The 57,671-nt window shown below is 69.7% G+C and carries 51 protein-coding genes and 1 other RNA gene (2 of these 52 cut by a window edge); 22 read left to right on the forward strand and 30 right to left on the reverse strand.

Annotation, left to right across the window (positions count from 1 at the left end):
• From ctaE to QU602_RS10060, 5 genes are all read left to right on the forward strand, one after another.
• Window positions 1-45: the 3' portion of an aa3-type cytochrome oxidase subunit III gene (gene ctaE / locus QU602_RS10040; RefSeq protein ID WP_308796303.1), read on the forward strand. It extends 597 nt beyond the left edge of the window; only the last 45 of its 642 coding nucleotides appear in the window; its start codon lies off the left edge, out of view; its stop codon occupies window positions 43-45.
• A 48-nt stretch (window positions 46-93) separates the two neighbouring features.
• Window positions 94-885: a cytochrome bc1 complex diheme cytochrome c subunit gene (gene qcrC, locus QU602_RS10045; protein WP_308796304.1), complete on the forward strand. Its 792-nt coding sequence runs from the start codon at window positions 94-96 to the stop codon at window positions 883-885.
• A 37-nt stretch (window positions 886-922) separates the two neighbouring features.
• Entirely contained in the window at window positions 923-1,996 is a 1,074-nt protein-coding gene (gene qcrA / locus QU602_RS10050; RefSeq protein ID WP_308796305.1) for a cytochrome bc1 complex Rieske iron-sulfur subunit, read from the forward strand.
• Entirely contained in the window at window positions 1,993-3,624 is a 1,632-nt protein-coding gene (gene qcrB, locus QU602_RS10055; protein ID WP_308796307.1) for a cytochrome bc1 complex cytochrome b subunit, read from the forward strand. The genes qcrA and qcrB overlap by 4 nt, the downstream gene beginning before the upstream one ends.
• Window positions 3,625-3,713: 89 nt before the next feature.
• Window positions 3,714-4,733, forward strand: coding sequence for a methyltransferase domain-containing protein (locus QU602_RS10060; protein WP_308796308.1), 1,020 nt, complete (start codon window positions 3,714-3,716; stop codon window positions 4,731-4,733).
• A 152-nt stretch (window positions 4,734-4,885) separates the two neighbouring features.
• Here the strand turns inward: QU602_RS10060 and QU602_RS10065 are convergent, their stop codons facing one another.
• The 5 genes from QU602_RS10065 to QU602_RS10085 all read right to left on the reverse strand — a co-directional run bounded on the left by QU602_RS10065 (window position 4,886) and on the right by QU602_RS10085 (window position 10,051).
• On the reverse strand, window positions 4,886-5,314 hold the full coding sequence (locus QU602_RS10065; RefSeq protein WP_308796309.1) for a cytochrome c oxidase subunit 4: 429 nt from the start codon (window positions 5,312-5,314) through the stop codon (window positions 4,886-4,888).
• Complete coding sequence (gene ctaD / locus QU602_RS10070) at window positions 5,315-7,051, reverse strand: aa3-type cytochrome oxidase subunit I (protein ID WP_308796310.1); 1,737 nt, start codon at window positions 7,049-7,051, stop codon at window positions 5,315-5,317. It abuts the gene before it with no gap.
• On the reverse strand, window positions 7,048-7,950 hold the full coding sequence (ctaC, locus tag QU602_RS10075) for an aa3-type cytochrome oxidase subunit II (protein WP_308796311.1): 903 nt from the start codon (window positions 7,948-7,950) through the stop codon (window positions 7,048-7,050). Before ctaC ends, ctaD begins: the two co-directional genes overlap by 4 nt.
• A 219-nt stretch (window positions 7,951-8,169) precedes the next feature.
• Window positions 8,170-8,520 (reverse strand): HesB/IscA family protein, encoded by a 351-nt coding sequence (locus QU602_RS10080; protein WP_308796312.1) that lies wholly within the window; start codon window positions 8,518-8,520, stop codon window positions 8,170-8,172.
• Window positions 8,521-8,626: 106 nt separating this feature from the next.
• Window positions 8,627-10,051, reverse strand: coding sequence for a dipeptidase (locus tag QU602_RS10085; RefSeq protein WP_308796313.1), 1,425 nt, complete (start codon window positions 10,049-10,051; stop codon window positions 8,627-8,629).
• Between the two features lie 37 nt (window positions 10,052-10,088).
• On the opposite strand from QU602_RS10085, the gene QU602_RS10090 reads away from it, so the two are divergent.
• A complete protein-coding gene (locus tag QU602_RS10090; protein WP_308796314.1) occupies window positions 10,089-10,688 on the forward strand; it encodes a DUF3043 domain-containing protein in 600 nt (199 codons plus the stop codon).
• A gap of 18 nt (window positions 10,689-10,706) precedes the next feature.
• Here QU602_RS10090 and QU602_RS10095 read toward each other — a convergent pair whose 3' ends face one another.
• Window positions 10,707-11,861: an alkaline phosphatase family protein gene (locus QU602_RS10095; protein WP_308796315.1), complete on the reverse strand. Its 1,155-nt coding sequence runs from the start codon at window positions 11,859-11,861 to the stop codon at window positions 10,707-10,709.
• An 84-nt stretch (window positions 11,862-11,945) separates the two neighbouring features.
• Here QU602_RS10095 and QU602_RS10100 point away from each other — a divergent pair, with 84 nt between their 5' ends.
• Window positions 11,946-14,420, forward strand: coding sequence for a DNA gyrase/topoisomerase IV subunit A (locus QU602_RS10100; protein WP_308796316.1), 2,475 nt, complete (start codon window positions 11,946-11,948; stop codon window positions 14,418-14,420).
• Window positions 14,421-14,837: 417 nt separating this feature from the next.
• On the forward strand, window positions 14,838-16,172 hold the full coding sequence (locus QU602_RS10105; RefSeq protein WP_308796317.1) for an FAD-binding oxidoreductase: 1,335 nt from the start codon (window positions 14,838-14,840) through the stop codon (window positions 16,170-16,172).
• A 58-nt stretch (window positions 16,173-16,230) separates the two neighbouring features.
• On the opposite strand, the gene QU602_RS10110 is transcribed toward QU602_RS10105, so the two are convergent.
• Window positions 16,231-18,309 carry a DNA gyrase/topoisomerase IV subunit B gene (locus QU602_RS10110; protein ID WP_308796318.1) on the reverse strand — a complete coding sequence of 693 codons (2,079 nt, stop codon included), beginning with the start codon at window positions 18,307-18,309 and terminating at the stop codon, window positions 16,231-16,233.
• 146 nt (window positions 18,310-18,455) lie between these two features.
• Here QU602_RS10110 and QU602_RS10115 point away from each other — a divergent pair, with 146 nt between their 5' ends.
• On the forward strand, window positions 18,456-18,689 hold the full coding sequence (locus tag QU602_RS10115; protein ID WP_308796319.1) for a DUF7455 domain-containing protein: 234 nt from the start codon (window positions 18,456-18,458) through the stop codon (window positions 18,687-18,689).
• 207 nt (window positions 18,690-18,896) lie between these two features.
• On the opposite strand, the gene QU602_RS10120 is transcribed toward QU602_RS10115, so the two are convergent.
• The 4 genes from QU602_RS10120 to QU602_RS10135 all read right to left on the reverse strand — a co-directional run bounded on the left by QU602_RS10120 (window position 18,897) and on the right by QU602_RS10135 (window position 23,438).
• Window positions 18,897-19,649, reverse strand: coding sequence for a type 1 glutamine amidotransferase (locus tag QU602_RS10120; RefSeq protein ID WP_308796320.1), 753 nt, complete (start codon window positions 19,647-19,649; stop codon window positions 18,897-18,899).
• On the reverse strand, window positions 19,646-20,905 hold the full coding sequence (locus QU602_RS10125) for a Mur ligase family protein (protein WP_308796321.1): 1,260 nt from the start codon (window positions 20,903-20,905) through the stop codon (window positions 19,646-19,648). Before QU602_RS10125 ends, QU602_RS10120 begins: the two co-directional genes overlap by 4 nt.
• 7 nt (window positions 20,906-20,912) lie before the next feature.
• Window positions 20,913-22,241: an RNA polymerase sigma factor gene (locus tag QU602_RS10130; protein WP_373692798.1), complete on the reverse strand. Its 1,329-nt coding sequence runs from the start codon at window positions 22,239-22,241 to the stop codon at window positions 20,913-20,915.
• Window positions 22,242-22,511: 270 nt separating this feature from the next.
• Window positions 22,512-23,438 (reverse strand): proteasome assembly chaperone family protein, encoded by a 927-nt coding sequence (locus QU602_RS10135; RefSeq protein ID WP_308796324.1) that lies wholly within the window; start codon window positions 23,436-23,438, stop codon window positions 22,512-22,514.
• Window positions 23,439-23,525: 87 nt separating this feature from the next.
• Between QU602_RS10135 and QU602_RS10140 the strand changes: the two genes are divergently transcribed.
• The 3 genes from QU602_RS10140 to sucB all read left to right on the forward strand — a co-directional run bounded on the left by QU602_RS10140 (window position 23,526) and on the right by sucB (window position 28,052).
• Window positions 23,526-25,013, forward strand: a complete 1,488-nt coding sequence (locus tag QU602_RS10140; protein ID WP_308796325.1) for a leucyl aminopeptidase — start codon at window positions 23,526-23,528, stop codon at window positions 25,011-25,013.
• Window positions 25,014-25,111: 98 nt separating this feature from the next.
• A complete protein-coding gene (gene lpdA, locus QU602_RS10145; RefSeq protein ID WP_308796326.1) occupies window positions 25,112-26,485 on the forward strand; it encodes a dihydrolipoyl dehydrogenase in 1,374 nt (457 codons plus the stop codon).
• Window positions 26,486-26,543: 58 nt separating this feature from the next.
• Complete coding sequence (gene sucB, locus QU602_RS10150) at window positions 26,544-28,052, forward strand: 2-oxoglutarate dehydrogenase, E2 component, dihydrolipoamide succinyltransferase (protein WP_308796327.1); 1,509 nt, start codon at window positions 26,544-26,546, stop codon at window positions 28,050-28,052.
• On the opposite strand, the gene QU602_RS10155 is transcribed toward sucB, so the two are convergent.
• Complete coding sequence (locus tag QU602_RS10155; RefSeq protein ID WP_308796328.1) at window positions 28,049-29,737, reverse strand: serine/threonine-protein kinase; 1,689 nt, start codon at window positions 29,735-29,737, stop codon at window positions 28,049-28,051. The genes sucB and QU602_RS10155 overlap by 4 nt on opposite strands.
• A gap of 125 nt (window positions 29,738-29,862) precedes the next feature.
• Here QU602_RS10155 and lipB point away from each other — a divergent pair, with 125 nt between their 5' ends.
• The 3 genes from lipB (at window position 29,863) to QU602_RS10170 (ending at window position 32,294) form a co-directional block, all read left to right on the forward strand.
• Window positions 29,863-30,498: a lipoyl(octanoyl) transferase LipB gene (lipB, locus tag QU602_RS10160; RefSeq protein ID WP_308796329.1), complete on the forward strand. Its 636-nt coding sequence runs from the start codon at window positions 29,863-29,865 to the stop codon at window positions 30,496-30,498.
• Window positions 30,495-31,484 (forward strand): lipoyl synthase, encoded by a 990-nt coding sequence (gene lipA, locus QU602_RS10165; protein ID WP_308796330.1) that lies wholly within the window; start codon window positions 30,495-30,497, stop codon window positions 31,482-31,484. Before lipB ends, lipA begins: the two co-directional genes overlap by 4 nt.
• Before the next feature lie 96 nt (window positions 31,485-31,580).
• On the forward strand, window positions 31,581-32,294 hold the full coding sequence (locus tag QU602_RS10170; protein ID WP_308796331.1) for a DUF4191 domain-containing protein: 714 nt from the start codon (window positions 31,581-31,583) through the stop codon (window positions 32,292-32,294).
• Between the two features lie 77 nt (window positions 32,295-32,371).
• On the opposite strand, the gene QU602_RS10175 is transcribed toward QU602_RS10170, so the two are convergent.
• Window positions 32,372-32,824, reverse strand: a complete 453-nt coding sequence (locus QU602_RS10175; RefSeq protein WP_308796332.1) for an RDD family protein — start codon at window positions 32,822-32,824, stop codon at window positions 32,372-32,374.
• A gap of 137 nt (window positions 32,825-32,961) precedes the next feature.
• Between QU602_RS10175 and glnA the strand changes: the two genes are divergently transcribed.
• From glnA to QU602_RS10200, 5 genes are all read left to right on the forward strand, one after another.
• Window positions 32,962-34,386 carry a type I glutamate--ammonia ligase gene (gene glnA / locus QU602_RS10180; RefSeq protein ID WP_308796333.1) on the forward strand — a complete coding sequence of 475 codons (1,425 nt, stop codon included), beginning with the start codon at window positions 32,962-32,964 and terminating at the stop codon, window positions 34,384-34,386.
• A gap of 283 nt (window positions 34,387-34,669) precedes the next feature.
• Window positions 34,670-34,873 (forward strand): hypothetical protein, encoded by a 204-nt coding sequence (locus tag QU602_RS10185; RefSeq protein WP_308796334.1) that lies wholly within the window; start codon window positions 34,670-34,672, stop codon window positions 34,871-34,873.
• A 51-nt stretch (window positions 34,874-34,924) separates the two neighbouring features.
• Complete coding sequence (locus QU602_RS10190; protein WP_308796335.1) at window positions 34,925-35,227, forward strand: hypothetical protein; 303 nt, start codon at window positions 34,925-34,927, stop codon at window positions 35,225-35,227.
• Between the two features lie 647 nt (window positions 35,228-35,874).
• Window positions 35,875-37,377: a carboxylesterase/lipase family protein gene (locus QU602_RS10195; protein ID WP_308796336.1), complete on the forward strand. Its 1,503-nt coding sequence runs from the start codon at window positions 35,875-35,877 to the stop codon at window positions 37,375-37,377.
• An 82-nt stretch (window positions 37,378-37,459) separates the two neighbouring features.
• Window positions 37,460-38,101 (forward strand): TetR/AcrR family transcriptional regulator, encoded by a 642-nt coding sequence (locus tag QU602_RS10200; protein WP_308796337.1) that lies wholly within the window; start codon window positions 37,460-37,462, stop codon window positions 38,099-38,101.
• Window positions 38,102-38,141: 40 nt separating this feature from the next.
• Here the strand turns inward: QU602_RS10200 and QU602_RS10205 are convergent, their stop codons facing one another.
• From QU602_RS10205 to QU602_RS10245, 9 genes are all read right to left on the reverse strand, one after another.
• The gene (locus QU602_RS10205) at window positions 38,142-38,984 is read right to left on the reverse strand and encodes a helix-turn-helix domain-containing protein (RefSeq protein ID WP_308796338.1); all 843 of its coding nucleotides are present in this window, start codon (window positions 38,982-38,984) and stop codon (window positions 38,142-38,144) included.
• Window positions 38,985-39,049: 65 nt separating this feature from the next.
• The gene (locus tag QU602_RS10210; protein ID WP_308796339.1) at window positions 39,050-39,868 is read right to left on the reverse strand and encodes an Atu4866 domain-containing protein; all 819 of its coding nucleotides are present in this window, start codon (window positions 39,866-39,868) and stop codon (window positions 39,050-39,052) included.
• A 20-nt stretch (window positions 39,869-39,888) separates the two neighbouring features.
• Window positions 39,889-41,319 (reverse strand): amidohydrolase family protein, encoded by a 1,431-nt coding sequence (locus tag QU602_RS10215; protein ID WP_308796340.1) that lies wholly within the window; start codon window positions 41,317-41,319, stop codon window positions 39,889-39,891.
• A gap of 71 nt (window positions 41,320-41,390) precedes the next feature.
• Window positions 41,391-42,191 carry an ATP-binding cassette domain-containing protein gene (locus QU602_RS10220; RefSeq protein WP_308796341.1) on the reverse strand — a complete coding sequence of 267 codons (801 nt, stop codon included), beginning with the start codon at window positions 42,189-42,191 and terminating at the stop codon, window positions 41,391-41,393.
• A gap of 134 nt (window positions 42,192-42,325) precedes the next feature.
• Window positions 42,326-42,559, reverse strand: a complete 234-nt coding sequence (locus QU602_RS10225; RefSeq protein ID WP_308796342.1) for a hypothetical protein — start codon at window positions 42,557-42,559, stop codon at window positions 42,326-42,328.
• Window positions 42,560-43,206: 647 nt separating this feature from the next.
• Complete coding sequence (locus QU602_RS10230) at window positions 43,207-43,407, reverse strand: hypothetical protein (protein ID WP_308796343.1); 201 nt, start codon at window positions 43,405-43,407, stop codon at window positions 43,207-43,209.
• A gap of 161 nt (window positions 43,408-43,568) precedes the next feature.
• A complete protein-coding gene (locus QU602_RS10235; RefSeq protein ID WP_308796344.1) occupies window positions 43,569-44,783 on the reverse strand; it encodes an MFS transporter in 1,215 nt (404 codons plus the stop codon).
• A gap of 82 nt (window positions 44,784-44,865) precedes the next feature.
• Window positions 44,866-47,892, reverse strand: a complete 3,027-nt coding sequence (locus QU602_RS10240; protein ID WP_308796345.1) for a bifunctional [glutamine synthetase] adenylyltransferase/[glutamine synthetase]-adenylyl-L-tyrosine phosphorylase — start codon at window positions 47,890-47,892, stop codon at window positions 44,866-44,868.
• 12 nt (window positions 47,893-47,904) lie between these two features.
• Entirely contained in the window at window positions 47,905-49,242 is a 1,338-nt protein-coding gene (locus QU602_RS10245; RefSeq protein ID WP_308796346.1) for a glutamine synthetase family protein, read from the reverse strand.
• A gap of 146 nt (window positions 49,243-49,388) precedes the next feature.
• Between QU602_RS10245 and panB the strand changes: the two genes are divergently transcribed.
• Window positions 49,389-50,282, forward strand: coding sequence for a 3-methyl-2-oxobutanoate hydroxymethyltransferase (gene panB / locus QU602_RS10250; protein WP_308796347.1), 894 nt, complete (start codon window positions 49,389-49,391; stop codon window positions 50,280-50,282).
• A gap of 16 nt (window positions 50,283-50,298) precedes the next feature.
• Here panB and QU602_RS10255 read toward each other — a convergent pair whose 3' ends face one another.
• Entirely contained in the window at window positions 50,299-50,484 is a 186-nt protein-coding gene (locus QU602_RS10255; protein WP_308796348.1) for an SPOR domain-containing protein, read from the reverse strand.
• A gap of 71 nt (window positions 50,485-50,555) precedes the next feature.
• On the opposite strand from QU602_RS10255, the gene ppgK reads away from it, so the two are divergent.
• Window positions 50,556-51,308 carry a polyphosphate--glucose phosphotransferase gene (gene ppgK / locus QU602_RS10260; protein WP_308796349.1) on the forward strand — a complete coding sequence of 251 codons (753 nt, stop codon included), beginning with the start codon at window positions 50,556-50,558 and terminating at the stop codon, window positions 51,306-51,308.
• Window positions 51,309-51,608: 300 nt separating this feature from the next.
• Here the strand turns inward: ppgK and rnpB are convergent.
• The 7 genes from rnpB to QU602_RS10295 form a co-directional block, all read right to left on the reverse strand.
• An RNA gene (gene rnpB / locus QU602_RS10265) (RNase P RNA component class A) lies at window positions 51,609-51,984 on the reverse strand.
• A gap of 125 nt (window positions 51,985-52,109) precedes the next feature.
• Window positions 52,110-52,847, reverse strand: a complete 738-nt coding sequence (locus tag QU602_RS10270) for a zinc ribbon domain-containing protein (protein WP_308796350.1) — start codon at window positions 52,845-52,847, stop codon at window positions 52,110-52,112.
• A 37-nt stretch (window positions 52,848-52,884) separates the two neighbouring features.
• Window positions 52,885-53,703 carry a Nif3-like dinuclear metal center hexameric protein gene (locus QU602_RS10275; protein WP_308796351.1) on the reverse strand — a complete coding sequence of 273 codons (819 nt, stop codon included), beginning with the start codon at window positions 53,701-53,703 and terminating at the stop codon, window positions 52,885-52,887.
• 9 nt (window positions 53,704-53,712) lie between these two features.
• Window positions 53,713-54,333 (reverse strand): copper resistance CopC family protein, encoded by a 621-nt coding sequence (locus QU602_RS10280; RefSeq protein ID WP_308796352.1) that lies wholly within the window; start codon window positions 54,331-54,333, stop codon window positions 53,713-53,715.
• Window positions 54,330-55,187, reverse strand: coding sequence for a phosphotransferase family protein (locus QU602_RS10285; protein WP_308796354.1), 858 nt, complete (start codon window positions 55,185-55,187; stop codon window positions 54,330-54,332). The genes QU602_RS10280 and QU602_RS10285 overlap by 4 nt, the downstream gene beginning before the upstream one ends.
• Window positions 55,188-55,189: 2 nt before the next feature.
• Window positions 55,190-56,581, reverse strand: a complete 1,392-nt coding sequence (locus tag QU602_RS10290; protein WP_308796355.1) for a Dyp-type peroxidase — start codon at window positions 56,579-56,581, stop codon at window positions 55,190-55,192.
• Window positions 56,578-57,671: the 3' portion of a multicopper oxidase family protein gene (locus QU602_RS10295; protein WP_308796356.1), read on the reverse strand. It continues 508 nt past the right edge of the window; 1,094 of the gene's 1,602 nt are visible here — the last part of the coding sequence; the start codon falls outside the window, past its right edge — the gene reads right to left on this strand; the stop codon is at window positions 56,578-56,580. Before QU602_RS10295 ends, QU602_RS10290 begins: the two co-directional genes overlap by 4 nt.

Genomic DNA, 57,671 nt, shown 5'->3' on the forward strand with positions numbered 1-57,671 from the left:
GTCGTCTGGATCGGCCTCTTCCTCGTCATCTACGTCCTCAGATAGTCGCGTCAGGAGCTTTCCCCCAGCATGCCCGTGAACAGGAAGAGACCCATGAACCGCCAGAAGCGCACCGGACGCCGGCATCCGCTCGCCACCGTCGCCCTGCTCGCGCTCGGACTCGTCTTCACCGGCGGTGCCTACGCGGCGCTCAGCTCGGGCACCGTCGCGCAGGCCGAAGCCGATCCGACGTCCCAGCAGACGATCGAAGAAGGCAAGAAGCTCTTCCAGGCGAACTGCGCCACCTGCCACGGTCTCGACGCCGAAGGCACGGCCACCGGACCAAGCCTCATCGGCGTCGGCGCCGCGGCGGTCGACTTCCAGGTCGGCACGGGTCGCATGCCCATGCAGATGCAGGGCCCGCAGGCACTCCAGAAGCCGGTGCAGTTCACCGACACGCAGGTCAAGCAGCTCGCGTACTACGTCGCGTCGCTCGGCCCCGGCCCCGACATCCCCGCCGACCACCTCGTCAACGGCGGCGGCGACGCCGCGAACGGCGCGGAGCTGTTCCGCATCAACTGCGCGATGTGCCACAACGTGGCCGGTGCGGGTGGTGCGCTCACCGAGGGCAAGTTCGCTCCTGGACTTTCGGATGTCTCGGGCGTCCACATCTACGAGGCCATGGTCACGGGCCCGCAGAACATGCCGGTGTTCAACGATCTGAACATCTCCCCTGAGGACAAGCGCGACGTCATCACGTACCTCAAGTATGTGCAAGACAACCGTTCGCCCGGCGGCTTCGAGCTCGGCTCGCTCGGCCCCGTCGCGGAGGGCCTCTTCATCTGGATCTTCGGCCTCGGCGCGATCGTGGCCATCACCGTGTGGATCACGGCGAAGTCCAACTAGCGCACCCGGCATCGAAGTAGTTTCACGAAGGAGAACCATGGCCCACGACGACACCAGCGGCACGGACCTCGTCGCCGCGGACTCGTCACACGCGGCACACCCCACCGCGTCGCCGGGTACCGCTGTCATCGCCACGGATGCGTTCGAGAACCCCGGGTTCCCGCCGCACCGCCCGCGCGTCACCGACGAGGACCCGAAGCGTGAGAAGCGCGCCCAGCGCACGGTCTACACGCTCTTCTACCTGTCGATCCTCGGCAGCGTCTGGGCCATCGCCGCGTACATGCTCTTCCCCATGGAGTCCAACGACGTCGGCGCGGTCCGCCTGAACAACATGTTCTTCGGCCTCGGCGCGACACTCGCGCTGCTCGGCATCGGCTTCGGAGTGGTGCACTGGGGCAAGGCGGTCATGACCGACGTCGAGCTCGTCGACGAACGGCACCCGATCGGCGGCTCGGCCGAGACCCAGGCCGCGGCGGTCAAGGTGTTCCAGGACGCCGACCGCGAGTCCGGGTTCTCCCGCCGCGCCGTCATCCGCAACAGCCTCATCGGCGCGCTCATCGCGTTCCCGCTGCCCGCGGTCGTGCTCTTCCGCGGCTTCGCACCACAAGACGAGCTCCCCGTCGAGCTGCTCAGCCACACCATGTGGCAGAAGGGCACGCGTCTCGCGCTCGATCCGTCGGGCGCGCCCATCAAGGCGTCCGACGTCACGATCGGCAGCGCGTTCCACGTGATCCCCGAGGGTCTCCAGGACATGGGTCACGGCCGGCTCGAAGAGAAGGCCAAGGCGGCCGTGCTGCTCATGCGCCTCAACCCGGCCGAGCTCAACGAGCTGCCCGAACGCGCCGACTGGTCGTACGACGGCATCGTCGCGTACTCGAAGATCTGCACCCACGTCGGCTGCCCCGTGGCGCTGTACGAGCAGCACACGCACCACCTGCTCTGCCCGTGCCACCAGTCGCAGTTCGACGTGGCGAACCACTGCGAGGTCATCTTCGGCCCGGCTGCGCGGCCGCTTCCGCAGCTGCCGATCGCCGTCGACGACGAGGGCTACCTCGTCGCGCAGAGCGACTTCACCGAACCCGTCGGCCCGAGCTTCTGGGAGCGCAGTTGAGCACCGCAACCACCAACACGCCGCAGAAGCGGTCGTTCACGGCGTCAGCATCCGTCTACGTCAATGAACGCACCAGCATCGCGGGCTTCGTCAAGGAGCTCGGCCGCAAGGCCTTCCCCGACCACTGGTCGTTCCTGCTCGGCGAGGTCGCCCTCTTCAGCTTCATCGTCATCCTCATCTCGGGCACGTTCCTGACGTTCTTCTTCCAGGCGTCCATGGCCGAGGTGCACTACGAGGGCTCCTACGTGCCGCTGAAGGGCGTGGCGATGTCGGTCGCCATGTCCTCGACGCTCGACATCTCGTTCGACATCCGCGGCGGGCTCTTCGTCCGCCAGATGCACCACTGGGCGGCGCTGCTGTTCGTGGCCGCCATCGGCCTGCACATGCTCCGCATCTTCTTCACCGGTGCGTTCCGCAAGCCGCGCGAGCTCAACTGGGTGATCGGCTTCGTGCTCTTCATCCTCGCGATGGCCGAGGGCTTCACGGGGTACTCGCTCCCCGACGACCTGCTCTCGGGCAACGGCCTCCGCATCATCGACGGCATGATCAAGGGCATCCCGTTGATCGGCACCTGGACGTCGTTCCTGCTCTTCGGCGACGAGTTCCCGGGCACCGCGATCGTCGGCCGCTTGTACACGCTGCATATCCTGTTGCTGCCACTGATCATCCTGGCGCTGATCGCACTGCATCTGGTGTTCGTCGTCGTGCACAAGCACACGCAGTACGCGGGCCCCGGCAAGTCGGCGCAGAACGCGGTCGGCCCGCCCATCCTCCCGGTGTACGCGGCCAAGGCCGGTGGCTTCTTCTTCATCATCTTCGGGGTGATCGCGCTCATCTCGTCGCTGTTCACGATCAACCCGATCTGGAACTACGGCCCGTACGATCCATCCCCCGTGTCCGCCGGCACCCAGCCCGACTGGTACATCGGCTTCGCCGACGGTGCGCTGCGTCTCGTCCCGCCGCACTGGGAGTTCGTCTGGCTCGACCGCACCTGGTCGTTCAACATCATCGTGCCGCTCGTCGTGCTCGGCGGGTTCATCGTCACGGTGCTGATCTACCCGTTCATCGAGGCGTGGATCACGGGCGACAAGCGCGAGCACCACATCGCCGACCGTCCCCGCAACGCCCCGACGCGGACCGCGATCGGCGCGGCCGGCGTCACGTTCTACGCCGTGCTCTGGGCGGCCGCGAGCTCGGACCTCATCGCGACACACTTCATGTTGACGATGGAGGGCGTGATCCATGCCCTGCAAGCCGCGCTCATCCTCGGGCCGTTCATCGCCTACTTCATCACCAAGCGCGTCTGCATCGCGCTGCAGAAGAAGGACCGCGAGATCGTGCTGCACGGCTACGAGTCCGGCCGCATCGTGAAACTGCCGGGCGGCGAGTTCATCGAGGTGCACCAGCCGCTCGACGAGTACGATCGCTGGCGACTCGTGAGCTACGAGAGCTACGCGCCGCTCATGATCCGCCCGAACGCACGCGGCAAGATCACGCCCGGCCAGCACGTGCGCGCGGCGATCTCGCGCTGGTTCTTCGAGGACCGCATCGCGCCCGTCTCGCGTGGCGAGCTCGAGGCGTCGCACCACGACAGCCACCACGGCGAGGTCGAGGGCACGAAGCACTGACCGGACCAACCGCAGCTCGGGCACCGCGAGCCTCGTCGATCGACTCGACCTGGCTGCGGTGCCCGAACTGCGTTCGCGACCTCGAGCCGGTGGCCGAGCGAACCTTCGGCTGCGCATCGGGACACCGTTTCGATCAGGCCAAGCACGGCTACCTCACGCTGCTCGATCCGCGCGCCCCGAAGACCATCGGCGACGATCGGTCGATGCTCGACGCGCGCGAACGGCTGCTCGCGAGCGGCGTCTACGCGCCCATCGCGCACGCCGTGGCCGACGTCGCGGAGCGCGCGATCGACGAGCCGCGTGCATCCGCTGCCGACGTCGCCAAGCCGACCGGCCCTGGGCCTGGGCCTGGTTCAAGCTCGCCGGCGGCCGACGAGCGCGCCTCCGCAGGGGTGAGCCCTCTCGGCCTCTCCGTGGCCGACCTCGGCTGCGGGACCGGCTACTACGCCGCGAGCGTCCTCGATCGCGTGCTCGTCGCGCGTCTCCTCGCGGCCGACCGCTCGCCCGACGCGGTGCGTGCGACCCTCCGTGCCCTGAGCGACCGGGTGCCGACGACCGGCGTCGTCCTCGACCTCTGGCGCCCGCTCCCCCTCCGCGACGCATCGGCCGACGTACTGCTCGACGTCTTCGCGCCACGCAATCCACGCGAGTATGCTCGCGTCCTCGCACCGGGCGGCACGCTGATCGTCGTCGTGCCGACCGCCGCGCACCTCTCTGGACTCCGCGAGACCGCCGGCATGCTCGACATCCCGGGCGGCAAGGCCACGCTCGTCGCCGAACAGTTCGCCGCCGCCGGACTGCGGTGCGCGGCATCGACCCGCATCGAGTATGTCGTCGAAGCGGATGCCGCCACGCGTGCGCTCATCGTCGGCATGGGACCCTCGGCGCACCACCGCGATGCCCACGCGCCGGCGGCTCGCGCTGGGGCATCCACACCCGACCCGGCATCCGCCCCCGACCCGGCATCCGCCCCCGATGAGCGATCTGCTTCGATCGAGGCATCCGCTTCGATCGAGGCATCCCATCATGACGAGACATCCGCCGGCGCCGAAGCCGACCCGCGCGAAGTGACCGTCTCCGTCGACGTGCTCACGCTACGTGCGCACTGACGCCAGCGCCCGTCACCTCCTGCGCTCCGCGCCACTCCGCGTCCCCACGCGCCAGCTGAAGTGGCGCGGAGCGCCCGGAAGTGGCGCAGCGCCGCACGCGGCAGACACGCGACGGGGCCCGGCGCAGTGCGCCGGGCCCCGTCTGAACCCGCTCAGCGGGCGAAGTTGCCGCGGTAGTACTCGTAGACCCAGCCGACGAGGCTGATGAGCGCGATCGGCACCGCGATGTAGGCGATCCAGAAGCCGACCGCGAGACCGAGGAAGGCGAGCGCCGCACCCGCCGCGAGACAGATGGGCCACCAGCTCCACGGGCTGAAGAAGCCGAGCTCGGGGTCGCCGTCATCGATGTTCGCGTCGAGCCGGTCCTCGGGCAGCTGGCCGCCCTGTGCCTTGTGCACGCGTCCGAGATAGAACGCGATGAAGGCGGAGAGCACTGCACTCAGCGTGATCGCGACGGTGCCGACCCACTCGATGCCGGTGACCGGCTCCATGCCGGAAACCCAGCTCCAGAAGGTGTAGATGCCTGCCGCGATCAGGAAGAAGACGGCGAGCAGCCAGAACAGGACGACATTGGCGCGCATCTACTTGACTTCCTTCGTTGCAGCGTCATAGGTGGGTGCGTCGGGCGCGTCCTTGGCCGGGCCGATGCCCACCGGTATGCCGGCCTCGGGGTGGTTGAGGTCGAACGCCGGGGACTCCGAGCGGATGCGCGGGATCGACGTGAAGTTGTGCCGAGGCGGCGGGCAGCTCGTCGCCCACTCGAGCGAGCGACCGTAGCCCCACGGGTCGTTCACGGTCACCTTCGGCGCGCGCCGGGCCGTGAGGTAGACGTTGAGGAAGAACGGGATCATCGATGCGGCCAGGATCATGGCACCGATGGTCGAGACCTGGTTCATCCACGTGATGTTGTCTTCCGGCAGGTACGAGTAGTACCGGCGGGGCATGGCCACGACACCCAGCCAGTGCTGGATCAGGAACGTCATGTGGAAGCCGATGAAGAGGATCCAGAAGTGCCACTTGCCGAGCGTCTCGTTCAGCATCTTGCCGGTCCACTTCGGCCACCAGAAGTAGAAGCCGGCGAACATGGCGAACACGACCGTGCCGAAGACGACGTAGTGGAAGTGCGCCACGACGAAGTAGGTGTCCGAGACGTGGAAGTCCAGCGGGGGCGACGCGAGGATGACGCCCGTGAGGCCGCCGAACACGAACGTGATCAGGAACCCGATCGACCACAGCAGCGGCGTCTCGAACGTGATCGAGCCCCGCCACATGGTGCCGATCCAGTTGAAGATCTTCACGCCCGTTGGAACCGCGATGAGCATCGTCATCAGCGCGAAGAACGGCAGCAACACCGATCCGGTGACGTACATGTGGTGCGCCCACACCGTGACCGAGAGCGCGGCGATGGCGATGGTCGCGTAGATCAGTGTCTTGTATCCGAAGATCGGTTTCCGGCTGAAGACCGGGAAGATCTCGGAGACGATGCCGAAGAACGGCAGCGCGATGATGTAGACCTCTGGATGGCCGAAGAACCAGAACAGGTGCTGCCACAGGATGACGCCGCCGTTGGCTGGATCGTAGACGTGCGCCCCGAAGATGCGGTCGGCACCCGCGGCGAGGATCGCGGCGGCGAGCACCGGGAAGGCCATCAGCACGAGGATCGACGTCACGAGCGTGTTCCACGTGAAGATCGGCATGCGGAACATGGTCATGCCGGGCGCACGCATCGTGATGATCGTGGTGATGAAGTTCACGGCACCGAGGATCGTGCCGAAGCCCGAGAGCCCCAGGCCGAGCATCCAGAGGTTTCCACCTATGCCTGGAGAGAACGTCGTCGACGCCAGTGGTTGATAGGCGAACCAACCGAACGACGCGGCACCCTGCGGCGTCAGGAAGCCCGCGACCGCCATCAGCGAGCCGAAGTTGAACATCCAGTAGGCCAGCGCGTTCAGGCGCGGGAAGGCGACGTCGGGCGCACCGATCTGCAGCGGCATGAGCACGTTGGCGAAGCCCGCAAAGAGCGGCGTCGCGAACATGAGCAGCATGATCGTGCCGTGCATCGTGAACAGCTGGTTGTACTGCTCACGCGTCTGCACGATCTCGAGGCCGGGCTCGAACAGCTGAGCACGGATGATCAGCGCCATCACGCCGGCGATGCAGAAGTAGATGAACGACGTGATCAGGTACATGTACCCGATGACCTTGTGGTCGGTCGAGGTCACCCACCTGACGAGGATGTTGCCCTTGCGCTCGACCTTGGAACCGCCGAGGGGCGGCGGTGCGGCCTGGGGACGAGCCGGTGCGGTCGTGGTGCTCATTCGCCTTCGTGCTCCTCTTTCAGCTCGGGCGCGCCCGTGCCGGGCAGGTTCTGGTTGCGGTCGTACTCGCTGGACAGCTGGCCCTCGTTGCCCGCGTCTCGGAGCGAGTCGATGTACGCGTCGTACTCGGACTGGGAGACGACCTCGACGTTGAAGAGCATGAGCGAGTGGTACTCACCGCAGAGCTCGGCGCACTTGCCGGCGTAGGTGCCCTCGCGCTCGGTCGCCAGGGACATGTAGTTCGTCTTGCCGGGGAACATGTCCTTCTTGTAGAGGAAGTCCACGACCCAGAACGAGTGGATCACGTCACGCGACTCGAGCGCGATCTCGATGTTCGCGTTCACCGGCAGGTAGAGCGTCGGCAGCTCCGACTGGACGAGCGAGCCCTTCGGGCCTTCCTCGTCGAGCTGGCCCTGGATGCCCGCGGAGTAGACGTCTTCGTTGACGTAGTTGAAGTCCCAGGCCCACTGCTTGGCGATGACCTCGACCTTGACGTCGATGTCCTCCTCGGCGAAGCGCTCCTCGATCGCGGCCTGGTCACGCGCGGTGAACGCGAAGAAACCGAGCACGAGGATGAGCGGCACGATCGTGTAGAAGACCTCGATCGGCATGTTGTACCGCAGCTGCACCGGCAGGCCCGTCTGACCGCGGCGGCGGCGGTAGGCGATGACCGCCCAGATGGTGAGGCCCCACGTGATGACGCCGACGACGAGCAGCACGATCCACGACGTGACCCACAGGCCGGAGATGCGCTCGGTGTGGTTCGTGACCGGCGGCTGGCCTTCCTCGAATCCCGGCAGGAACCCGTTCAGCTGGGCCTGCGTGCAGCCCGCGAGAACGAGGCTGAGTGTCGCTGCGATCGGGACAGCAGCCCATCGGAGACGGCGATTGTGGCGCACCGGTGACCTTTCGGGAGACTCGAAGGCGCTTCACAGTGAAGCGCGGTGATCGCTGTCTAGCCTACTCCGACTCCGAACCCCGGGTGTGCACGATGCGGCGGTGTGGCCGGCATTTCGGCACCGATTTCGCCGCGATCTGGGGAAACTCCGCGTCCTTCGTGCATGCAGAACGGGGAGGTCGCGTCAGCGACCTCCCCGTTCTGGAGAATACGATGCGGCTCAGTGGAACGAGTCACCGCACGCGCAGCTGCCCTGCGCGTTGGGGTTGTCGATGGTGAAGCCCTGCTTCTGGATCGTGTCCTCGAAGTCGATCGACGACCCGTCGAGGTAGGGCACGCTCATCTTGTCGACGACCACCTCGACGCCGTCGAAGTCGACGACGGCGTCGCCGTCGAGCAGGCGCTCGTCGAAGTACAGCTGGTAGATGAGGCCCGAGCAGCCGCCGGGCTGCACGGCCACGCGCAGACGCAGGTCGTCGCGACCCTCTTGCGACAGCAGGCTGCGCACCTTCTCGGCGGCGGGCTCGGAGAGCAGGACGCCGTGGGCGGTCTCGGTGATGGTCTGGCTCATCTCACTCCTCGGAATTGCACGGGCCCTGACGGTGGTCGGCTTTCATCATACGCGCGCGGCGCCGTGAGCCGGCTGAATGGGCCGGCGGATGCCCCGGACGGCACCCTCACGGACGCCCGCGCCCGTTCAGCCGGGCGAGGAAGATCGCCTCGGCGAGCAGCGCACGCCGGAAGACGCCGAGGTGCAGGGACTCGTTCGGGCTGTGTGCGCGCGAGTCGGGGTCTTCGACCCCGGTCACGAGGATCTGCGCGCCCGGGAAGTCGCGGACCAGCTCGGCGATGAACGGGATCGAGCCGCCGACCCCGATCTCGACGGGCGGCACGCCCCAGGCCGCCTCCATCGCCGCGCGAGTCTCGGCCACGGCCCAACCGCTGGTGTCCACGAGGAAGGGCTGGCCGGCGTCGACGTCGTCGAACTCGAGCCTGGCGCCGAACGGCGCGTTCGCCTCGAGGTGCGTCTTGATGGCCTCGTACGCCTCGGCGGCGTCCTGCCCAGGTGCGATCCGCGCACTCACGCGGACCCTGACCGACGGCACCAGGGTGTTCGACGCGTTCGCCACGTCGGGCGCATCGATGCCCGTGATCGTGATCGACGGTTCCGACCAGATCCGGGACAGGATCGCCCCGCGACCGATCGGCTCGACGCCGTCGAGGAGGCCGGTCTCGTCGCGGAGCTGCGTCTCGTCGTAGTCGGGCACCTCGAGCCCGGCCCCGCGCAGGCCCTCGACCGCGACCGCACCATCGGCCGCCCAGCACGTGTCGAGGAGACGCACGGTCGCCATCATGGCGTCGGGCACCGCTCCCCCGAACATGCCCGAGTGGGAGGCGTGATCGAGCGTCGAGACCCGCAGGTTGAACGCGACCGCACCACGGAGGGCGACGGTGAGCGCCGGCGTCGTGACATCCCAGTTGGTGGAGTCGGCGACGATGATCGCGTCGGCCTCGAGGACGTCGCGATGTTCGCGGAGGAAGGTCGCGAAGGACCGCGACAGGTACTCCTCCTCCCCCTCGATGAAGACGGACAGGCCGAGGTCGAGGTCGCCCACGACGGCGGAGAGCGCGCGGATGGCTCCCACGTGCGCCATGACACCGGCCTTGTCGTCGGCCGCGCCGCGCCCGTACAGGCGGTCGCCGCGCTGGGTCGGCTCGAACGGCGGCGTGTCCCAGTCGTCGTCCTTGCCGGCCGGCTGCACATCGTGATGCGCGTAGAGCAGCACGGTCGGACGACCGGCCCGTGGCGCGCGGTGCGCGATCACGGCCGGCTGCCCGAGCTCGTCCTCGCCCTCGATGGCGGCGCGTGCGACCTCGACCGTGTCGAAGACGCCCGTGCCGCGCAACAGCTCGGCGACGGCCTCGGCGCTCTCGGCGACGTGCGCCGGGTCGAACGCGGGCCACGACACCGAAGGGATCCGCACGAGACGCGCGAGGTCCGCGACCGTCGATGGGAAGCCCGCTTCGACGGCGGCGCGCAGCGCCGAGGTCGGATCGTCGGTGGGCGACGCGTCCTGCGGGGCAGAGGGGTGCTCGGTCATGCCGGTAATCTTAAGGTCTACCGATTCGAGGAATCCCGTGGCCAAGCACCCTGAGAACCAGACCCAGTCCCCCGCGCCCGACGAGCCCGAGACGCTCGAGGCGACCCAGGCCCGGCTCAAGCAGGCCGGCAAGGGCGTCCCCACGCCCACACGCGCCGAACGCGAGGCGGCGAACAAGCGCCCGCTCGTCCCGAACGACCGCAGGGAAGCGGCCAGGCAGGCGAAGGCGAAGCAGGCCGAGCACCGCGAGAAGGTGCGCATCGGCATGGCGATGGGCGACGACAAGTACCTGCCCGCGCGCGACCGCGGTCCGCAGAAGCGCTTCGTGCGCGACTACGTCGACGCGCGCTTCAGCATCGGCGAGGTGCTCATCCCGGTCATGTTCCTCGTCATCGTGCTCACGCTCGTGCCGAGCTATGAGGTGCAGTCGATCGGCATCCTGGCGTTGTGGGCGTTCTTCCTCATCGCGGTGATCGACGTGATCATCCTCGGCGCATTGGTCACCCGCAAGGTGCGCGCGAAGTTCGGCGCCGACCGCGCCGAGAAGGTGCGCTGGTACTCGGCCATGCGCGCGCTCCAGCTGCGCCCGCTGCGTCTGCCCAAGCCGCAGGTCAAGTACGGCCAGTGGCCGTCCTGATCCGCGATACAGAAGCCGTCAGCGCGCGTAGGCGCCGAACCTGAGCAGCGGCACGCGCGACTCCTCGTCGGTCAGCGACCCGTGCTGGCCGATCATGCGCTCGGCTCTACGGTCGGGCTCGCGCGTGTCGTAGTAGGCGATGCTCGAGCGGGCCGCCACGAGCAGGTCCGCGATCCGCGGTCGCACAGCGTCATCGACCTGACCGAACAGACCGGCGTCGATGGCCTCGTCGCGGGTGAGCACCCAGGCCCGGGATCCTTCCGACTCGCGCCAGCGCGCGACGATCGCGGCGCGCTCACCGCTCGACGCGTCCGGTTCGAAGAAGAGCCCGAGGCAGCGCGGCTCGCCCGCCACATGGCGGATGCCGTCGACGAGGCCGGGATGCGCGTCGATGTGCACGTGGCGGTGCTCCGGCACGTCGAGCACGCCGTGATCGGCGGTGACGAGCAGGCCTGCGCCCCGAGGCATCCGCTTCGTGAACGCCGCGACCGCGGCGTCGACCTGCTCGAGCGCGGCGGTCCAGCGATCGGATTCCCAGCCGTGCGCGTGCGAGATCTGGTCGAGCTCGGGGATGTAGAGATAGACGAGTGCGCGGTCGACGTCGGTCACCAGGTCGAGCGCGGTCTCGAAGCGCGCCTCGATCGTGGCCTCAGGCCGATACTCCGCGCCGCGCAGCACGGCCCGCGTGAAGCCCGAGTCGGCGTATCGCGGCGCGCCCACCGCGAACGGCTGCAGCCCCGCGTCGCGCGCGGACTCGAAGAGCGGCCGCCGCCGTTGCCAGCCGTCGGGCAGGCCGCCGTGGTCCCAGGCGTTGAGCTGGTTCTCCAGGCGGTCGGTGCCGGGGACGAGCGTGCGGTACGCGACGAGCCCGTGCTCGCCCGGCGCCGCGCCGGTCGCGAACGTGGCGATCGCCGCGGCCGTGGTCGACGGGAACACCGTGCGGATGACGTCGCGCTTGCCGTAGGCGCCGGCCAGCACCCTGGCGTGACCGCGCCGTGCGGCGAGGTTGGCGGCGCCGAGTCCGTCCACGAGCACGACCACCGCGGACCTCGCGGCACCGAGTGCCAGCGGCCCGGACGCGCCGGATGCTCCGGTCACGCTCGCCACCGCGCTCGGCAACACCTCGGCAAGCCGCCGGGCGGAGTCGGCGGGCGCCGGTAGCATTGCTGGCATCGCGCCAGTCTCGCACAGGCGCCGAGCCCCACCGCCCCGCGCGCCGCGCGACGACTTCGAACCGCAACGACCCTGAGAAGACGGATGACCCCACCGAGCCCTGAGCCCACCCCGCCTGCGATCGCGGAACGCATCGAAGACGTCGACGTCTCGGCAGAGATGCAGGGCTCCTTCCTCGAGTACGCCTACTCGGTCATCTACTCGCGAGCGCTCCCCGACGCCCGCGACGGCTTGAAGCCCGTGCAACGACGCATCCTCTACGGCATGACCGAGATGGGCCTGCGCCCCGACCGCGGCCATGTCAAGTCGTCGCGGGTCGTCGGCGAGGTCATGGGCAAGTACCACCCGCACGGCGACTCCGCGATCTACGACGCCCTCGTACGGCTCGCCCAGCCGTTCACCCTGCGCGTGCCCCTGGTCGACGGCCACGGCAACTTCGGGTCCCTCGACGACGGGCCGGCGGCGTCGCGCTACACCGAGGCGCGCCTCGCCGCATCCGCCATCGCGATGGCCGACGGGCTCGACGAGGACGTCGTCGACTTCGTGCCCAACTACGACAACGCGTTCATGCAGCCGTCGGTCATGCCGTCCGCGTTCCCGAACCTGCTGGTGAACGGCGCGAGCGGCATCGCCGTGGGCATGGCGACGAACATGGCGCCGCACAACCTGCTCGAGGTCTCGCACGCGGCACGACACCTCATCCAGAACCCCGAGGCGACGCTCGACGAGCTCATGGAGTTCGTGCCCGGCCCCGACTTCCCGTCCGGCGGCACCATCGTCGGCCTCGACGGCGTGCGTGACGCGTACGCGACCGGTCGCGGGTCGTTCAAGACGCGTGCGAAGGTCTCGGTCGAGCAGCTCACCGCCCGCAAGAGCGGGCTCGTCGTCACCGAGCTGCCCTACCTCGTCGGCCCCGAGAAGGTCATCGAGAAGATCAAAGACGGCGTCAACGCGAAGAAGATCACGGGCATCTCGGACGTCGCCGACCTCACCGACCGCAAGCGCGGCATGCGTCTCGTGATCGGCATCAAGACGGGCTTCAACCCGCAGGCGGTGCTCGAGCAGCTCTACCGGCTCACGCCCCTCGAAGACGGCTTCTCCATCAACAACGTCGCCCTCGTCGACGGACAGCCGCAGACGCTCGGGCTGCGCGAGCTGCTGCAGGTCTACATCGACCACCGGATCAAGGTGGTCACGCGCCGGTCGGAGTTCCGGCTCGCGCGTCGTCGCGAGCGGCTGCACCTCGTCGAGGGCCTGCTCATCGCGATCCTCGACATCGACGAGGTCATCCAGGTCATCCGCACGAGCGACGACACCGAGCAGGCGCGCAGCCGGCTCATGGAGGTCTTCGACCTCAGTCAGCTGCAGTCCGACTACATCCTCGAACTACGGCTGCGCCGGCTCACCCGGTTCTCGCGCATCGAGCTCGAGACCGAACGCGACGAGCTGCTCGCCGAGATCGGCCGGCTCGAAGAGCTCCTGGCGAACCCGCTGCGCATCCGCGCGCTCGTGTCCGACGAGCTCGAAGAGGTCGCCGAGCGGTTCGGCACCCCGCGTCGCACGCTGCTCACCGAGGGGCGCGCGCTCCCGGCTCGTTCCAGTGCGCGCGCGGCATCGGCCGCGTCGCTCGAGCATGCGGATGTCGCGTGCCGGGTGCTGCTCGGTGCCACGGGCCGCATCGCACGCGTCGACCAGGCCGAGGGCGCCGACGAGCTCGTGGTCAGCGTGCCCACGCGCCGCACGAAGCACGATGCGGTCCGGTCGAGCCTCGACACCACGAGCCGGAGCGAGATCGGCGCGGTGACCACCCGCGGCCGCCTCATCCGCTTCTCCCCGCTCGATCTGCCCGCCCTCCCGGCGAACGCGCCACAGCTGGGCGCGGGCGTGCGCGTGGCCGAGTACCTGGGTCTCACCGACCGCTCCGAGCGGGTGCTCGCCGTGGTCTCGCTCGCGAGCGATCTGCCGATCGTGCTCGGCACCGCACAGGGCGTCGTGAAGCGCGTCGCGCCCGGCGGCTACCCGAACCGCCCCGATTTCGAGATCATCGCGCTGAAGCCCGGCGACGAGGTCGTCGGCGCCGCACAGGGCAGTGACGACGACGAGCTCGTGTTCATCGCCGGCGATGCGCAGTTGCTGCACTTCCCGGCGTCGTCGGTGCGCCCGCAGGGCGCGTCGGCGGGCGGCATGGCCGGCATCAAGCTCGCCCCGGACACGCGAGTCGTGGCGTTCTCCGCGATCCCGAAGGACCAGCTCGACGCGGCGGTCGTGGTCACGATCGCGGCGACGACCGACACCTTGCTCGGCGCCGATCCCGGTGCGGCGAAGGTCTCGGCGTTCTCGGAGTTCCCCGGCAAGGGCCGTGCCACGGGCGGTGTCCGCGCGCAGCGATTCCTGCGCGGGCAAGACGGTCTCGCGGTCGCGTGGGCCGGCCCCGGCCCGGCGCATGCGCTGGGTGCCGACGGTGCCGTACGGCCACTGCCCGAGACCCTCGCCAAGCGCGACGCATCCGGCGTGCCGATCGACGCCCCGGTCGCCTTCGTCGGCCGTCGCATCGGCTGACCCCGCACGCGACCGCCAGTGTCGCCGCCCGAACGCACCCATCGGTCGCCGGCGGCAGACCGTTCGCGCGACCTCGCGTCCCGGTGTCGCACGAACGCACCCATCGGTCGCCGGCGGCAGACCGTTCGCGCGACCTCGCGCCCCGGTGTCGCGCACGGCAGCGCCCGCGACGATCTCGTGCGACCCCATCACGGCGAGTCGCTCGCTCGCACGCTTCCGCCACGGGTCGGCGTGCGTTCGCGTGGCGGCATGTCACATGTATCGCTCGAACGAACGCCTCGCGTTCTGGTTGAGATCCATATGCGCGACCTCGCCGTCCGGTGTGTCTTGACGTCGTGGCCGCAGGGTGGCATGTTCGGGCCTGGCCGTGCCGACCGAGCGGGGGCGGCCGCGCAACGAAGGCGTGCGGGGTGGTCGATGACGGGGCAAACACTTCGGAACAGGGTCGAGGGGGCCGTGCTCGAGCCGGGCGAGCCCGGCTATGACGCCGCACGCGCGGTGTGGAACGGCATGATCGATCGCCGGCCGCGGTACATCGTGCAGTGCACGAGCGCGGCCGACGTCGTCGAAGCGGTGCGCTTCGCGACCGAACACCAGCTCGCGATCGGTGTCCGATGCGGCGGGCACGCCATCACCGGGCATGCCGTGCCCGATGGCGGGCTCATGATCGATCTTCGCCCGATGGGCGCGGTGACGGTGGATCCGGTCGCTCGCCGAGCTCGCGTGCAGGGCGGTGCACTGCTGGGCGCCCTCGACCGTGCCTCGCAGGCGCACGGGCTCGCGACCACGGCCGGCAACGTGTCGCACACCGGCGTCGGCGGGCTCACGCTCGGCGGCGGCATGGGCTGGCTCGCCCGCCGGTTGGGCCTCGCCTGCGATACGGTCACCTCGTTCGAGGTCGTGACGGCGGCGGGCGAGATCCTCCGCGTCGACCGCGAACACCACCCTGAGCTGTTCTGGGGCCTGCGGGGCGGGGGCGGCAACTTCGGGGTGGTCACCGAGTTCGAGTTCGCGTTGAGCCCGGAACCGGGTCAGGCGCTCTCGGTGGAGTTCCTGCTGCCCGTCGCCGCCGCGCCCGGCGCGATGCGCGCCTGGCGGGATCTCGGCACGCACGCCGATCGCCGCGCGACCTGGAATGCGACCATCGACGGTTCGGCCGTCTCACTCGGATTCGTGTGGGTCGGCGACCCCGAGCCGGGTACGAAGGTCGCCGATCAGCTCGACGACGCGCTGACCGCCGTCGGTGCTGCGCCTCAGCGGGTCGTCGAGCCGCTGACGTACCTGCAGCTCCAGACGCGGGAGGACGACACCGAGGCGCACGCGTGGCGGCGCTATTGGAAGGGCCACTACTTCACCGAGCTCGTCGATGAGGCCATCGACGCGATCCTGGACCGTCGCGCGCCCGACCTGCCGAACGTGAGCCTGCAGGCCTACGGCGGGGCGATCTCCGACGTGCCGGCCGAGGCCACGGCGTTCGCGCGGCGCGACACGGCGTTCGAGTTCGTCGCCGCGTCACGCTGGGATGATCCGGTCGACGACGACGCACTGATGACGGCGGCACGCCGGTACGCCGCCACGCTCGAACCGTATGCGAGCGGCGCCTACGTGAACGCGCTCAGCGACGACGGAGCGCCGGGCGTGCGGCGCGCGTACCCGCCGGCACACCTCGCGCGGCTTCGCGCGCTCAAGCGGCGGTACGACCCGGGGAACGTGTTCCACCTCAATCAGAACATCACACCCGCCGACGCCTGACCGGCTCCGCGCGGCCGGCCCCGCCGGATCTCGGGCGCAAGCTGTCGTGCGCCGGCGCTCAGGCGTCGATGCGGTCGCGGCTGAGCCCGCTCGCGCTGTCGACGATGAACTCCTTGCGCGGCGCGACCTCGTTGCCCATGAGCAGTTCGAAGATGCGGCCGGCCTGCTCGGCGTCGGCCACGCCGACCCGGCGCAGGGTGCGGTGCTGGCGGTCCATGGTGGTCTCGGCGAGCTGATCGGCGTCCATCTCGCCGAGGCCCTTGTACCGCTGGATCGGGTCCTGGTACTTCTTGCCCCGACGCTTCACATCGGCAAGCACAGCCTGCAACTCGGCCTCGGAGTAGGTGTAGATCGTGTCGTTCGGCTTGGAGCCGGGGTTCTGCACGACGACGCGGTGCAGCGGCGGCACCGCCGCGAACACGCGGCCCTCCTCGATCATGGGCCGCATGTAGCGGAAGAACAGCGTCAGCAGCAGCGTGCGGATGTGCGCGCCATCGACGTCCGCGTCGCTCATGATGATGACCTTGCCGTACCGTGCCTGAGCGAGGTCGAACGTTCGGCCCGACCCGGCACCGATCGTCTGGATGATCGCGGCGCATTCGGCATTGCCGAGCATGTCGGAGACCGACGCCTTCTGCACGTTGAGGATCTTGCCGCGGATGGGCAGCAGCGCCTGATGCTCGCTGTCTCGCGCCAGCTTGGCGGTGCCGAGGGCTGAGTCGCCCTCGACGATGAAGAGCTCGCTGTGCGCCACGTCGGTGGAGCGGCAATCGGCGAGCTTCGCCGGCAGCGACGACGACTCCAGCGCATTCTTGCGGCGCTGCGTCTCTTTGTGGGTGCGCGCGGAGATGCGCGCCTTCATCTCGGAGACGACCTTCTCGAGCAGGAGGGCGGTCTGCGCCTTGTCTTCGCGTTTGGTCGACGCGAACCGCTCGCCGAGCGTCTTCGCCACGACCGACGACACGATCGACCGCACGGCGGGCGTGCCGAGCACCTCTTTGGTCTGCCCTTCGAACTGCGGCTCGGCGAGACGAACGGTGAGGACCGCCGTCATGCCGGCCAACACGTCGTCTTTGTCGAGCTTGTCGTTGCCGACTTTCAGCCGGCGCGCGTTCTGCTCGACCTGCGCGCGGAGGAACTTGAGCAGCCCCTGCTCGAACCCGGCCTGGTGCGTGCCGCCCTTCGGTGTCGCGATGATGTTCACGAAGCTTCGCATGACGGTCTCGTACCCGGTGCCCCAGCGGAGCGCGATGTCGACGTGGACCTGTCGCTCGACCTCGGTCGGGATCATCGCCCCGGCAGCGCTCAGCACCGGCACCGTCTCGGTGAACCGGCCGTCGCCCGAGAGCCGCCAGGTACCCGTGATGGGCCCGTCGGTCGCGAGGTGGTCGACGAACTCGGAGATGCCGCCGTCGAACTGGAAGCGGTGCTCTTCACGCTCCTCGCCGCGCTCGTCGATCACCGTGATCGCGAGACCGGGAACGAGGAACGCCGTCTGCCGCGCCCGAGCGAGCAGCTCGTCGACCTGGAACTGCGCACCCTTCGTGAAGATCTGCGGGTCGGCCCAGTACCGCACTCGCGTGCCGGTGACCGCCTTCGCCACCTTGCCGGCGACACGCAGCTCGCTCGCCTCTTCGAACGCGCTGAACGCCGACGACGGGCTCGGCGCGCCGTCGTCGGCGAATCGACCGGGCTCGCCGCGGTGGAACGACATCGCCCAGACCTTGCCGCCGCGGTCGACCTCGACGTCGAGTCGCTCGGACAGCGCGTTCACGACCGATGCGCCGACACCGTGCAGGCCGCCGGAGGCGGAGTACGAGCCCGAGCCGAACTTGCCACCGGCGTGCAACTTCGTGAAGACGACCTCGACGCCGGTGAGCCCGGTCTTCGGCTCGACGTCGACCGGGATGCCGCGCGCGTGGTCGCGCACCTCGACGCTGCCGTCGGCGTGCAGGATCACCTCGATCGACGTGCCGTGCCCGGCCAGCGCCTCGTCGACGGCGTTGTCGATGATCTCCCAGAGGCAGTGCATGAGGCCCCGCGAGTCGGTCGAGCCGATGTACATGCCGGGGCGCTTGCGCACCGCCTCGAGGCCTTCGAGGACGGAGAGATGGCGGGCAGAATAATCGGAGCTCACGGCGGTTGAGTCTACTTCCCGTCACCCACATCGCCGGTCAGCCACTACGCGCTGAGCGAAATGCCCGTCAAGCGGCCCGACCACTCAGCCTCCACGTGTTTTCATGGATGCACGAACACACGCGAACGTGAGTTGGAGGAGGAGCCATGACGCAGTACACCGAGACGACCGGTGCGGTCGAAGCCGAGGCCCCGTACGAGCTCACGGCGCTCGACCGGTGCGACGCCTGCGGCGCGCAGGCGTACATCAAGGTCGAGATGCAGAACGGCGAGCTGCTGTTCTGCGCACACCACGGTCGCAAGCACCAGGAGAAGCTCTCCGAGGTCGCCCAGAGCTGGCACGACGAGAGCTCGCGCCTTCTGGTCGACTCGCGCGACTGACCCGCGACCTCTTTCGTCACGAACGCCCCGCTCACGCGGGGCGTTCGTCGTCTGCCTCGGTTCATCGTCGACAGGTTGGTCGTCGGCGTCGGTTCCTCGCCGGCAACCGTGCGTCGCCGGCAACCGTGCGTCGCCGGCAACCGTGCGTCGCCGGCAACCGTGCGTCGCCGGCAACCGTGCGTCGCCGGCGACGATTCGCCGCCGGCGTCAGGCGGGCAGCGCCACCCCTGCGGCCCGGAGCTGTGCGCGTCGCGCCTCCTCGGCGTACCCGTCGACGACCGCGGTGCGCTCCCCCGGCTCGTAGCCGACGCCGGCACGGCTCGCCATCTCGGCCGCGATCGCGTCGGCCATCGCCGGGTTCTTCGCGAGGACCGGGCCGTGCAGGTGCGTGCCGAGCACCCAGCCCATCACGACGCCCTCCTGACCGGCGTCGCGGCCGTTGCCGACGCCTGCGACGATCCGCCCGAGCGGCGACGCCTCGGCCTGCACGTATTCGCGTGCGTGGTTCTCGAATCCGACCAGGTGCCCGAAGCGCGGCGATCGTACGACGAGATCGCCCGTCGCCCGGCCGGCACTCCGCGGCACCGCACGCCCCGGCAGCACCCCGAGCCCTTCGACGGTGCGCCCGTCGGCGAATTCGACGCCCCAGCTCAGCAGCTCCCAGCCGGTGCCGACCGACAGGATCGGCACACCCTCGGTGCCCCACCGGCGCAGCTCGTCGTGCATCGTCAGCAGGCGTTCGCGCGCGGGCTCGAGGGTGGAGTCGTTGCCGGAGCCGACGATCACGGCGTCGACCTCGTCGGGCAGCCCGCTGCCGTCTTCGACGGCGACGACCCGCGCGTCGTGTCCCGCCCAGTGCAGCCGCCGGGCGAGCACTGCGGCGTTCTGCGCGTCGCCGTTCGTGTCGAGCAGCGACGGCACGAGCGTGACGATCGTGAAGCCCGGTGCACTCTGGGTCATTGGTCGGCTCCCGTGAGTCCGAGATGTGCGCGGGTGCGTCGCATGGCATCGGCCGTGAACACGATCGTCTTCACGCCGCGCTGCGGCGCGGGCGTCGCGAGGAAGTCGTCGACCGCTCGGGCGAGGTCGGGTTCGACGCGATCAACCTCGACGCCGTCGTAGGTGAGCATGAGCGCGGCCTCATGGGCCTTGGACCCGCTCACGATCGAGACCCGGCCGAGGGCCGAGGCATCCGTCGGCCAGAAATAGGACGGATCGCGCACGTCCGAGCCGATCGCGAACAGGATCTGCTCGGTGCCGGGCTCGATGCCGTCGACGTTCAGCTGATAGCTCGCCGGGTTCTGCACGAGCACGAACTCGACCTCGTGCCCGCGCACGGTGACCCGCTCACCGCGACCGAACACGGCGGGGATCGAGCTCAGCGCGGTCGCGGCGAGTTCGGCGTCGAAACGGGCGCCGAGTGCGGCTCGGGCGGTCGAGTAGGCCGCTGCGGCGTCGACCGCGTAATGCGTGCCACGGGCGGGCAGCTCCACGGCGACGGATGTCCCGCCGTCGGCGAGCTCCGCACGACGGCCATCGACGTGCTCGACCACCACGCCCGCACCGGGCGCCAAGCGCGATCCGGCGGTCTCGGCGTAGCCGAGACCCCGCGACGAGGCATCCAGCACGCCGTGCGCAACGCCGTAGCGATGCACCGCGACGCCGGGCGCGAGGCGCGTGGCCAGTCGTTCGAGCGCGGCGTCGTCGGCGTTGATGACGACCGCTTCCCGGGCGCGCGACGCGATCGTGCCGAGCATCGTGACGACCATCTCGGAGTCGTGGAATCGGTCGATCTGATCGACCATGACGTTCGTGAGGGAGACGATGCGCGCGTCGACGCCGCGCATGACGACCGCGCCGTGCCCCTCGTCCATCTCGAGCACCGCGACGTCGCCGGGCACGCGGCCACGCCAGTCGGCCCGCTCGAGCAGCGCGGATGTGAGCCCCTGGCTGATGTTCGCCGTCGACGGGTTCGTGAAGACGTCGACGCCGTGTGCGCGCAGGATCGCGACCAGCATCTTCGTCGTCGTCGACTTGCCACTCGACCCGGACACGACGACGAGACCCTGCGGGAACCCCGACAGGGTGCGGGTCAGATACCGCGGAGCGATCCTGTTGACGACGAGCCCCGGCACGGCAGATCCCCCGCCCGGCTTGCGCAGCCGGGCGAGGAACCTGACGAACCGGCCGACGAGGATCGCCGGCGCGTATCGCACTGGCGGCCTACTCGAGGTAGTCGCGCAGCGACTGCGAGCGGGACGGGTGGCGCAGCTTCGCCATCGTCTTCGACTCGATCTGGCGGATCCGCTCACGCGTCACGCCGAACGTGTCGCCGATCTGGTCGAGCGTCTTCGGCATGCCGTCGCCGAGCCCGAAGCGCATGCGGATGACGCCCGCCTCGCGCTCGCTCAGCGAGTCGAGCAGCGACTCGAGCTGCTTCTGCAGCATGGTGAAGCCGACCGCGTCGGCCGGGACGACCGCCTCGGTGTCCTCGATCAGGTCACCGAACTCACTGTCGCCGTCCTCACCGAGCGGGGTGTGCAGCGAGATCGGCTCACGGCCGTACTTCTGCACCTCGATGACCTTCTCAGGGGTCATGTCGAGTTCGCGGCTGAGCTCTTCGGGCGTGGGCTCGCGACCCAGATCCTGCAGCATCTGCCGCTGCACGCGGGCGAGCTTGTTGATGACCTCGACCATGTGCACGGGGATGCGGATGGTGCGCGCCTGGTCGGCCATGGCGCGGGTGATCGCCTGGCGGATCCACCACGTGGCGTACGTCGAGAACTTGAAGCCCTTCGTGTAGTCGAACTTCTCGACGGCACGGATGAGGCCCAGGTTGCCCTCCTGGATCAGGTCCAGGAACTGCATGCCGCGGCCCGTGTAGCGCTTCGCGAGCGAGACGACGAGGCGGAGGTTCGCGCCGAGCAGGTGACTCTTGGCACGCTGACCGTCTTTCGCGACCCACTGCAGCTCACGACCGAGCTGCGTGCGCTTCTCGGTGTCGCTCATGTGCGACAGCTTCTCTTCGGCGAACAGACCCGCCTCGATGCGCATCGCGAGCTCGACCTCTTCGGCCGCGTTCAGGAGCGCGACCTTGCCGATCTGCTTGAGGTAGTCCTTCACGGGGTCAGCGGTCGCGCCCGTGATCGTCGTCGAATAGACGGGGACTTCGTCTTCGTCGTCGGTCGCGCGCAGGACGAGCGCACCGGTCGGGTGCGGCTCGACGGGGATCGGCGCGGCCTCTTCGTCGCCGTCGTGGTCGTCGGCCGTGGCCGCACCCTCGGTCGTACCGTCGTCGGCCGTGACCACGGCCTCGTCGACCTCCTCGGGCTCGACCTCGTCGTCGTCGAGCTCGGAGTCGGCCTTCGCCTTGCCCCGACCCTTCGTCTTCGTCGCCGCCTTCGCCGTCGCCGTGCGCGGGGTCTTCGACGCGGTCGACGCCGCCGCCTTCCCGGCGGTCTTCGCCGTCTTCGCAGCGGGCTTCGTCGCGGCCTTCGCCGTCGCGGCTGCTTCGGCCTCAGCCTTCGCCGCCGTTGCGGACTTCGTTGCCATGTTCGACCTCTCTTCACCTTCGCGCGGTCGCCTGCGCCCGGGCGTCGGACGCGTGAGCTCGGACCCGGTGTGTTCGGACACTATGAGGACCCATGTCAAGTCCACCGGTATACATCGCGATCGGGGATCGCGCGGCACGGACGAGAACGGGTCCTCAGTTAATTATACCAGCGCACGCCACCTCGAACGTGCCGGCCCGGCGTCACGCGGCTCACGAACTCGCGCTCTTCTCCCCACAACGCCCGCGCACGCCCGCGAATTCCCGCGCGCTCAGCCACCCAGGGGCGTGTCGTCGTCGCGCCCCCGACGGAAGGCGAGGAATTTCTCCAGCTCTGCCGCGATCTCGTCAGCCGACGGCAGTTCGCCGTCTTCGTCGGTGAGCGGGGAGCGCAGCACGGTGTCCTCCATGTAGGAGTCGTGCCGCTCTTCGAGCGTGCCCACGAGCTTGGCGAGCTCGGCGTTCGCGGCGACCTGCTCGTCGATGCGAGCCCGGAACTCGCGGCCCTGTTCGCGAAGCGCGTCGGTCGGGAAGATCCGCCCGGTCGCCGAGCTGATCGCCTCGAGCGCGCTGATCGCGACGGTCGGATACTCGGTGTCGGCGAGGTAGTGCGGGACGAGCAGCACGAACCCGGTCACCGGCCGCTCGAGCGCGTGCAGCTGATACTCGACGAGGTGCAGCGCGTTCGCGGGCGCTTCGGTGGTGGGGCGCCAGACCGACATGGCCTCGGTGAGCTCCGGGCGGTTGCCGCTGACCGTGAGCGAGATCGGCCGGGTGTGCGGCACGGGCATCGGGATCGCATTGATCCAGGTCACCGTCGACACGCCGAGATCTTCGATGAGTCCGAGGACCGCGGCCCCGAACCGGTTCCACTGGAAGTCGGGTTCGTAGCCGGTGAGGAGCAGGAACTGCTGCCCGATCTCGTCGCGTGCGAGCCGCAGCTGGAGCTTCGGCGGCCGGTAGTCGCCCAGGTGGTCGCCCTCGAAGAGGATGATCGGGCGGCGGGCGCGGTAGTCGAGCAGCTCGTCGGCGTCGAACATCGCGACGAGGGTGGAATCGAGGGTCGAGAGCAGGTACTCCGTGGTCTGCGCGACCGCCGCGCCGGCATCGGCGAAGCCCGTGAGCCCGGCGACGAGCGGGAGCCCCTCGGGCACCCGGACATCCGGGTTCAACTCGTAGAGGGAACGGGGATCGCGCATGCTTCCAGCGTACTGAGGCGGCGAAGCAGGGTCGGCCGGATGCCACGGCGGGAGGGTGTGCCGAGAGCGAACACGTAGCATCGGTGCATGCCCATCCCTTCGCTCGAGCTCAGCGCCTCCCCGGTCTCCGACAGTCCCGCCGACGTGCTGGTGGTGTTCGCCACCACCGGCGACGACGGGCCGCAGCTGGTCGCGCCGTCCGAGTTCGAGTGGGTCACGGCCGAGCTGCGCGCCCTGGGCGCCTCCGGTGCCGCGGAAGAGGTGACCCGGCTCGCGGGCCGCGGAGACCTGGCCGGCCGCGAGCGCGGCGCGCGCATCGTGGCGGTCGCGGGCGTCGGAGAGCGGGCGGATGCCTCGGGCGTCCGTCTCGCCGCGGGGGCCGCACTGCGCGCGCTCAACGACGTCGGGCATGTGGCCATCGCCGCGTCGGAGCTGCCCGCCGAGGCCGTCGCGGCGGCGCTCGAGGGTGCCGCGCTCGGCGCGTACCGCTACAACGAATACCGTTCAGAGCCCAAGCGCGGCGCGGAGCGACTCACGGCGCACACCGCGCTCTCGGCCGAGGCGATCGGCGTCGACCGGGTGTCGATCGTGACCGAAGCCGTGGCTCGCACGCGGGACCTCGTGAACGCCTCACCGGCCGAGCTCTTCCCCGAGGCGTTCGCCTCGATCGCGACGCGGCTCGCTGACGACGCGGGGCTGCAGACCCGGGTGTGGGACGACGCCGAGCTCCGCGCCGATGGCTTCGGCGGCCTCGTCGGCGTCGGTCAGGGGTCGGCCCGAGGGCCACGGCTCGTGCGCATCGAGTACGCACCCGAGGCCGCCGAGTTCACGCTCGCGCTCGTCGGCAAGGGGATCACGTTCGACTCGGGCGGGCTCTCGCTGAAGCCCGGCGCATCGATGGTGGGCATGAAGGGCGACATGGCCGGCGCGGCCGCGGTGCTCGAGGCGATCGTGGCGCTCGCGCGCCTCGAGGTGCCCGTTCGGGTCGTCGGCTGGTTGTGCCTCGCCGAGAACCTGCCCTCCGGCACCGCGCTCCGGCCGAACGACGTGCTGCGCATCCACGGCGGGAAGACCGTGGAGGTGCTGAACACCGATGCCGAGGGCCGGCTCGTCATGGCCGACGCACTCGACGCCGCGAGCGCCGAACAGCCCGACGCGATCATCGACGTGGCGACGCTGACCGGGGCGCAGGTCGTCGCCCTCGGCCACCGCATCAGCGGGTTGATGGGCGACGACGGGCTCGTCGAACAGGTCAGGTCGGCCGCAGACGCGGTCGACGAAGCGGTCTGGCCGATGCCGCTGCCCGACCACCTGCGGCCGCTGCTGAAGTCGGAGGTCGCCGACCTCGTGAACACGAAGCTCGGCACCGTCGTGCCCGGCATGCTGCTCGCCGGCGTCTTCCTCCGCGAGTTCGTCGGACGCGTCGACGGGGGTGCGCGAATCCCGTGGGCGCACCTCGACATCGCGGGTCCCGCCGATCACACGGGCGGTGGCTGGGGCTTCACCGGGCCGGGTGCGACGGGCGTGGCGGTCCGGACGCTCGTGCGCCTGGGCGAGGACCTCGCAGCCAGGTAGTAAGGTCGTGTGGGGCGAAATCACGTCCCAGCAGCCCGCGCCCGAGCACGATTCGGGCGCGGTCCGTGCGGCAGGCCGATCGCAAGGGAGAAATCCGTTTGTCCGAGCAGAACTTTGACCTCGTCGTCCTCGGAGGCGGCAGCGGCGGATACGCGGCGGCGCTTCGCGCCGCGGAACTCGGTTCCACCGTCGCGCTGATCGAGAAGGACAAGCTCGGAGGCACGTGCCTGCACCGCGGCTGCATCCCGACGAAGGCGTTGCTGCACGCCGCCGAGGTCGCCGACAATGCGCGCGAATCTGCGAAGTTCGGCGTCCAGGCGACCTTCGACGGCATCGACATGGCGGGCGTCGCGACCTACCGCTCCGACATCATCGCGAGCAAGTGGAAGGGCCTCCAGGGCCTCATCAAGGCCCGCAAGATCACGGTCGTCGAGGGCGAGGGCCGCCTCGTCGGCGGCACCACCGTGCAGGTCGGCGACGACCGGTACACGGGCAAGGACCTCGTGCTGGCGACGGGTTCCTACTCACGCTCCCTTCCCGGCCTCGAGATCGGCGGCCGGGTCATCACGAGCGAGCAGGCGCTCGAGCTCGATGTCGTCCCCAATCGCGTCGCCGTGCTCGGCGGCGGCGTCATCGGCGTCGAGTTCGCGAGCGTCTGGAAGTCGTTCGGCGCCGAGGTGACGATCGTCGAGGCGCTCCCCCACCTCGTGCCGAACGAGGAGGAGTCGATCTCGAAGCAGCTCGAGCGCGCGTTCCGCAAGCGCGGCATCGAGTACAAGCTGGGCGTCCGCTTCCAGAGCGTGACCCAGAACGAGTCCGGCGTGGTCGTCACGTTGGAGAACGGCGACACCGTCGAGGCCGAGTACCTGCTCGTCGCGGTGGGCCGCGGCCCCGTGACCGCCAACCTCGGCTTCGAGGAAGCCGGTCTCACGATCGACCGCGGCTTCGTCATCACCGACGAGCGCCTGCGCACGAACGTGCCGAACGTCTTCGCCGTCGGCGACATCGTGCCGGGTCTGCAGCTCGCCCACCGCGGGTTCCAGCAGGGCATCTTCGTCGCCGAGGAGATCGCCGGCCTCAACCCCATCGTGGTCGAAGACGTGAACATCCCGAAGGTCACCTACTGCGACCCCGAGGTCGCGTCGGTCGGCTACACCGAGGCACGCGCGGCCGAGAAGTTCGGCGCCGACCAGGTCTCGTCGTACGACTACAACCTCGCGGGCAACGGCAAGAGCCACATCCTCGAGACCAGCGGCTCGATCAAGGTCGTCCGCGTCAACGACGGCCCCGTCGTCGGCGTGCACATGATCGGTGCCCGCGTCGGCGAGCTCATCGGTGAGGCCCAGCTCGCCGTGAACTGGGAGGCGTACCCCGAAGACGTCGCGCCGTTCATCCACGCCCACCCGACGCAGAACGAGGCGCTGGGCGAGGCATTCCTCAAGCTCGCGGGCAAGCCGCTCCACGCGCTCTGAGCGCCACCACCACTGCAATAAGCTAGAAGGCGTCCCACGCTGTGAAGGAGACAAGCGCATGAGCGAATCCGTCAGCCTCCCGGCACTCGGTGAGAGTGTCACTGAAGGCACGGTCACCCGCTGGCTGAAGAACGTCGGCGACCGTGTCGAGGTCGACGAGCCGCTGCTCGAGGTCTCGACCGACAAGGTCGACACCGAGATCCCATCCCCGGTCGCCGGTGTCATCGAGGCGATCCTCGTCCAGGAGGACGAGACCGTCGAGGTCGGCACCGCGCTCGTCACGATCGGTGACGGCTCGGGTGCCGAGGCACCCGCCGAGGAAGCACCCGCCGCGGAAGCACCCGCCGCCGAGGCACCCGCCGCCGAGGCACCCGCCGCGGAAGCACCCGCCGCCGAGGCACCCGCCGCGGAAGCACCGGCCGCCGAGGCACCGGCCGCGGAAGCACCGGCCGCTGAAGCGCCCGCCACGGAAACGCCGGCTGCACCCGCTGCTCCTGCCCCTGCTGCAGCACCCGCTGCGCCGGCACCTGCAGCTGCCCCGGCTCCGGCCGCGCCGGCACCCGCGGCCGCTCCGGCTGCGCCGGCACCCGCTCCGGCTGCGCCCGCTCCTGCTCCGGCTGCGCCGGCACCCGCTCCCGCCGCTGCCGCGCCGTCGAGCGGCGCCCACGCAGGTGGTTCGGGCTACGTCACGCCCATCGTCCGCAAGCTCGCGAACGAGCAGGGTGTCGATCTCGCGTCCGTCACCGGCACCGGCGTCGGCGGTCGCATCCGCAAGCAGGATGTGCTGCAGGCGCAGGGCGGCCAGTCCGCGGCCGCCGCAGCTCCGGCGCGCCCGCAGCTGGAGACCTCGCCCCTGCGCGGCACCACGGTGCCCATGACGCGTCTCCGCAAGGTGGTCGCGGAGCGCGCGGTCGTCTCGATGCAGTCGACGGCGCAGCTGACCTCGGTCGTCGAGGTCGACGTGACACGGGTCGCGCAGTTCCGCGATCAGGTGAAGGGCGACTTCCAGGCGAAGACCGGCAACAAGCTCTCCTTCCTGCCGTTCTTCGCGAAGGCCGCCGTCGAGGCGCTCAAGGCCTACCCGATCATCAACTCCACGGTCGACGGCGACGCGATCGTCTACCCCGAGCGCGAGAACCTCAGCATCGCGGTCGACACCGAGCGCGGTCTGCTCACGCCGGTCGTCCGTGACGCGGGTGAGCTCGACATCGCCGGGCTCGCCGCTCAGATCGCCGACCTGGCCGACCGCACGCGGAACAACCAGCTGAAGCCCGATGAGCTCTCCGGCGGCACGTTCACGCTGACCAACACCGGCTCGCGCGGCGCGCTGTTCGACACGCCGGTGGTGTTCCTGCCGCAGACGGCGATCCTCGGCACCGGCATCGTGGTCAAGCGACCCGTGGTCCTCAAGGCCGACGGGCAGGACACCATCGCGATCCGCTCGATGGTGTACCTCGCGCTGTCCTACGACCACCGCATCATCGACGGTGCCGACGCCGCGCGCTTCCTGAGCGCGGTCAAGGACCGCCTCGAGCACGGCGACTTCGAGGACGACCTCGGCATCTAGCCGAAGATCTCCCGCAGACGCCAACCGGCCTCGCTCCTCATCACGAGGACCGAGGCCGGTTCTCGTTCAGGCTCGCGGTACGGCATCTCGACCAGCCAGGCCCCGCCCATCTCCCCGGTGACCCGCGCGCCGTCGGGTGCGAGCTCAGGTGGAGGCGCGTCAGCGTCACCCGTCTGCACCGCGGCCATCAGCGCCCGATCGGCGGAATCCAGACCCGACCCCGGTTGCAGCACCGCGTCGAGGCAGGCGGCGTCAGCTTCGGCGAAACACTGCGCGCGGACCGCGAGGAGTTCGATCGCCGCCGCGGCCGCATCGGTCTCGGTATCGGTGGCCGGCACTCCGCCCCCGGCCTCGCCCGGTGCCGGATCGCTGGGCGGCGCCGCTCCCTCGGGCTCGGCGGCGGCTCCAGCAGCCACGGCGGACGCTGCGGGCACGGACGCCACCGCGGTCGCGGACCCCTCGTGCTCCGCGGTGGACGGATCGGCGGGCGGCACCAGCGTGAGCGCCAGCACGAGTGCGGCGCCGCCCGCCAGTGCGCCGACGACCAGCACGGCCCGACGGCCCGCGAGCGCGCCGCGGAACCGTGCACGGAGCGCCCCCGCGCGGCTCGGCCCCGCACGCTGTGGTTCGCCATCGGCCAGGGTCTCGTGGATCACGCCGTGGAACGAGGAGAGGCTCCGCGGAAGCCAGCTGCGCGGCGGGGCGAGTTCATCCTCCACGCCGAGCGCTCCGCGTTCCGACGACCTGGCCGCCGGCGACCGCGCCGCGCGCTCGGCAGATGACGCGAGCGCGCCGGCCGTCGTCACGGGTGGCGCGTGGCCGCTCGGATCCTCGACGCGGTGTCGGCGGCCGCCGCCGGCCCGCTCGAACGAGGCCGAGCCGACCGCGACCGGCGCCGGCGCCGCCACCGCGAACAACATGCGTTCGAGCTCGTCGGCGTTCGTGCGGAACGGGCGCACGGCGAGCAGTTCGTCGAGCAGGTGTCTGACCGGGTCGAGTGCACCCGGTGGGCGGGTCATGGCCGAGACGTCGGCGACGAGCCGGCCGAGCGCGCCATACATCTCCCGGACGAGAGCCGTGCGCCCGCCGGGGGCGTCGGCGATCGTGTCGAGTCGCCGCAGTCCGCCGGTGCCGATCACGCGCGGCCGGCCTGAGGCGTCGAACATCACGTCGGACAGCGCCAGGCGAACGTGTGCGAATCCGTGCCGTTCGAGTTCATGCACCGCCACCACGATCGGCGCCAGCACCGTCACCGCCTCGCCCGCGGTGAGTCCGCGGCCGACGGCGATCGCGGCCAGCGTGGGTCCGGCGAGGCGTTCGACCACCACGCAGGTGCGGCCGTCGGCCAGGGTGGCGAGGTCGACCAGCGCGGGCAGCGACGGTGCGATCGCCATCGCCTCCACCTCGGTCGCGATCGCCTCGGCATCGGCGTGAGCGTCGTAGACCCGCATGGCGACCAGTCCGCCGCGCTGATCGGCGGACTCCGCGGTCGGCTCGCCCGGCGGCTGCCCCGGCCGCTCCACGGTGGCGGCGAGATAGACGTCGGCTCGCTCGCCCGTGGCGATGCGCCGCACGAGGCGATAGCCCGCGAGCCGCTCGGCGTCGCCCCCGGTTGGCTGTTTGGCGGTCTCGGCGGACGAGGGCTCCTCGGGCGGATCTGGCGGGGTACGGGAACGACGGCGCATGCCGACGAGTGTGCGCCGTTTCGAGGCATCCGTCGTAGCCGTCCTGCCGATCTGGGAGCCGATGCCAGCGGGATCGGCCTGTGGAGGGCGCGTCCTGAGGATGTGTCGACATCTAGACTGGCCCGATGCTCGACTATGTCGTCACGGGGCTAAGCGCCAACTCCGTGCCATACAGCGAGGGCCTCGCCCTCCAGCGCGCCCTTCATCGGGCGGTCGTCGCGGGGGCCTCCCCCGACACCGTCATCCTCCTGGAGCACGAGTCCGTGTACACCGCGGGCACCCGGACCGCGCCCGACGAGCGACCGGACGACGGCAGCCCTGTCGTCGACGTCGATCGCGGTGGCAAGCTGACCTGGCACGGACCGGGGCAGCTCGTCGGCTACCCGATCCTCCGGCTCGCCGAGCCGTTCGACGTCGTCGGCTACGTCCGTCGGCTCGAGTCGGTGCTCATCGGCGTGCTCGCCGACCTCGGCCTCGAAGGCCGGCAGGTCGCAGGTCGCTCAGGGGTGTGGGTCGGCTCGACGCACCTGGAGAAGATCGCGGCGATCGGCATTCGGGTCGCCGAGGGCGTCACGATGCATGGATTCGCGCTGAACTGCTCCAACTCGACCGATCCGTATGACCGGATCGTCGCGTGCGGCATCCGCGATGCGGGCGTCACCACCATCTCGCGCGTGCTCGGTCGCACCGTGCAGCCTCTCGAAGTGATCGCACCGCTGCAGCGAAGGTTCGACGCCGAGTTCGAGGGCGTCGCCGCGTGAGCGCCGCTCCGGACGGCCGGCGGATGCTCCGCCTCGAGGTCCGCAACGCCCAGACGCCCATCGAACGCAAGCCCGAGTGGATCAAGACCAGGGCGAAGATGGGCCCCGAGTACCGGGCGCTCACCGCACTCGTGCAGGGCGCGGATCTGCACACCGTCTGCCAGCAGGCCGGCTGCCCGAACATCTACGAGTGCTGGGAGGATCGAGAGGCGACCTTCCTGATCGGCGGCGCGAACTGCACCAGGCGGTGCGACTTCTGCCAGATCGACACCGGCAGACCTGCTGAGTACGACCGCGATGAGCCGCGCCGCGTCGCCGAGTCCGTGCAGCGCATGCAGCTGCGCTACGCCACGGTCACGGGCGTCGCGCGCGACGACCTGCCCGACGAAGGGGCCTGGCTCTACGCGGAGACCGTCCGGGCGATCCACGGGCGATCGCCGGGCACGGGCGTCGAGATCCTCGTGCCCGATTTCTCGGGCCGATCCGAGCACGTCGCCGAGGTGTGCTCGGCCGAGCCCGAGGTGTTCGCGCACAATGTCGAGACCGTGCCCCGGATCTTCAAGCGCATCCGGCCGGCCTTCCGGTACGAGCGTTCGCTCGGAGTGCTCAGCGCGGCCCGCCGCGCCGGGCTGATCACGAAGTCGAACCTCATCCTCGGCATGGGCGAGGAGCGCGCCGAGATCTCACAGGCGCTCCGCGACCTCCATGACGCCGGGACCGACCTCGTCACCATCACGCAGTACCTGCGCCCGAGCCCCCGGCACCTTCCGGTCGCCCGATGGGTACGGCCAGAGGAGTTCATCGAGCTCAAGGCCGAGGCCGAGGAGATCGGATTCCTCGGCGTGCTCGCGGGCCCGCTGGTGCGCTCGTCGTACCGCGCCGGGCGGCTCTGGGCGCAGTCGATGCGCGCCAGAGGGCGGGCGATCCCGGCCGGCCTCGCCCATCTCGCCGATGCGTCGAACGGATTCGAGCAGGCGGTGGGCTGAGACATCCGTCACCGATCGCGTGGGCCGCGCGGGCGCCGCGCCCCACCCGTGTTCGAACGGTTCGGGAGTCGTGTCAACGCCGGTATCCTGGACCCTATGGCACGCACCAAGGACCGCTCGTCCGCCCCCAAGGAGCCAGGCCGCCTCAAGCAGATGTGGCAGGTCTTCCAGATGACCCGCCGGTACGACACGACGGCGCCCTGGTTGATGCTCCTCGCGTTCCTCGCGCCCGTCATCGTCGCCCTCGGCCTCGCGATCTGGCTGAGCGGAGGCAACGGCTTCACCATCGCCCTGTGGGTCGTGGCCGGTGCGCTCGCCGGCCTGCTGCTGGCCATGATCATCCTGGGCCGGCGTGCCGAGCGGGCCGCGTACTCGCAGATCGACGGCCAGCCCGGTGCGGTCGGCGCGGTGCTGCGCAGCGGGCTCCGCGGTGGCTGGGTGGGCAACGAGATGCCCGTCGCCGTGAACGGCAAGACGCAGGACGCGGTGTACCGGGCGGTCGGCCGTGGCGGCATCGTGCTGATCGGAGAGGGCGACGCGTTCCGCGCCGAGCGCATGCTCAAGGATGAGCAGCGCAAGGTCGCGCGTGTGCTGCCGAACGTGCCGATCCGCTTGCTCACGGTGGGGCATGGCGACGACTCGGTCGAGCTGCACCGCCTCGGCGCGACGCTCCGGAAGTCGAAGAAGGTGCTGACCAAGCCCGAGGTGCTCGCCGTGTCGAACCGGCTCAACTCGCTGCAGAACTCGCTGCCGATCCCGAAGGGCATCGACCCGATGAAGGTCCGTGCGCAGCGCGGCCGCATGCGCTGACCAGCGACCCACACGACACGGATGCCTCGCGCGACGCGCGAGGCATCCGTTCGTGTGTCAGGCGCGGATCCGGTGCCTTACGAGCGGATGATGAGCGTGCCCGCGATCTTGTCGTGGAGGCCGCGCTGGTCGGAGTCCCACACCAGAGCGGGGATGACGACCGCGAGCAGGAGCGTGCGCACGACGGGCCGCCACAGGCCGATCCAGCCCCCCATGAGCGGCACGACGTTCAGGCCCACGAGGCGGTGCCCGACACTCCCGCCGATGGTCGGGATGAACAGGATCTGCATGACCACGAAGACGCCGAGCGTGACCCACCCGTGGAGCGGCGACTCGTAGGGTACGAAGAACATGGCGACGAGGAGCGCGATGGCCCAGTCGATCGCGAGGGCTCCGATGCGGCGACCGATGCGACCGATCGAACCACGGCCCTCAGCGGGAAGGCCGAGCCGCTCGCCGGGCCATCGACTGGGTTCGACGCCGCCCGACGTGGAGGCCGGCTCGTTCGGAATGCGTTGCGGGTCGGGCATCCGTCGATTCTACCGATCCTTCCGTCGCGTAACATGGCCGAAACATTCGCGTCATGGCCGGGAAACCGCTCCCGGCTAGCGTCGGAGGCGCCTCTGCGAGGTCCCCCGCCGATCCCCACCGCTTGGAGCGTCGTCACATGTTCAAAGATTCGTCTGAAGTCCTCGAGTTCATCAAAGAGACGGACGTCAAGTTCCTCGACATCCGTTTCACCGATCTCCCGGGCGTGCAGCAGCACTTCAACATCCCGGCGGCGACGGTGGACGAGGAGTTCTTCACGGTCGGCCAGCTGTTCGACGGTTCCTCGATCCGCGGCTTCGCGAACATCCACGAGTCCGACATGCAGCTGATCCCCGACGTGTCGACGGCCTACATCGACCCGTTCCGCGTCGAGCGCACGCTCATCATGGTGTTCGACATCTACAACCCGCGCAACGGCGAGATCTACGCCAAGGACCCGCGCCAGGTCGCCAAGAAGGCCGAGAAGTACCTCGCCTCGACCGGCATCGCCGACACCGCGTTCTTCGCTCCCGAGGCCGAGTTCTACATCTTCGACGACGTTCGCTACGAGGTGACCCAGAACGGCAGCTTCTACTCGGTCGACTCCGAAGAGGGCGCCTGGAACACCGGCCGCAAGGAAGAGGGCGGCAACCTCGCCAACAAGACCCCCTTCAAGGGCGGCTACTTCCCCGTCTCCCCCGTCGACAAGCAGGCCGACCTGCGTGACGACATCTCGCTGAAGCTCATCGACGCCGGACTCATCCTCGAGCGCGCCCACCACGAGGTCGGCACGGGCGGTCAGGCCGAGATCAACTACCGCTTCGACACGATGGTGCACGCGGCCGACGACATCCTCAAGTTCAAGTACATCGTGAAGAACACGGCCGAGCAGTGGGGCAAGACCGCCACGTTCATGCCGAAGCCGCTCTTCGGCGACAACGGCTCGGGCATGCACACGCACCAGTCGCTGTGGAACGACGGGAAGCCGCTGTTCTACGACGAGGCGGGCTACGGCGGCCTCTCCGACCTCGCGCGCTGGTACATCGGCGGCATCCTCAAGCACGCGCCGGCACTGCTCGCGTTCACCAACCCGACCGTGAACTCGTACCACCGCCTCGTGCCCGGCTTCGAAGCCCCGGTCAACCTCGTCTACTCGGCGGGCAACCGCTCGGCCGCGATCCGCATCCCGATCACGGGCACCAACCCGAAGGCCAAGCGCATCGAGTTCCGCGCGCCGGATGCCTCGGGCAACCCGTACCTCGCATTCGCCGCGCAGCTCATGGCGGGCCTCGACGGCATCAAGAACCGCATCGAGCCGCACGAGCCGGTCGACAAGGACCTCTACGAGCTGCCAGCCGAAGAAGCCAAGTCGATCCCCCAGGTGCCCGGCTCGCTCGACCTCGTGCTCGACGCGCTCGAGGCCGACCACGACTTCCTCCTCGAGGGCGGCGTGTTCACCAAGGAGCTCATCGAGACCTGGATCGATTACAAGCGCGAGAAGGAGCTCAAGCCCCTGGCCCAGCGCCCGCACCCCTTCGAGTTCGAGCTGTACTACGGCGTCTGATCCAAACGAGGCGAATGCGTAGGAGTGCGTAGCTGCACGCAGCAGTACGTACCTCGTTTCGCCCTGGAGGCTTTCTCCACTTTCTGAGCCCCGGCTCCTGCTGGAATCTCCTAGTTGAGACCAGATGGACCGGGGTTCAGTCGTTCCCGTGCGCGTTCTGCGCACTCCCCCAACAACGACGCGCGTTGGGCGCGCTTGACGAACTCTCACTCGCGCTGAGTACAAGAAGTCCACACTTGAACATTGGCTCGGGCGCCGGCGAACGACCGCGCATAGAGGGACCATGACTACACAGAGCAAGCTGCCTCGTCTCCTCTTGACCCTCGAGCTCTCGGAGTACCTGGATGTGCCGTCTCGCACTTTGGAGGCATCGCGTGCTCGCGCCGGCGGGCTCCCGTTCGTCCAGTTCGGCCGGCAGGTCTGGTACCCGGATGACGCCTCGACCGAATGGATGAGCGAGCGCAAGCCGGTCCCGACCGCGCGTTAGCCCTTCAAAGTCACGGCATGAGGACCATCTACCCGGCAAAACCGGGAAGATTTGACCGATTCTGAACGTGGCGTCGTCGTCGAGCTGATCGAGACGCTGAAGCATCGATCAGGCTCAGCATCCGAGCAGAGCAGCGCGTTCGCCTTGTGCGGCGGAGCATCACAGACCTCACTGGAGTCGCCGTCGGTGCGCGGCGTGGGCTTCCAATTCGCGAGCAGGCTCGACTCTCGTCGGGCCTTCCCGCTCTTCCCAGCACTCGCAGGCAACGGAGCGACCACCCGATCGCCACAGGAGTCCGAGCCTCCCGAGAACGAAAATCTCGTGGACGTCGAGATCATCGCCATCTACTGGTGATGCTGCGCATGGATGCGTCTCGACCCCTTCGTCTCTAACAGCGCAACCAGCGTGCTGGGGCGAGGCACAGCTCCGCCAACTTCAGGTGGCCGGGGTCTTGTGCGCGACGGCGGCGGCGGGCGCCCCACTCCCAATCGCCCGTTTCTAGCCCCGGCCCTCACCTATCCAGATGTCTCTCCACGATTGCCCAGACGCCAGGAGTTCCCGCGTACTCAGTCCGTGGGCGCCGGAATCTGCCCGAATCCGTGCCCACGGGTTCCCGATTCCCGCACGAGCTGTACTACGGGTGTGATCGCCCCGCAGCAGCCCGCGGCTGACGCGAAGCACCGCGTGGCGCTTCCGTAGTCGCACGAGCTTCGGCCTCAGCCGTTCAGAGCCCCAGTGGCTACCGGTTCCTCCCGTGGAGTGCTGGTTGCTACTGGGGCTCTGTCGTTTGCGACGTGCGGGTGTCGGGTCTCGAGCATGCCGCGGCGGAGGCGAGCACCTCCCCGACGTCCGGGCGCCCCAGACAGGGCCGGGCCGTCCCACTCATGCATCGCCGTTCGATCTCTCCTCCGGGGTTGAGATAAACGGAATCATGATTCACTATTATGGTGAATGTAGGTTCCGTTTATCGGATCGACGTCGAGAGACCTGGAGGCACGCGCGTGACGAGCACGACAATCGCGACCACCGAAGCAGGACGAGTGCGAGGAGTGGCGAAGGAGGGGGTCGCGACCTACCTGGGCATCCCCTACGCGGCCGCACCGGTCGGAGAGCTGCGGTTCGCTGCCCCACAGCCGGTGCCGCCATGGGCGGGCGTGCGGGAGGCGGTCGATCCCGGTCCGACGGCGCCTCAGCGTGGCGCGAACCGGTGCGCCGGCATCGACATGTTCCCGATCACGGGCGCCGAGTGGCGGCGGGGCGACGACTTCCTCACCCTGAACGTGTGGGCGCCGATGGAGGGGACGGGGCACCCCGTGATGGTGTACGTCCACGGCGGTGGGTTGACGCTCGGCACGAAGGACGCAGCGGTATACGACGGCCGGAATTTCGCCCGGGACGGCGCCGTCGCGGTGAACATCAACTACCGCCTCGGTGTCGAAGGATTCCTGGCGATCCCGGACGCGCCGACCAACCTGGGCCTCCGAGACATGCTCGCCGCGCTGCACTGGGTGCAGGCGAACATCGAGGCGTTCGGCGGCGACCCGTCCAACGTGACCGTCTTCGGGGAGTCGGGTGGTGGGATCGCGGTCGCTTGCCTCCTGTCCAGCCCGCTGTCGACGGGACTGTTCGCCCGAGCGATCGTGCAGAGCGGGCACGGTTCGGCCGTGTATCCGGTGGCCATCGCACACCGGTTGACCCGGAAGATCGCGGAGCTTCTCGACGTGCCCGCCACCGTGGCTGGGTTCCGGTCAGCGCCCCCAGAGGCTGCGCTGGCCGCACTCGGCCGGGCGTCGCGGCCCGGAACGGTCGATCTGCGCGATGACACGGGTTTCGTGCCCGGCTTCGGGCTCACGGTCATCAACCCGGTCTTCGGTGACGACGTACTGCCGCTGCATCCCCTCGACGCACTCGAGGACGGAGCGGGTCAGGAGGTCGATCTGCTCATCGGCACGACCGAGGACGAGTTCAACTTCACCACCGCGCCGTTGCGAGCGGTCCTCGCCCCGACGTGGTTGGCCCGGCTGATCCTGCGTCGCCTGACGCCCGAGGCGGACGAGCTGATGCACGCCTACCGGGAACAGGATCGTCGGGCTCGCGGCGGAGTCGTCATGTCCCGCATCCTTGGAGACCTGGCATTCCGCGGGCCCGCCCGGGAGTACGCCGGGGCACACCGGGGACGCACGTTCTTCTACGAGTTCGACTGGGACTCACCCGCCAGCGGCGGGCGCCTCGGCGCGGCCCACGGCACCGACATCGCGTTCGTGTTCGACACGCTGCCCTCGGTCACCGGCAAGCGCGGCATCCTCGGCACCAACCCGCCGCAGCGACTCGCCACCAGGATCCACGGCACCTGGCTCGAGTTCGCCGCCGACGGCCGCATCCCCTGGGGTGAGTACGACGCGCACCACCGCCGCGTGCACCGCCTCGCCGCGGACACCACCATCGACGAAGCACCCATCCTCGCTTCTACGATGAGCTCGACTCGCGCGACCGCACGGCCTTGATCCTGACCGGCTCCCCCGGGCCGAGCCCCGGATAGGCTCGTCACACAGCGCACGCGAGAGAGCCCGGCAGCGAAGGAGAATGATGCGTTCCGACGCCCGCCGCAATCAACAGCGGATCGTGGACGCGGCCCGTGAGCAGATCAGCAGCCACGGACCCGACGTCCCAATGGAACAGATCGCCGCGGTCGCCGGCGTGGGCGTCGGGACCCTCTACCGGCACTATCCGACGAAAGCCGATCTCGTTCACGCCATCCTCACCGAGTACATCGAATCCCTCATCGCTCAGGCGGAGGAGGCCGCCCAGCACCTCACGAGACCGAGCGATGCGCATCGGGCCATCGTCGCCCTGCTGCAGGACTTCCTCGAGACCGCAGCGACCAACCGGGCGCTCAAACAGGCCGCGGCGGCACTGAACGAGACGCACGCCACCGTCGACCAAGACGACCGTGCCCGAACCGCCCTGAGTGCGCTCGTCGCGTCCGCCTCCGCGGACGGTGACCTGAACCCGGGTGTGACGGCGGACGACGTCCTGCTCCTCATGAACACCGCCCCCACGCACCTGGCACCGCTCGAACGGAGACGATGGCTCGAGATCTGCATCGCCGGCATCAGCCGCGAGCCGACTCCGCTCAGCTCGCGGGAAGCCGAGCCGCCGCGCGTCCAGAAGGGCTCGACACGGCCGACGGGTTCATCGCCGACATCCGCACGCTCACCCACCTCCTGAAGAACTCGCCGACCGGTGGCCCCGGAGCAGCGTGTGCGCGTCACCGAGCGGCCTGCCCTCCACGCAGCCCCTGCGTCACGTGCAGTGATGCGAGCAGTTGCAGCTTCTCCGCGCTGGGCGAGGAGGGGGCCGCGCTGTAGACGATGAGCTGGGTTCCCGGCGCACCGCGGACCTCGAAGGCGTGATGGTCGAGGACGAGTCCCCCGACCGCGGCATGATGGAACGCCTTGGCGGCGTGGGTCTTGCCGCGCACCTCGTTCGCGCGCGCCCACAGCGCCCGGAAGGCATCGCTGGCCGCCGACGTCTCGATGACCAGCCGTCGCACCTCATCGGCGGATGCCACATATGACTGTGCCAGCCGCAGACTCGCGACGCAGGACTCGGCGGCGCGCTCCCAGTGCACGTAGAAGTCCCGTCCCGCAGGATCCACGAAGATCATGCGCGGGAGGTTGTCGATGCGCTCGAACGCCGAATGCAACGCACCGGCGAGCGGGTTGTGTGCGAGGACGTTGAGTTGGCGATCGATGATCATCGCCGGGGTCTGCGACCACGCATCGAGCAGGTCTCGCAGCGGCTGCGGCACGGGTGCGGCGGTCGCGGGTCTGATGACGGGCGCCAGTCCGGCGAGCCGGAAGACGTACTCGCGCTGATCGGCGTCGAGGTGCAGCGCGTTCGAGAGCCCGTCGAGCACCGATGGCGAAGGATGGGTCTCGCGACCCTGCTCAAGGCGCGTGTAGTAGTCCACGCTGATCCCGACGAGCATCGCCACCTCCTCACGCCGCAATCCGGAAACTCGCCGCCCGGGGTTCGTCTCGAGCCCGACCTCGGCGGGTTGGACCTGTCCGCGACGGGTCTTCAGATAGGTGCCGAGGGCGGAAGTCATGCTTCGACCGTAGGTCGAAACCTCTAGCCGTGCCAGGGCGTGGCGCACCCCGGCTGTACCGGCGCTCATTCACGGGTCATGACGAACCCGGCGTGGTGGAGCGTGCCGTCGAGCATCTCGCCGAACGCCCAGAATCCCGAGTCGTCGAGGTAGGTGATGCGTTCATCGCGGACCCAGTACCGGCCGGTGTAGGCGTTCGCTCGGCCACCCCGGGTCTCGGAGTATCGACCTTCCGCGGTCAGATGCTGCTGCAGTCCGCGGCCCGGATCTTCCCACGTCCCCACCCAGCGGGCCTCGGCCGCAGGGTCGATCAAGTCGTCGCCGGCGGTGCGGGTCGGCGCACCCTCCCAGGCCTCGAGGTGTCCCCCGACATACACGGCCACCAGGTCGTCGGGGTCGACCACCAGCATCCGGCGGATCTGGGACTCGCTGACCGGACGCCGGATCACCGCGAAGGTGGCGGGATTGCCAGGCCGCAGGTCGTAGATCGCGCGCTGGGCGTCGGGGCGTTCGGCCAGGGCGCTCTCCACCATGAGCGGCACCGCATGGGCGCCGCCGGCGTCGACCACCGCGGCGTCGCCGGCGGGCCTTCCGTCCACGAAGACACCATCGGAGATCCGCAGTTCACCGGCCGCCGCACCGCCGTCCGTCTGCATCACGAGTGCGCCCATGACGACGAGGACTCCCGCCGCACCATCATGCATCGATTGCTCCGGTCGTCGGTCGGCGTTCGGGGCCGAGGTCGGGGGCGCGGTCGCGGGCGTGGGCGTGGGATCTGCTCCGCGGCCACCGTCGCACGCGGTGAGGAGCGCCATCGCCGCAGCCGCGACGGTGCTCACGACGGACGAGCGGGCGGCGCGATACGAGCGAGGACGACGTGCCATGCGTGCTCCAGCGTCGGTGGTCACTGATCGCGAGCCTCGGTGGCGGCCAGACGCCCAGCGATCGCCGCGACGGAATCGTGGACCTGCGCACGCAGTGCATCGACATCCACACCGACGAGCTGACCGCCCCACTTGCGCACGTGCCCCGCCACCCACACCGAGGAGATGTTCGCCCGGTCGGCACCCAGGACGAGTGTGCCGATGGCGTCGTGCAACGGCATCGTGTTGATCGCCTCCGCGTCGACGACGATGAGATCAGCCTGTTTGCCCGGTGTGATCGATCCGACTCGATCGTGCAGCTGCAACGTACGCGCGCCGGACAGCGTCGCGAAGTCGAACACGTCGTGCGTGGTGATCCGGAGCGGCTCCTCGAGGCTGCCGTATGCGGCGTTCACGGCACGCATCCGCTGAATCGTCAGCAACCCCCGCATCTGCGTGAACAGGTCAGAGGCGAGTGCGACCTCCACATCGACCGAAAGGCCGGGGCGGATGCCGTGAGCGAGTGCCTCGTCGACGGGTGGAACGCCATCTTCCAACCCGATCTGCGCATCGGACGTGGGTGCGAGCGAGACAGTCACGCCGTGATCGCGCATCGCGGCCCATGCCCGCCCCGACAGTGCTGTGGAGTGGATCGATTCGATGTGCGGCCCGAGAAGTCCCTGCGCTTCCCAATCGACGATGGCCGCTGACGCCGCCGGGCCGAACATCACATCCAGGCTGACACCGATGTCGAGGTCGCGGGCGAGTTCGGCCAGCTCAGGACCGAAGGCCAGTCGCTCCCCTGCGATGTCGGGGGTGGCCAGCGCGGCCAGCCGCAGGGTGACGAGCTGATCGTCGGACGGCACATAGGTTGACCGCAGTCGGTGCAGATCGTGCGGCCACTGTCCGTCCCAGTCCCCGAAGTGGGGCGCCATCGACGCGTGCACCCCACGGATGCCGGACTCCATCAGCGCCGTGATCGCGGCATCCGAGTGTGCACCGGTGCGAGCGTTGTGCGAGAAGTCCAGCATGGTGGTGATGCCGCCGTCGAGGGCGGTGAGCGCCGCGAGACGGGTGCCGATGGAGATGTCCTCCGGCCCGTATGCGGGGGCGACCCGCACCAGCGTCGCCTGGAGGTAACCCATCAGGTCGTCGACGTCGGGGATCGTTCGGCGCATCTGCGCCTGCCACGCGTGTCGGTGGGTGTCGATCATGCCCGGCGCGACGATGCTCCCTGAGACGTCGATCGTGATCGCCTGGTCGAGCTGCAGATCTCGGCCCACGTCGACGATGTGAGACCCGCGGATCAGCACACTGCCACGCTCGAGGACTCCCAGGCTGGGGTCCATGGTGACGACGGTCGCCCCGGTGAGCAGCACGAGGCGCTCGGGGTCCGCAGCAGAGCGCTGCAGTGCGTCGAAGCTCTGGCTCTGGTCGGTCGAGTCCAGCTGGCCGGACAAAGCGGTGATCATGACCATCAGCCTCCGCCTCCTCGCGATGCCGCGGAAGGCCGCACCGCACCCAGGACGTGAGACACCCCCGCTCACTCCCAGCGGAAGAGCAGCGCGGCGACGACCCCGCCGAGGGTCGTGAGCGGTTCGGGCAGCGCGTCGCGGCCGCCGAACATCCCGCCGAGGGCGCCGAACGCGAAGAACACGATGAGGCCGATCGCCACCGCCGAGTTGGGCGTGGGCGCCACGGCGGCGACCATCATGCCGACGCTGTACATGGCGAGCATCGCCAGCAGGCCGACCCCGACGGCGACCCCGAGGTGGACGGGCGGGTTCGCCCCGAAGGCGACGGCGGCGACGGTGAGCGCGAGCGCGATGCCGAACACGGCCTGGATGACGCTCACGACCACCTGCGCGATGAGCACCATCGCCGGGGATGGCCGCCCCGCGAGGGCGAGCGCGATCGAGAGCCGCTGCTGCTGACCGCCGGAGAGCTTCTCGAATCGCGTGCCGCGCTGTTCGTCGAGCGCGACCATGTCCAGGAGTTCCGCGGCGGGGCGCGGGTTCGGATAGAAGCTCCGGTACAGCTCGAGGAGCTCGGACACGCGTAGCGCACCGTGCAGGTACGCCTGTTGGAGCTGCACGCCGAGGACCTGACGAACTCGGGCGCGGTCACGGCGAGGATCGAGGCCCAGGACTCGCACCCGGCCGCGGTCGGGTGCCCGGAGTCCGGCGATCATCTCCACGGTCGTGGTCTTGCCCGCCCCGTTCGCACCGAGGATCCCGAACGTCTCACCGGCCTCGACGCGGAGGCTGACGTCGGCGACGGCGATGGTCTGCCGGTAGTGTTTCGCGAGCCCTTCGGCGAGGATCGCGGGTTCGGTCGTATTCATGCTTTCACGCTAGGAATGGGCGCACCGGTTTCGCGCGTGCGGGAAGTCACCGCTCCCACCCATGACTTTCGGCAGAGGAGCGGCCTGCTGCACCCTATGGATCCTCGGCACAACATAGCTTCGTGGGAGCAACGTCAGGTCGTGCGGGATTTGGAGCCCAGCGGCCAGCTGATTCCATCGACCTTCGATCCACGCGCGGCCTTCACCTGAATCTCGACCAGTCGCCGCTGATGTCCTTCGGCCAGTACCGCAAGGATGTCAGTGCGCTCGAGGCCGTCGCGGGTGAGCGCCGGCGCCCATCCGCGCCGCGCCAGCTCGGCAGCAACGTGATGCTCGCCGATCGTCTTCGTCTGCTTCGTGTCCACCATCGTTTTGACTGTAGCGAGAGGCTCCGACTGCGGGCGATTCTGATCCGCTGTCCTCGCGACTGACCAACTTGATGGAGACTCAGAGCCGTCGCGAGGTACGACCTCCAGTGAACCTGTGCAAACTGCGCACAAGTTGCAGAGCCTCCCAAGCCCCAGGATCGAGCCGCTCTCTGTGTGGACGGACGAGGCCATGACGGCGCTCAGAGTGTGACTGAGGTGGGTCCACACTCTTGCCAGACCGAAGGCCGGCCGCGCGAGAAGCGCCGAACTCGGTCCAATGCGACGGACCACGTAGCGTGGAGAGGTCAAACGTTCGGGATCTCCGAACTGCCCCGGGGCGCCGCAGATGGCGGGACAGGTGTCCATTAAGTGGCCAGAAACTACCCGAAGTGTCCACGAGTAGGACCCTGACTAATGCCCTACTTTCCCGGAATCACGGGGTTTTCGGGAGGAACGCCCAACACGAGCTGCGTTCGAGCGCCGTCGCCTGGTCTGTTGACGACACCGAGCGCATCAACCGCGGTGCGATGTCACGCCGGGCGTCCGCGAGCGGTCGCGTCAGCCGCGCTTGACGACGAAGAAGGACCCTCCGAGCGCGCCCGGAGGGTCCTTCGGCACGTCAGGTCACACCGCGCGCCGGGTCATGCTCAATAGTTCTGGTACCGGTAGTCGGTGTAGCTGCCGTCCGCGTTCTTCCAGACGGCCACACACGCCTGGCCGTTGTCACGGACGACGACCTCCCCGCCTCCCGAGGCAGATGCGGCGCTCGCCCCGGCGAGGGCCAACGCGCCGGCGAGGCCGACGGTTGCGAGCGAGCCGACAGTGATGCGGCGAACAGAGATGGCCAAAGGAGTACCTCCCAATCTCAAGGCGAAGCGAAATGCTGCGCGTGTTTCCGTTTCCACGGTAGAGGTCGCCAGTTCACGCGTGCAGGCCTTGACATTCCGGATCGGGACCCCCGGCATCTGAGCGAGGGACTCGGTCGCTCAGATCAGCGGGGACGCCCATCTCATCGCTCGTCTGTTGTCGGTACCGCGTCGGCGACGCGCCGGCGCATCGCGAGTGCGGCCCCGACCGTTGCCAGGAGGACGAGCGCGGTGAAGACGACGAGTACCGGCACGAGCGGTGCGACGACGAGGGCGGCGCCGAGCCCGAGCACCGGGAAGGCGACGCCAGAGTAGGCGATGAGGAAGAGCAGGGCGAGGGTCTCGCCGCGGCGCTGTGGGTCCGCGACGGTGGCGGCCGTCGCGACGGCAGACTTGAAGAGGACGCCGACGCCGAGACCCGCGATCACGCCGCCTGCGATGAAGACGGCGAGCAGCGAGGCCACCGCACCGATCGCGACACCGACGAGTCCCGCGCCGCAGGCGATCGCAGCGAGCATCAATTGGGTCCGCAGGGCGATCGACCCGAGGGCGAGCTGGCCGAACGCCGACGCGCCGAAGATGGCGAACGTCACGGCACCGGCGACGAGGTGATCACCCTCGTCGAACGTCTCGACGAGGAACGTCGGCGTGAGCGACGAGAGCAGACCGAAGACCGCGAACCCGGCGAACGCACCGAACGCCGCGGGCCGGAACACCGCTCGCGCGGCCGGCGCGATCGAGAGCCGCTGCGGACGGTAGGCGACCCGCGTCTCCGGCCTCGGCACCGTCTCGGGCACGAGCATGAATGCGAGCGCGATCGCGAGCAGGAGGACAAGGAACACGAGATGCGGCAGCACGAGCGGAGCAGGCAGCGTCTCGGCGAAGAGCCCGCCGACGAGCGGGCCCAGCGCGAGCCCGCCGAGGTTCGCGGCGCTCGCGATCGAGGCGGCGAAGACCGGCGACTCCCCCGGCCTGGCCGCCGCGCGAAGCTCACCGAGGTACGCGGTCGCGGTCGCCGTGAACAGGCCGATGCTCGCGCCGTTCACCAGGCGCGCGGCGATGAGCCCGGCGACCTCCTGCTGCCAGATGAGGAACATCGCCGCCGAGCCTGCGGCGACCAGGGTCGCGATCACCAGCACCTTCCGCCGGCCGACCCGGTCGCTCACATGCCCGGCCAGCACCAGCGCGACCATGACTCCGAGCGCGTACGCCGCGAAGATCACGGTGATCACGGAGACCGGGAACCGGTCGGCGCGCTCGTAGAGCGGATAGAGCGGCGTCGGCACCGTCGAGTACGACATGAACAGCAGAAATCCGGCCGCGACGACCCAGAACCCGCGTGCGTGACCGATGCTCACGCGCTCATTCTGCCGGTCGGCGGCTCCGGACCGCACGCATCTGCCGCGTCGGATGCCGCGTGGGATGTCGCGAACGGATGCCTCAGCGACTCGGCTCGCGGCGCGGCTCGACGCCGTAGAACCCGCGTTCGAAGACCGCGCGCGCCCGGCGCGTCGCCGCGAGGTAGTCCTCCTCGAGCTGGCTCGCGGAGCCCGGCGGGTAGCCCATGATGCGCGCGACGCCCTCGAGCGAGGGCCGGTCGACGGGCAGCACGTCGGTCGTCTTGTCCAGCCAGAGCGTGAGCGCCGAACGGGCGCGTGAGGCGAGGATCCAGGCGGCGCGCAGCGTCTCCGCATCCTCGGCGGCCACCAGGTCGGCCGTGACGGCCTGCGTCAGCGCATCGAGCGTCGACGTCGTGCGGAGCGCCGGCACCTTCGCCGCATGCTCCAGTTGCACGAGCTGGATGTACCACTCGACGTCGGAGAGGGAGCCGCGCCCGAGCTTCAGGTGGCGGGCCGGATCGGCGCCCTGCGGCAGCCGCTCGTTCTCCACGCGCGCCTTGATGCGCTTGACCTCGCGCACGTCGCGCTCGGAGATCGCTTCGGGGTATCGCACCGTGTCGGCGAGTTCCGTGAAGTCCGCGATGAGCGAGGCATCCCCCGCGACGCCCCTGGCACGCAGCAGGGCCTGCGCCTCCCAGGTGAGCGACCAGCGCGCGTAGTACGCCCGGTACGCCTCGAGCGAGCGCACGATCACGCCGTTCCGCCCCTCTGGCCGGAGGCCGGCGTCGAGATCGAACGGCAGCCGAGCGTCCTCGGTGAGGCGCACCAGTTCCGCGACGATGCGCTGCGCGCGCGGGTGCGCCGTCTCAGCCGCATCGCCCACGGCGCGGTAGACGTACATGATGTCCGCGTCCGAGCCGATGCCGAGCTCCCGCCCACCGAAGCGGCCCATGCCGATCACGGCGAACTCGAGGCCGTCGGACTCGATGCCGTCGGGGCCGGGTCGGCGGATCGCCTCGACGACCCCCGCGATGTGGTTCTCGGCCACGTCGCTCAACCCGTGCCCGAGCTCCTCGATCGTGCACACATCGAGGATGCCGGCCAGCGCGAGCCGCAGCACCTCGCGGCGTCGCATGGCGCGCAGCACATTCGCCGCGGCATCCGCCGTCGCATGCCGTGCGAGCACCGCACGCGTCTCGTCGCGCAGCGACGCGAGACTCCGCGGTCGCAGCTCGTCGAGGTCCTCGAGCCAGGCGACCGCCTCGGGTGTGCGCTCGAGCAGCTCACCGACGAAGCGTGACCCGGCGAGCACCCGGGTGAGGCGCATCGCGGCATCGGACGAGTCGCGCAACAGTCGCAGGTACCAGTGCGTGCCGCCGAGCGTGTCGCTCAATCGCCGGAACGCCAGCAGCCCGTAGTCCGGATCGGCCCCCTCGGCGAACCACGACATGAGCACGGGCATGAGGTGCCGCTGGATGGTCGCCCGCCGCGAGACGCCCGCCGTGAGCGCACCGATGTGGGCGAGCGCGCCGCGCGCGTCACGGAACCCGATCGCGGCGAGTCGCGCCTCGGCCCGCACACTCGTGAGCTCGAGCCCGCCCGCGGGCAGCCCGGCGACCGCCGAGAGCAGCGGGCGGTAGAACAGTCGCTCGTGCAGGCCGCGCACGCGCTGGCGCGTCGCCTGCCAGGTCGCGGTGAGCTCGCCCGCATTGCGCCCCAGCCCGGAGGCGCGAGCGAGGACCCGCAGCTCCTGGTCGGACGTCGGCATGAGATGCGTCCGGCGGAGCCGCGACAGCTGGATGCGATGTTCGAGCACCCGGAGCATCCGGTAGTCGAGCGCGAACTCGGAGGCCTCCTCGCGCCCGACGTACCCTTCGGCCGCGAGTGCCGCGAGCGCCGGCAGCGTGCCCGGCTGCCGGATCGAGTCATCGGATGCTCCGTGCACGAGCTGCAGCAGCTGCACCGTGAACTCGATATCACGAAGCCCGCCCGGACCGAGCTTCAGCTGCACGTCGACCTCGTCCGCCGGGATGTGGGCGGTGACGCGCTCACGCATGCGTTGCACCGACTCGACGAAGCCGTCCTGGGATGAGCTCCCCCACACCTTCGGCCCGACCGCCGCGAGGTACCTCCCGCCGAGCTCGCGATCGCCCGCGAGCGGGCGGGCCTTGAGCAACGCCTGGAACTCCCAGCCCTTCGCCCACCGGTCGTAGTACTGCACATGGGACTCGAGCGTGCGCACCAGCGCACCATCCTTGCCCTCGGGGCGCAGGTTCGGGTCGACCTCCCAGAGCGGCGGTTCCACGCCGGCCTCGCCGATGATGCGCTGGGCGAGCATGGCGAGCCGGGTCGCGATCTCGATCGCGCGCCCCGTGGCGACGACCTCGTCGTCGGCCGATTCCCCCACGTAGATGACGTCGACGTCGCTCACGTAGTTCAGCTCGCGCGCGCCGGCCTTGCCCATGCCGATGACCGCGAGGCGTGTCGCTTCGACCTCGGCCACCGGGTACTTACCCGGCGCCGCAGGCTCGCCCGGACGTCTCCCGATCTCGGCGCGTGCGAGCTCGAGCGCCGCGTCGAGCGCCGCGCCCGCGAGATCGGCGAGCCCCTCGGCGATCGTGTCGACGGCCTCGACCGCGCTCGGCCTCGTGAGATCCCAGACCGCAATGCGCGCAAGCAGGCGCCGATACCGCGTGCGAAGGGCCCTGGTCGCCCGGTCGAGGTCGACCCCGTCGCTGTTCGCCTCGGCGACCGCCTCGATGAGCCGTGCCGTCGCGGACGGCTGATGTTCGGGTGCGCGCGGCTCCTCGGCGAGCAGCACCAGCTCGCTCGGGTGCCGTTCGAAGAACTCCGCCAGGCCACGTGACGCGCCCGTGACCCGCGCGAGCCGCTCTGCGGCGCGCGGATCGTCGAGGAGACGGTCGACCGCCTCGGGTGCACGTTCGCGCAACCGCATGGTGGCCGCGACGGCGGCGTCTGGATCGGCCGCGACCGCGAAGACCGTGATCAGAGTGTCGGGCGCGACCCCGCTCGTCTCCGCAAGCTCACCGAGTGCGGCCGAGGCTCGATCGAGGTCGTCGAATCCGGCGCGCGCCAGCGCGCCGAGCAGGCTCGTGCGACGAGACATCCGGCTGCTCGTCTAGAGGATCTCGAGGTTCCGCTGCAGCTCGAAGGGCGTGACCTGCGCGCGGTAGTCGCGCCATTCGGCGCGCTTGTTCGCGAGGACGAAGCTGAACACCTCTTCGCCGAGCGTCTCGGCCACGAGCTCCGACTCCTCCATGAACTCGATCGCGTGATCGAGGCTCGCGGGCAGCGGGTCGTAGCCGAGCGCGCGCCGCTCGCTGTCGCTCAGCGTCCAGACGTTGTCCTCGGCCTCGGGCGGAAGCTCATAGCCTTCCTCGATGCCCTTGAGTCCCGCGGCGAGCAGCAGCGAGTATGCGAGGTACGGGTTCGCGGCCGAGTCGATCGCGCGGTACTCCACGCGCGCACTCTGGCCCTTGTTCGGCTTATAGAGCGGCACGCGCACGAGCGCCGACCGGTTGTTGTGCCCCCAGCAGACGAAGCTGGGTGCCTCGTCGCCGCCCCAGATGCGCTTGTACGAGTTCACGAACTGGTTCGTGACCGCCGAGATCTCGCGCGAATGCCGCAGCAGACCCGCAATGAACTGTCGGCCGATCTTCGACAGCTGGTACTGCGCGCCCGCCTCGTAGAACGCGTTGGCGTCGCCCTCGAACAGGGAGAGGTGCGTGTGCATGCCACTGCCCGGATAGTCGGAGAACGGCTTCGGCATGAACGTCGCGTACACGCCCTGCTCGATCGCCACCTCTTTGACGACCGTGCGGAACGTCATGATGTTGTCGGCCGTCGTGAGCGCGTCGGCGTACCGGAGGTCGATCTCGTTCTGGCCGGGACCGGCCTCATGGTGGCTGAACTCGACGGAGATGCCGAGGTCTTCGAGCATCCGCACCGAGCGGCGGCGGAAGTCGTGAGCGGTGCCGCCCGGGACATTGTCGAAGTACCCAGCTGAGTCGACGGGCGCCGGCCCCTCGGACCCGTACTTCGACGACTTGAGCAGGTAGAACTCGATCTCGGGGTGCGTGTAGAAGGTGAAGCCGCGGTCGGCTGCGCGCGCGAGGGTGCGCTTCAGCACATTGCGCGGGTCGGAGACCGCGGGCTCGCCATCGGGCGTCGTGATGTCGCAGAACATGCGCCCGGTGGGGTCGATCTCGCCGCGCCACGGCAACGTCTGGAACGTCGTCGGGTCGGGGTACGCCAGCAGGTCGGACTCATAGGTGCGGCTCAGGCCCTCGATCGCCGAACCGTCGAAACCGATGCCCTCGTTGAATGCGCCCTCGACCTCGGCGGGCGCGATCGCGACGGATTTCAGCGTGCCCACGACGTCGGTGAACCAGAGCCTGACGAACTTGACCCCTCGCTCCTCGATGGTCCGGAGCACGAAGTCCCGCTGCTTGTCCATGCACACCCTTCCTCGCTCGTTTCAGCGTACTGGCTCGCGGGCGCCGGACCGCACCGCGCAGCGCCGCGACACGGCGTCACCCGCCCCCGCCTGGAGGGTGGCCGCGGGCGGGCGGGCGGTGTTCGGCCGTGTGCGAGACTGTGGCCATGCCTCCTGAGTCCAACCCCGTCAACGCCGACGCGACCGCTCCGCACGCGGGTGAGCAGACCCCGTACGGCGGCGCTGCGGCGAAGGTCGCCGGTCCGAAGCGGGTCCGTACGCGGCACTTCCAGAACGCCAAACGCGAGGGCATCAAGATCACGGGGCTCACGAGCTACGACCAGCTCACGGCGCGCATCTTCGACGAGGCGGGCATCGACTTCCTGCTGGTCGGCGACTCGGCCGGCAACACCGTGCTCGGCTACGACACGACGCTGCCGGTCACCATCGACGAGCTGATCCCGCTGACCCGCGCGGTCGCGGGCGCCGTGACCCGCGCCTTCGTCGTCGCGGATATGCCGTTCGGGTCATACGAGAACGGGCCGGAGGAGGCGCTGCACACCGCGATCCGCTTCATGAAGGAGACCGGCGCGCATGCGGTCAAGCTCGAGGGCGGCGAACGCAGCCGCAAGCAGATCCATCGCATCGTGCAGGCCGGCATCCCCGTCATGGGCCACGTCGGCTACACACCGCAGAGCGAGCACGGGCTCGGCGGCCACCTGATCCAGGGTCGCGGCGAAGGCCTCGACCAGTTGCTCGCCGACGCGATCGCGGTCCAAGAGGCGGGCGCGTTCGCGGTCGTCCTCGAGATGGTGCCGGCGGATGCCGCGAGGCAGGTCACCGAGCGCCTGTCCATCCCCACGATCAGTGTCGGGGCCGGCCCGCACACCGACGGGCAGCTCCTCGTCTGGACCGACTGGGCGGGGCTCACGACCGGACGCATCCCGAAGTTCGTCAAGCAGTACGCCGACCTCGCGGGCATCCTGAGCGGTGCCGCCAAGGCGTGGGTCGCCGACGTCGCAGACGGCACTTATCCCGACGCCTCACACTCGTACGAGTGAGGCGGAGCGCCGAGCGCTAGTCTTCGGCGCGCTCCTCCTCGGCCCACTTCGCGCTGTTCGCGCGGAGGATCTCGAGCGCGCGCTCGGCCTCCTCGCGAGTGGCGAACGGGCCGACGCGGTCGACGGACGGCGACTCGAAGCCGTACTCCACCTCACCGGTGTGCATGTTGTACCAGTACTGGTGCTCGATATCTTCGGCCATAGGCCGATCCTATGCCCGTGACGGTACATTGGGCCGCGGGTTGCGGGCGCGTGGCGCGATAGGGTGACGCCATGGCGACATCCCACGCGATCGGCATCGACATCGGCGGCACAGGCATCAAGGCTGCGGTCGTCGATCTTGCGACCGGTGACCTGGTCTCCGACCGGCGCAAGCTGGCGACTCCTGAGGGCGGCCGACCGGCCGACATCCTCAAGGCGACGCGCGAGCTCCTCGCCGAGTTCGACGATCCGGCCGGCCCGCGCCTGCCGATCGGCGTCTGCTTCCCGGCGATCGTGAAGCGCGGGCACACGCTGTCCGCGGCGAACATCTCCGACGAGTGGATCGGCCTGCCGGCCGAGCAGATGTTCGAGCAGGAGCTCGGGCGCGACATCCACTTCATCAACGACGCGGATGCCGCAGGCTACGCCGAGACCCGGTTCGGTGCGGCCAAGGGCGTCGACGGCCTCGTGATCCTGACGACGCTCGGCACCGGCATCGGCAGCGCATTCCTGTACGACGGCGTGCTCATTCCGAACACCGAGCTCGGGCATCTCGAGATCGACGGCCATGACGCCGAGCGTCGCGCCGCCTATTCGGCGATGGAGCGCGAGTCGCTCTCGTGGGAGGACTGGGCCGAGCGCCTGCAGCGCTACTACTCGGTCGTCGAGTTCCTGTTCTCCCCCGACCTGTTCATCGTCGGCGGCGGCGTGTCCAAGCATCAGGAGCACTTCCTGCCGCTCCTCGACCTGAAGACGCCGATCGTCCCGGCGGTGCACCGCAACAACGCCGGGATCCTCGGGGCCGCGTCGCTCGCCTCGCGCTGAGCCGCTCGATACGGTGGTATGCACGGCCGGTCGGCCGTGACTGACGTGTCAGGAGAACGAGATGAGCAACAAGACCCCGGCGGAGGAGAAGATCCGCGAGGAGCGCGAGCACCGCGAGGCGGAGCGCGAGCGCGAGGAGCGCCAGGAAGAGGCGCGCCTCGACGACCAGGACCGCTGAGCGCACGGCCCCGTTGGTCGAGGCGCCCCGTCGGTCGAGGCGCACGCTGCCGCGTCGAGACCGATCTCGAGACGCTCCTTCGTCTCTCCTCGATCAACGGGGACGGCCGCCTGGAGATGGTGCGAGCGGGCCGGCTGATACGCCGGGTTCTGTTCACCGGGCGCTTGCGCGACACCGGCTGGACGGCCATCTCTCTCGGGACTACGTTGCCGTAGCCCTCTAGCGGCCTACCCGGGAACGGGGCGGGCAGCCCCATGGTTCCCTGTCTGGCCTTGCTCCGGACGAGGTTTACCGAGCCGACCGCGTCACCGCGGCCGCTGGTGGGCTCTTACCCCACCGTTTCACCCTTACCGCGGGCCGGAGCCCGTGGCGGTCTGTTCTCTGTGGCACTGTCTCGCGGGTTGCCCCGGGTGGGTGTTACCCACCGTCCTGCCCTGCGGAGCCCGGACGTTCCTCGGCGCCCGATCGCTCGGGCGACGCGGCCGTCTTGCCGACCCACTCGCCTCTCAAGGCTAGCGGACGCCGAGGCCTGCTCCCGCTGCGCCACTTCTGCGGGTCCGCGCCATCACTGCTGGCGCGGACCCGCAGAAGTGGCGCGGAGCGCGCGACGACGGATGTCTCGGTCAGAGCCCCGACTCGTCGGTGCGCACGAGGATGCGGTCGCACTCGGGGCACTGCAGCACGTCGTCGGGCGCGGCGCGGCGCACCGCTTCGAGGTCCGACCCGGTCAGCGTCATCGTGCACCCGCCGCAGGTGCGGTGCTGCAGCAGCGCGGCGCCGACACCGCCGCCGCGTGCGCGCCGCTGCTCGTAGAAGGCCAACAGTCCTTCGGGCACGCCGCCGGCGATGACGGCGCGATCCCGCTCGGCGTGATCGCGGTCGGTCGCGAGACCCGCGGCCGCCTCGTCGCGCTCGGCCTCGAGCTTGCTCTGCGCGACGGCGATCGCCGCCCGCTCATCGTCGATGGCCGCGACGGCCGACGTCGCCTGCTCGACGCGTTCCATGACCACGAGCTCGGCGTCCTCGAGGTCGGACAAGCGCTTGCGGAGGGAGACCAGCTCGGCCTCGAGCGCGCTGACGTCCTTCATCGACGACGTGTGCGTGAGCCGCTCACTGTCGCGCGCGATGCGCGCCTCGACCAGCGCGACGTCGGACTCGAACCTCGCCAGCTCGGCCTTGGTGTCCTCGAGCGCGCCGAACGCCTCGGCCCGCGAACGCCGGACGGCGTCGTCCTGCTTCGCGAGATCGGCGAGCGGAGCGGCCTGCGGCAACGATCCGAGCTTGTGCGCGAGCTGCGCGAGCCGGGTGTCGACGGCCTGGAGCCTGAGCAGCTCCTGCTGTTCGGTGGGAGTGGCCTTCACGTGGTCCTCCAGAGGATCGGGATGGTCGGGTGCGCCGTCATTGCACCACCTGGAAGTCCCAGGGGTCGGTGCGCAGCTCGCTCACGGCGAGCTCGAGGTCGGGATGCTCCGCACGGAGCTGTGCGGCGGCACGGTCGAGCCAGAGCCATTCACTGGCCCAGTGCGACACGTCGACGAGCGCCGGGCCGCGGCCGAGCAGCGCCTGCTCACGTGCCTCGGACGCCGGGTGGTGCCGGAGATCGGCGGTCACGTACACGTCGGCAGCGCGGACCGCGGGGTGCGCGAGCAGCGAGTCGCCGGCTCCCCCGCAGACGGCGACCGTCTCGACGACGTCGTCATAGCCGCCCGAGACACGCACCCCGGTCGCGGTGGGCGGCAGGATCTCGGCGAGTCCACGCGCGAACCGGCCGAGCGTGGTCGGCTCGGCGAGTCGGCCGACCCGGCCGAGCCCGCGAGCGGGCTCGAGGCCGGGAACGATGGGCGTGGCATCCGTCAGCCCGAGCCGGTCGGCGAGGATCGCCGACGTGCCGTCCTCGACGACGTCGGCGTTCGTGTGCGCCGCGATCAGTGCACAGTTCGCGCGGATCAGACGCACGATGAGCGCGCCCTTGTAGCGGTCTTCGGCGACGCTGGTGACACCGCGCAGGAGCAGCGGATGGTGCGTGAGCAGCAGGTCGGCGCCCGAGTCGACGGCCTCGTCGACGGTCGCCGCGACCGCGTCGACCGCGAGCAGCACACGCGAGACGGAGCCTTGCGGGTCACCGGTCACGAGCCCCGGCGCATCCCAGCCCTCCGCGCCCGCGATCGGCCAGAGCCGCTCGATCGTGTCGAGGAGTTCGCGGAGCTGCACAGGCACCCGTTCAGCCTAGCCGCCCAGTGCCCTCGCCCCGCGGCGTCGCTCGCACCGACGTGTGCCGCGATGCCGGCGACGCACCATCATCAGCCACCACGCGATGCCGAGGGCGGCGCCCGCCGCGAGCGTGAGCAGCACGAGCCAGGTCACCAGGCCGCTCCCGAGCGGGTCGGCCCCCTCGTGCGCGACGGGCGTGTCGGGTTCGAAGCTCGGCACCCCGGGCGCCGGCTGCGTGCGCGCGGCGGCGGCGCCCACGAAGAACGAGAACGCGCCGAGGACGGGGTGGCCGTCGGCCGAGACCACGCGCCACATGACCTCGTAGTCGCCGTCGGCCAGGGGCTCGAGTTCGACCGTGACGACGGACCCGTCGACGACGGGATCGCTCGCAGCCAGATCGTGAGGGTCCTTGGCGTTCTGGTCGGTGACGAGGACCTCGGCGCCGGCGGTGAGCAGATCCTCCGAGAAGGTGAGCGTGACCTCCGTGGGCGCCCCCGCGACGGGCTCGCCGGGCGCCGGCGCGGTCGAGATGAGCTCGGCGTGCGCCCAGGCGTTCGGGCCGGCGGTCAGCGCGGCGAGCACGGCGACGGCCGCGCCGAGTGTCGCGGCGCGCGGTCCGCTTCGGCGGCGGCTCATCTGGCGGGCCCGAAGGTGTGGCCGAACGTGTGCCGGACGTTGTCGAGATAGGCCTGCCTCGAGGTCGGCGCCGCGAGCGCGAACGCGGCGTCCTCGATCCACGTGCAGCGCGCGTGGAATCGGATGCGGGAGGCCTCGTCATCCGTGACCGGCTGCCCGAGCGCCTCGCTCACGCGGAAGGCGGAGCCGGGACCGAGGTCCCGGTAGATCGATCCGAGGTCGCGGGCGGGGTCGGCACGAGCGGCGTCCGTCCAGTCGATGACGCCCGTCACCCGACCGACGTCATCGACGAGGATGTGCTCGGCGCCCAGGTCGTTGTGCTGCGCGATCACGTCGCCTCGGTCCGGCGGAGGGGCTTCGTCGAAGGACTCCGCAATGCGTCGTGCCTGCTCGGAGGTGAGGTGCGGACGGATCGTCTCGAACGCGTCGAGGGCGTCCCGGCGCCACGCCTCGTTCGGGTAGGGGTCGGCCGGGAGGAGGTGCGCGGCTCCGAGCGCCCGGAGCGTTCCCAGCACGTCGATCAGCGCGCGCTCCACCGGCTCCGACTCCCGGCTCCGCAGATGGATCAGCGGGGTGCCGGTGAGTCGCCGGTACGCGAACACGCCGAGGTCGGGGTCGTACATCAGCGGGATCGGAACGGGCACGGTCGTCGACGCCGCGAGCGCACCGAGCAGCGCGACCTCGCGAGCGAGCGCACGGGGGTCCGTACTGCGCCTGACGATGCACTCGCCCACCGCGAAGGTCGTGTTCTCGGCACGGCGCGAAATGAGCTCGGGCTCCCGGTCCGCATCCCAGAGCCCGTGCCGGCGTCCGATCTCGGCGAGCATCGTCCGATCGACGTCCTCGAGGTGCACGTTCACCCTCCTCCCCGCCCTCGGAGCAGGGTGTCCCCGAGGTATCCGTCGTCGCCGAAGCCAGGCAGGACGGCGAAGATCGCACTGCCGGTGTGGGTGACGAACCGATTGAGCCGATCCTGCTCGGCGCTGCGGCGCTGGGCACGGATGAACTGCTCGTCGGGATCGTTCCCGTAGGCGCAGAACAACAGTCCCACGTCGATCGCGCCGTGCCCACCGTGCGTGTGTTCCGGGGTGCCGGGGGCGTGCTCGTGTTGGGTCTCCGGCGTGGTCGGGTCGGGGCTGCCGCCCGCGGTCGCGATGAGCTGGCCGTAGTCGTAGGTGTAGCTGCGCCGGAGCATCGGAATGCCCCGGACGCGGCGGATGTGGGCGTCGGTCGCGATGACCGGGTCAGCGCCCGACCGTGCCGTGAGGTCCGGTTCGTCGAACTCGGCCTTCCCGGTGAGCGGTGCGCCGTCGGAGCGGCGGCGGCCGATCACGGCATCCTGCTCGTCCCGGGCGGTCAGATCCCAGTCCGCCGTCTTCATCCGGATCTTGCGGAAGACGAGGTACGTGCCTCCGGCGAACCACTCGGGTTCGTCGTCGAGGGCCCAGACGGTCTCAGCCAGCTCGGCGGAACCGAGGCGCGGATTGGAGGTTCCGTCCTTGTGCCCGAACATGTTGCGTGGCGTACCGCCGTCCGCCGGCACGCCGAGGAATCCGGACTGTGTCCACCGCAACGTCGCGTACCCGGGGATACGCGCGCGGATCGATCGCATCGCCGCGCTGACGACCTGCGGGTCGTCCGCGCAGATCTGGAAGAGCAGGTCGCCGTCGCACCACCTCGCGTCGAGCCCGTCGCCATCGAAGGCGGGGAGCTCGCGAAGCCGTCGCGGAGCCGGCCGTTCGACGCCGGGGAGCGTGAACACCCTCGGGCCGAGTCCCACGGTGACCGTCAGCCGAGCGGGCGAGAGACCCGTGGCGAAGTCCGTCGGCACCGACGCGCCGGGCGGGAAGAGCGGCGACGGCGGCGGGTCCTCGCCTCGCGTGATCCGGGCGATCGTCTCGGTCAGATCCTGCAGGAGGTTCCGGAGCGTCGCGGCATCGCCGACGGTGAGATCGACGGCGACCAGTGTCGCGTAGATCTGTTGCGGGGTGTCGATGCCCGCCTGGTGCACCCCGGAGGCCGGCACCACGGCGGCCTTCGCCGCCACCGCTTCCGGCGGAGAGCGGGGCGCGATCAGGTGTCCCGCGGCGAAGCCGCCCGCCGCGAAGCCGCCCGCGGCGGCGGCGCCGACCGTCGCCACGGTGGATCCGAGCAGCGCCCGACGCGAGAGCGTGACGGACCTCCGCTGTGGCAGATCGGCCTGCGCCCGGTCGTGGTCGTCGTCGTGGTCGTCGTGGTCGTCGTTCAATGTCCGTGTCCTCCGTTCGCGTCGCCGGGGTCCGTGTTCCGGCTCGGGCCGCCCCGACTGACCACGAATTGGGACATCAGTCCTTCGTCCTCGTGGAGCAGGAGATGGCAGTGGATCATGTAGGGCTTCTCGTCGTCGACGTAGTCCTCGAACCGCATCATGATGCGGTACTGCCGTCTCGGCTCGAGGTAGATCGTGTCCTTCCAGCCCAGGAGTTCCGGGGGCGGTTCGGCCCCGTCGATGTCGAGCACCTGGAACTGCACGTCGTGCACGTGCCAGTTGTGCGGGAACAGGTCGCGGTTCGTGACCTCCCAGAGCTCCGTGGAGTCGACCTGCATGACCTCGTCGATGCGGCCGATGTCCATGCGGCGCCCGTTGATCTCGCGGTCCTGCACGCTGAACGTCCGGGTGGTGTCGGCGTCCGCTTCGACGAATCGGTCGATCTCGGCGAAGCGTTCGGCCAACGGTGCGGAGGGCTGCAACTCCGCTGCAGCTCGGAGCAGCAGCACATCGAACTCGTCGGTCCCGCCGTACGCGAAGGGGGCCGCGACCTCGCCGAGGTCCGGCGGCAGCGACCGCAGCATGGTCTGCGTACCGGGCGCGACCCCGACCACGATCTCCGCGCGCTCGCCGGGTGACAGTCGCACGTGATCGGTCGCCAGCGGGGCGCCGAGGAGCCCTCCGTCCGTGGCGACGAGCGAGAACGCGCGCCGGTCGTCGAAGGCGAAGTCGTAGGTCCTTGCGCTGGACCCGTTGAGGATGCGCAGCCGCACGAGTTCCGTCGTCACATTGAACACTGAGCCCCAGGCGCCGTTCGTGAGGATCACGTTCCCGAGCAGGCCCACCTCATTGCCTTGGGCGTCGAAGTCGAACTCACCGTTCGATCGGAATCGCTTGTCCTGCACGATGAGCGGGATGTCGTCGACGCCGTACTGGGCAGGCAGCCCGACGTCGTCGCTCGACTCGTCCTCCAGGATGAACATGCCCGACAGCCCACGGAGCACGTGCTCCTCCGTCTGTCCGTGCGGGTGCGGGTGATACCAGAGCGTCGCCGCCGGTTGATCGATCCGCCATTCCGGACGCCACCGGC

Source organism: Agromyces protaetiae, from assembly GCF_030866785.1.
In the GTDB taxonomy this organism is placed as follows: domain Bacteria; phylum Actinomycetota; class Actinomycetes; order Actinomycetales; family Microbacteriaceae; genus Agromyces; species Agromyces silvae.

Bases quoted from the DNA above. Each gene is read 5' to 3' on its own strand.
- QU602_RS10120 (WP_308796320.1), bottom strand. From the start codon at position 19,649: ATGACCCAGAGTGCACCGGGCTTCACGATCGTCACGCTCGTGCCGTCG.
- ppgK (WP_308796349.1), top strand. From the start codon at position 50,556: ATGGCGACATCCCACGCGATCGGCATCGACATCGGCGGCACAGGCATC.
- sucB (WP_308796327.1), top strand. From the start codon at position 26,544: ATGAGCGAATCCGTCAGCCTCCCGGCACTCGGTGAGAGTGTCACTGAA.
- glnA (WP_308796333.1), top strand. From the start codon at position 32,962: ATGTTCAAAGATTCGTCTGAAGTCCTCGAGTTCATCAAAGAGACGGAC.
- QU602_RS10185 (WP_308796334.1), top strand. From the start codon at position 34,670: ATGACTACACAGAGCAAGCTGCCTCGTCTCCTCTTGACCCTCGAGCTC.
- QU602_RS10280 (WP_308796352.1), bottom strand. From the start codon at position 54,333: ATGAGCCGCCGCCGAAGCGGACCGCGCGCCGCGACACTCGGCGCGGCC.
- qcrC (WP_308796304.1), top strand. From the start codon at position 94: ATGAACCGCCAGAAGCGCACCGGACGCCGGCATCCGCTCGCCACCGTC.
- QU602_RS10155 (WP_308796328.1), bottom strand. From the start codon at position 29,737: ATGCGCCGTCGTTCCCGTACCCCGCCAGATCCGCCCGAGGAGCCCTCG.
- QU602_RS10200 (WP_308796337.1), top strand. From the start codon at position 37,460: ATGCGTTCCGACGCCCGCCGCAATCAACAGCGGATCGTGGACGCGGCC.
- QU602_RS10175 (WP_308796332.1), bottom strand. From the start codon at position 32,824: ATGCCCGACCCGCAACGCATTCCGAACGAGCCGGCCTCCACGTCGGGC.
- QU602_RS10100 (WP_308796316.1), top strand. From the start codon at position 11,946: ATGACCCCACCGAGCCCTGAGCCCACCCCGCCTGCGATCGCGGAACGC.
- lipB (WP_308796329.1), top strand. From the start codon at position 29,863: ATGCTCGACTATGTCGTCACGGGGCTAAGCGCCAACTCCGTGCCATAC.
- QU602_RS10115 (WP_308796319.1), top strand. From the start codon at position 18,456: ATGACGCAGTACACCGAGACGACCGGTGCGGTCGAAGCCGAGGCCCCG.
- QU602_RS10140 (WP_308796325.1), top strand. From the start codon at position 23,526: ATGCCCATCCCTTCGCTCGAGCTCAGCGCCTCCCCGGTCTCCGACAGT.
- QU602_RS10205 (WP_308796338.1), bottom strand. From the start codon at position 38,984: ATGACTTCCGCCCTCGGCACCTATCTGAAGACCCGTCGCGGACAGGTC.
- QU602_RS10210 (WP_308796339.1), bottom strand. From the start codon at position 39,868: ATGGCACGTCGTCCTCGCTCGTATCGCGCCGCCCGCTCGTCCGTCGTG.
- QU602_RS10170 (WP_308796331.1), top strand. From the start codon at position 31,581: ATGGCACGCACCAAGGACCGCTCGTCCGCCCCCAAGGAGCCAGGCCGC.
- QU602_RS10105 (WP_308796317.1), top strand. From the start codon at position 14,838: ATGACGGGGCAAACACTTCGGAACAGGGTCGAGGGGGCCGTGCTCGAG.
- QU602_RS10215 (WP_308796340.1), bottom strand. From the start codon at position 41,319: ATGATCACCGCTTTGTCCGGCCAGCTGGACTCGACCGACCAGAGCCAG.
- QU602_RS10085 (WP_308796313.1), bottom strand. From the start codon at position 10,051: ATGACCGAGCACCCCTCTGCCCCGCAGGACGCGTCGCCCACCGACGAT.
- QU602_RS10095 (WP_308796315.1), bottom strand. From the start codon at position 11,861: ATGCCAGCAATGCTACCGGCGCCCGCCGACTCCGCCCGGCGGCTTGCC.
- QU602_RS10225 (WP_308796342.1), bottom strand. From the start codon at position 42,559: ATGGTGGACACGAAGCAGACGAAGACGATCGGCGAGCATCACGTTGCT.
- QU602_RS10065 (WP_308796309.1), bottom strand. From the start codon at position 5,314: ATGCGCGCCAATGTCGTCCTGTTCTGGCTGCTCGCCGTCTTCTTCCTG.
- QU602_RS10135 (WP_308796324.1), bottom strand. From the start codon at position 23,438: ATGCGCGATCCCCGTTCCCTCTACGAGTTGAACCCGGATGTCCGGGTG.
- QU602_RS10245 (WP_308796346.1), bottom strand. From the start codon at position 49,242: ATGGACAAGCAGCGGGACTTCGTGCTCCGGACCATCGAGGAGCGAGGG.
- QU602_RS10080 (WP_308796312.1), bottom strand. From the start codon at position 8,520: ATGAGCCAGACCATCACCGAGACCGCCCACGGCGTCCTGCTCTCCGAG.
- ctaD (WP_308796310.1), bottom strand. From the start codon at position 7,051: ATGAGCACCACGACCGCACCGGCTCGTCCCCAGGCCGCACCGCCGCCC.
- QU602_RS10240 (WP_308796345.1), bottom strand. From the start codon at position 47,892: ATGTCTCGTCGCACGAGCCTGCTCGGCGCGCTGGCGCGCGCCGGATTC.
- QU602_RS10220 (WP_308796341.1), bottom strand. From the start codon at position 42,191: ATGAATACGACCGAACCCGCGATCCTCGCCGAAGGGCTCGCGAAACAC.
- qcrA (WP_308796305.1), top strand. From the start codon at position 923: ATGGCCCACGACGACACCAGCGGCACGGACCTCGTCGCCGCGGACTCG.
- QU602_RS10130 (WP_373692798.1), bottom strand. From the start codon at position 22,241: ATGGCAACGAAGTCCGCAACGGCGGCGAAGGCTGAGGCCGAAGCAGCC.
- QU602_RS10255 (WP_308796348.1), bottom strand. From the start codon at position 50,484: ATGGCCGAAGATATCGAGCACCAGTACTGGTACAACATGCACACCGGT.
- panB (WP_308796347.1), top strand. From the start codon at position 49,389: ATGCCTCCTGAGTCCAACCCCGTCAACGCCGACGCGACCGCTCCGCAC.